General features: G+C 65.2%; 40 protein-coding genes and 1 pseudogene. 20 read left to right on the top strand and 21 right to left on the bottom strand.

Features of this window, described 5'->3' with window-relative positions; all coding sequences use genetic code 11:
- Positions 1-251: 251 nt before the first annotated feature.
- From EON91_RS04750 to EON91_RS04740, 3 genes are all read right to left on the bottom strand, one after another.
- Positions 252-1,472 (bottom strand): RtcB family protein, encoded by a 1,221-nt coding sequence (locus EON91_RS04750; protein WP_292091968.1) that lies wholly within the window; start codon positions 1,470-1,472, stop codon positions 252-254.
- A 646-nt stretch (positions 1,473-2,118) separates the two neighbouring features.
- Positions 2,119-3,402 (bottom strand): sugar MFS transporter, encoded by a 1,284-nt coding sequence (locus EON91_RS04745; RefSeq protein WP_292091966.1) that lies wholly within the window; start codon positions 3,400-3,402, stop codon positions 2,119-2,121.
- Positions 3,403-3,555: 153 nt separating this feature from the next.
- Positions 3,556-6,681 carry a TonB-dependent receptor gene (locus tag EON91_RS04740; protein ID WP_366250165.1) on the bottom strand — a complete coding sequence of 1,042 codons (3,126 nt, stop codon included), beginning with the start codon at positions 6,679-6,681 and terminating at the stop codon, positions 3,556-3,558.
- Between EON91_RS04740 and EON91_RS04735 the strand changes: the two genes are divergently transcribed.
- Both EON91_RS04735 and EON91_RS04730 read left to right on the top strand, forming a co-directional pair.
- The gene (locus EON91_RS04735) at positions 6,680-8,437 is read left to right on the top strand and encodes an alpha-amylase family glycosyl hydrolase (protein ID WP_366250164.1); all 1,758 of its coding nucleotides are present in this window, start codon (positions 6,680-6,682) and stop codon (positions 8,435-8,437) included. The two genes, EON91_RS04740 and EON91_RS04735, sit on opposite strands and share 2 nt — an antisense overlap.
- Before the next feature lie 83 nt (positions 8,438-8,520).
- Positions 8,521-10,077 (top strand): alpha-amylase family glycosyl hydrolase, encoded by a 1,557-nt coding sequence (locus EON91_RS04730; RefSeq protein ID WP_292091976.1) that lies wholly within the window; start codon positions 8,521-8,523, stop codon positions 10,075-10,077.
- 7 nt (positions 10,078-10,084) lie between these two features.
- On the opposite strand, the gene EON91_RS04725 is transcribed toward EON91_RS04730, so the two are convergent.
- Positions 10,085-11,143 carry a LacI family DNA-binding transcriptional regulator gene (locus EON91_RS04725; RefSeq protein WP_292091974.1) on the bottom strand — a complete coding sequence of 353 codons (1,059 nt, stop codon included), beginning with the start codon at positions 11,141-11,143 and terminating at the stop codon, positions 10,085-10,087.
- Positions 11,144-11,208: 65 nt separating this feature from the next.
- On the opposite strand from EON91_RS04725, the gene EON91_RS04720 reads away from it, so the two are divergent.
- The 4 genes from EON91_RS04720 to EON91_RS04705 all read left to right on the top strand — a co-directional run bounded on the left by EON91_RS04720 (position 11,209) and on the right by EON91_RS04705 (position 18,127).
- On the top strand, positions 11,209-13,272 hold the full coding sequence (locus EON91_RS04720; RefSeq protein WP_292091962.1) for a glycoside hydrolase family 97 protein: 2,064 nt from the start codon (positions 11,209-11,211) through the stop codon (positions 13,270-13,272).
- Positions 13,273-13,337: 65 nt separating this feature from the next.
- A complete protein-coding gene (locus tag EON91_RS04715; protein WP_292091973.1) occupies positions 13,338-14,804 on the top strand; it encodes an MFS transporter in 1,467 nt (488 codons plus the stop codon).
- Positions 14,801-15,742, top strand: coding sequence for an alpha/beta hydrolase-fold protein (locus tag EON91_RS04710; protein ID WP_292091960.1), 942 nt, complete (start codon positions 14,801-14,803; stop codon positions 15,740-15,742). Before EON91_RS04715 ends, EON91_RS04710 begins: the two co-directional genes overlap by 4 nt.
- Before the next feature lie 15 nt (positions 15,743-15,757).
- Positions 15,758-18,127, top strand: coding sequence for a glucan 1,4-alpha-glucosidase (locus EON91_RS04705; RefSeq protein WP_292091957.1), 2,370 nt, complete (start codon positions 15,758-15,760; stop codon positions 18,125-18,127).
- 334 nt (positions 18,128-18,461) lie between these two features.
- Here EON91_RS04705 and EON91_RS04700 read toward each other — a convergent pair whose 3' ends face one another.
- Positions 18,462-20,162: a DUF262 domain-containing protein gene (locus tag EON91_RS04700; protein ID WP_292091956.1), complete on the bottom strand. Its 1,701-nt coding sequence runs from the start codon at positions 20,160-20,162 to the stop codon at positions 18,462-18,464.
- Between the two features lie 333 nt (positions 20,163-20,495).
- Between EON91_RS04700 and EON91_RS04695 the strand changes: the two genes are divergently transcribed.
- From EON91_RS04695 to EON91_RS04680, 4 genes are read left to right on the top strand one after another with little or no spacing between them, the layout of a single operon-like run.
- Positions 20,496-22,331, top strand: coding sequence for an N-6 DNA methylase (locus tag EON91_RS04695; protein ID WP_366250163.1), 1,836 nt, complete (start codon positions 20,496-20,498; stop codon positions 22,329-22,331).
- Positions 22,318-23,622, top strand: coding sequence for a restriction endonuclease subunit S (locus tag EON91_RS04690; protein WP_292091954.1), 1,305 nt, complete (start codon positions 22,318-22,320; stop codon positions 23,620-23,622). Before EON91_RS04695 ends, EON91_RS04690 begins: the two co-directional genes overlap by 14 nt.
- Complete coding sequence (locus EON91_RS04685) at positions 23,619-26,552, top strand: HsdR family type I site-specific deoxyribonuclease (protein WP_292091952.1); 2,934 nt, start codon at positions 23,619-23,621, stop codon at positions 26,550-26,552. The genes EON91_RS04690 and EON91_RS04685 overlap by 4 nt, the downstream gene beginning before the upstream one ends.
- A gap of 7 nt (positions 26,553-26,559) precedes the next feature.
- A complete protein-coding gene (locus EON91_RS04680; RefSeq protein ID WP_292091949.1) occupies positions 26,560-26,868 on the top strand; it encodes a M48 family metallopeptidase in 309 nt (102 codons plus the stop codon).
- 178 nt (positions 26,869-27,046) lie between these two features.
- Here EON91_RS04680 and tmk read toward each other — a convergent pair whose 3' ends face one another.
- Positions 27,047-27,667, bottom strand: a complete 621-nt coding sequence (gene tmk / locus EON91_RS04675) for a dTMP kinase (protein ID WP_292091947.1) — start codon at positions 27,665-27,667, stop codon at positions 27,047-27,049.
- Positions 27,668-27,757: 90 nt separating this feature from the next.
- On the opposite strand from tmk, the gene EON91_RS04670 reads away from it, so the two are divergent.
- From EON91_RS04670 to EON91_RS04650, 5 genes are all read left to right on the top strand, one after another.
- Positions 27,758-29,095, top strand: a complete 1,338-nt coding sequence (locus EON91_RS04670; protein ID WP_292091945.1) for a radical SAM protein — start codon at positions 27,758-27,760, stop codon at positions 29,093-29,095.
- Between the two features lie 100 nt (positions 29,096-29,195).
- On the top strand, positions 29,196-30,587 hold the full coding sequence (locus tag EON91_RS04665) for an HD domain-containing protein (RefSeq protein ID WP_292091944.1): 1,392 nt from the start codon (positions 29,196-29,198) through the stop codon (positions 30,585-30,587).
- Positions 30,584-31,087: a hypothetical protein gene (locus EON91_RS04660; protein WP_292091942.1), complete on the top strand. Its 504-nt coding sequence runs from the start codon at positions 30,584-30,586 to the stop codon at positions 31,085-31,087. The genes EON91_RS04665 and EON91_RS04660 overlap by 4 nt, the downstream gene beginning before the upstream one ends.
- An 84-nt stretch (positions 31,088-31,171) precedes the next feature.
- Positions 31,172-31,819 carry a hypothetical protein gene (locus EON91_RS04655; protein WP_292091941.1) on the top strand — a complete coding sequence of 216 codons (648 nt, stop codon included), beginning with the start codon at positions 31,172-31,174 and terminating at the stop codon, positions 31,817-31,819.
- Positions 31,820-32,670: 851 nt separating this feature from the next.
- Positions 32,671-32,802: a hypothetical protein gene (locus EON91_RS04650; protein WP_292091940.1), complete on the top strand. Its 132-nt coding sequence runs from the start codon at positions 32,671-32,673 to the stop codon at positions 32,800-32,802.
- On the opposite strand, the gene EON91_RS04645 is transcribed toward EON91_RS04650, so the two are convergent.
- Positions 32,774-33,757, bottom strand: a complete 984-nt coding sequence (locus EON91_RS04645) for a rhodanese-related sulfurtransferase (protein WP_292091939.1) — start codon at positions 33,755-33,757, stop codon at positions 32,774-32,776. The genes EON91_RS04650 and EON91_RS04645 overlap by 29 nt on opposite strands.
- 240 nt (positions 33,758-33,997) lie before the next feature.
- On the opposite strand from EON91_RS04645, the gene EON91_RS04640 reads away from it, so the two are divergent.
- On the top strand, positions 33,998-34,588 hold the full coding sequence (locus tag EON91_RS04640; protein ID WP_292091938.1) for a DUF4168 domain-containing protein: 591 nt from the start codon (positions 33,998-34,000) through the stop codon (positions 34,586-34,588).
- A 34-nt stretch (positions 34,589-34,622) separates the two neighbouring features.
- On the opposite strand, the gene EON91_RS04635 is transcribed toward EON91_RS04640, so the two are convergent.
- From EON91_RS04635 to EON91_RS04620, 4 genes are all read right to left on the bottom strand, one after another.
- Positions 34,623-35,123, bottom strand: a complete 501-nt coding sequence (locus EON91_RS04635; RefSeq protein WP_292091937.1) for a hypothetical protein — start codon at positions 35,121-35,123, stop codon at positions 34,623-34,625.
- Positions 35,124-35,140: 17 nt separating this feature from the next.
- The gene (locus EON91_RS04630; RefSeq protein WP_292091936.1) at positions 35,141-36,544 is read right to left on the bottom strand and encodes an MBOAT family protein; all 1,404 of its coding nucleotides are present in this window, start codon (positions 36,542-36,544) and stop codon (positions 35,141-35,143) included.
- On the bottom strand, positions 36,544-37,710 hold the full coding sequence (locus tag EON91_RS04625; protein WP_292091935.1) for a GDSL-type esterase/lipase family protein: 1,167 nt from the start codon (positions 37,708-37,710) through the stop codon (positions 36,544-36,546). The genes EON91_RS04630 and EON91_RS04625 overlap by 1 nt, the downstream gene beginning before the upstream one ends.
- Positions 37,711-37,783: 73 nt before the next feature.
- Entirely contained in the window at positions 37,784-38,650 is an 867-nt protein-coding gene (locus EON91_RS04620) for a DUF459 domain-containing protein (RefSeq protein WP_292091933.1), read from the bottom strand.
- A gap of 207 nt (positions 38,651-38,857) precedes the next feature.
- Between EON91_RS04620 and EON91_RS04615 the strand changes: the two genes are divergently transcribed.
- The 3 genes from EON91_RS04615 to EON91_RS04605 all read left to right on the top strand — a co-directional run bounded on the left by EON91_RS04615 (position 38,858) and on the right by EON91_RS04605 (position 40,892).
- The gene (locus EON91_RS04615) at positions 38,858-39,559 is read left to right on the top strand and encodes a CoA transferase subunit A (RefSeq protein ID WP_292091931.1); all 702 of its coding nucleotides are present in this window, start codon (positions 38,858-38,860) and stop codon (positions 39,557-39,559) included.
- Between the two features lie 2 nt (positions 39,560-39,561).
- The gene (locus EON91_RS04610) at positions 39,562-40,212 is read left to right on the top strand and encodes a 3-oxoacid CoA-transferase subunit B (RefSeq protein WP_292091929.1); all 651 of its coding nucleotides are present in this window, start codon (positions 39,562-39,564) and stop codon (positions 40,210-40,212) included.
- A 110-nt stretch (positions 40,213-40,322) separates the two neighbouring features.
- Positions 40,323-40,892, top strand: coding sequence for a dihydrofolate reductase family protein (locus EON91_RS04605; RefSeq protein ID WP_292091928.1), 570 nt, complete (start codon positions 40,323-40,325; stop codon positions 40,890-40,892).
- A gap of 511 nt (positions 40,893-41,403) precedes the next feature.
- Here EON91_RS04605 and EON91_RS04600 read toward each other — a convergent pair.
- The 10 genes from EON91_RS04600 to flgK all read right to left on the bottom strand — a co-directional run bounded on the left by EON91_RS04600 (position 41,404) and on the right by flgK (position 52,785).
- Positions 41,404-42,657: a DUF418 domain-containing protein gene (locus EON91_RS04600; protein WP_292091927.1), complete on the bottom strand. Its 1,254-nt coding sequence runs from the start codon at positions 42,655-42,657 to the stop codon at positions 41,404-41,406.
- Between the two features lie 87 nt (positions 42,658-42,744).
- A complete protein-coding gene (locus EON91_RS04595; RefSeq protein ID WP_292091926.1) occupies positions 42,745-43,383 on the bottom strand; it encodes a glutathione S-transferase family protein in 639 nt (212 codons plus the stop codon).
- Positions 43,384-43,396: 13 nt separating this feature from the next.
- A complete protein-coding gene (locus tag EON91_RS04590; protein WP_292091925.1) occupies positions 43,397-44,068 on the bottom strand; it encodes an ABC-type transport auxiliary lipoprotein family protein in 672 nt (223 codons plus the stop codon).
- On the bottom strand, positions 44,065-45,003 hold the full coding sequence (locus EON91_RS04585) for an MlaD family protein (RefSeq protein WP_292091924.1): 939 nt from the start codon (positions 45,001-45,003) through the stop codon (positions 44,065-44,067). The genes EON91_RS04590 and EON91_RS04585 overlap by 4 nt, the downstream gene beginning before the upstream one ends.
- A 15-nt stretch (positions 45,004-45,018) precedes the next feature.
- The gene (locus EON91_RS04580; RefSeq protein ID WP_292091923.1) at positions 45,019-45,783 is read right to left on the bottom strand and encodes an ABC transporter ATP-binding protein; all 765 of its coding nucleotides are present in this window, start codon (positions 45,781-45,783) and stop codon (positions 45,019-45,021) included.
- A complete protein-coding gene (locus EON91_RS04575; RefSeq protein ID WP_292091921.1) occupies positions 45,780-46,901 on the bottom strand; it encodes an ABC transporter permease in 1,122 nt (373 codons plus the stop codon). The genes EON91_RS04580 and EON91_RS04575 overlap by 4 nt, the downstream gene beginning before the upstream one ends.
- Before the next feature lie 81 nt (positions 46,902-46,982).
- Positions 46,983-48,443 (bottom strand): UdgX family uracil-DNA binding protein, encoded by a 1,461-nt coding sequence (locus EON91_RS04570; protein WP_292091919.1) that lies wholly within the window; start codon positions 48,441-48,443, stop codon positions 46,983-46,985.
- Positions 48,443-49,684 (bottom strand): putative DNA modification/repair radical SAM protein, encoded by a 1,242-nt coding sequence (locus EON91_RS04565; RefSeq protein ID WP_292091917.1) that lies wholly within the window; start codon positions 49,682-49,684, stop codon positions 48,443-48,445. Before EON91_RS04565 ends, EON91_RS04570 begins: the two co-directional genes overlap by 1 nt.
- Positions 49,685-49,747: 63 nt before the next feature.
- Positions 49,748-50,668 (bottom strand): flagellin, encoded by a 921-nt coding sequence (locus EON91_RS04560; RefSeq protein ID WP_292091915.1) that lies wholly within the window; start codon positions 50,666-50,668, stop codon positions 49,748-49,750.
- Positions 50,665-52,785 (bottom strand): flagellar hook-associated protein FlgK, encoded by a 2,121-nt coding sequence (flgK, locus tag EON91_RS04555; RefSeq protein WP_292091914.1) that lies wholly within the window; start codon positions 52,783-52,785, stop codon positions 50,665-50,667. Before flgK ends, EON91_RS04560 begins: the two co-directional genes overlap by 4 nt.
- Positions 52,786-53,230: 445 nt before the next feature.
- Between flgK and EON91_RS04550 the strand changes: the two are divergent.
- Positions 53,231-53,853, top strand: a pseudogene (locus EON91_RS04550) (hypothetical protein); the annotation flags it as partial.

Here is a 53,853-nt window from a genome sequence, read left to right as displayed (position 1 = left end):
CAAGCTTGATAGGCGACGTATCCGAGGCCAGCTTCTAAGCGGTTCAGCATCCCAACCCTCTAATGACGCCTTCAACTTATACCAAAACGTCAGGGCGGGATAACGTCCGCTAACCACCCTTAGCGGCTGTTCAGCTCGGCCGTTATCCGGGCGTCAACTAAGCGCCAAGAGCGGACACTCGCTTCATCGCCAAAACTGGACGTCCCTGAACGACGAAAGCCGGCCCCGCATCGCTGCGGAACCGGCTCCCGTCATCCCTTCACGCACACTACCTGACGCAGTGTGTGAACCACCTCGATCAGATCGATCTGGGCCGCGATAACCGCGTCGATATCTTTGTAGGCCATCGGCGTTTCGTCGATCACCTCGGCGTCCTTGCGGCATTCGACGCCTTCGGTGGCGCGGACGTGGTCCTCCACCGTGAAGCGCCGCTTGGCCTCGGTGCGGCTCATGGCCCGACCGGCGCCGTGCGAGCAGGTGCAGAAAGAGTCCGCATTGCCCTTGCCGCGTACGATGAAGGACTTGGCCCCCATCGAGCCGGGGATGATGCCCAGCTCTCCGTCCTTGGCCGACACCGCGCCCTTGCGGGTCAGGTAGACGTCCTTGCCGAAGTGCTTTTCCTTCGTGACGTAGTTGTGGTGGCAGTTCACCGCCTCAGCTGTGGTCTCGAAGTCGGGCCAGAAGGCGCGCAGCACCCCCAGGACCTGATCCATCATCACCTCGCGGTTGGCGCGGGCGTATTTCTGCGCCCACGACACCGCCCGGACATAATCGACGAAGCCTTCGGTCCCCTCGGGGAAGTAGGCCAGGTCCTGGTCCGGCAGGTTGATGTGCCAGCGGCGCATCTCGTGCTTGGCCCGTTCGATGAAGTAGGTCCCAAACCGGTTGCCCACGCCGCGAGAGCCGGAGTGCAGCATCACCCACACGTCGCCCGCTTCGTCGAGGCACAGCTCGATGAAGTGGTTGCCTGTGCCGAGCGTGCCCAGGTGGCCATAGCCGCGCGCGTGCGCCGCCTTGGGGTGCTTATCCACGACGGCGTCGTATCCGGCCTTCAGCACCTCCCAACGGGAATGGGCCGAGGTAGGCGGCTCGGACGCCCAGGCGCCCTTGTCGTTGCGGCCGCCGTTGTCGGTGCGCCCGTGCGGCACCGCCGCCTCAATGGCGGAGCGGATGGCCGACAGGTCGTCCGGCAAGTGCTCGGCGCGGATGGAGGTCCGCACGGCCATCATGCCGCAGCCGATGTCCACGCCCACGGCGGCCGGGATAATGGCTCCCACGGTCGGGATCACCGAGCCCACCGTCGCGCCCATGCCCCAGTGCACGTCCGGCATCACCGCTACGTGCTTGTGGATGAACGGCAGTGAGGCGACGTTCTTCAGCTGCTTGAGCGCGGCATCCTCGATGGGCACTCCCCGGGTCCATGCCTTGATCGGCACGTGCTCCGGACCTTCGATCACGTCGTAGTGCGACATGGTCGTTTCTCCTCTTTCGTCTGATCCTCTCGGACCGGCCGGCGGAGCTCTCGCGGATACAAGAAACCCCTCCGGCCGGTGGCGGGAGGGGTTGCTGGAAATCCGAAACGGTCAGACCGGTTCGCCCCTACACTCCCTCCGCGCATGCGACATTGCCCTCGACCGGCTGGCGGTCGAGCTGCATGGGCAGGCTCAAGGTGGCGTAGGTGCCGTACATGGGTCGTCTCGTTATCGGGAGGCAGCTCATAGCTCAGCCCGGCTCGCAACGCCACTGTTCGGTGAACTCACACTTCACCTATGCGCCAAGAGCGGACTTTGGCAGTTTGCCGAATTTCAGACATTCGGTGGGGGCCGACGGCTGCTTCCGACTCTTCGCGAACGTTTTTACGGGCTCTCACGGCGCTGTTTCACCACGGCCGATCCGTCCAGCACGTCTTTTGTGATCTCACGCGTGTTTATGAACAGCAATGCATGCGCCACATCCTCCAGATCACTGCGTGTAGTCAGGGCCAGCAGGCCTCCGCCACCTGCTGCTGAGAAGTCGGCATTGGAAGGCGTGGGAAGTCGTCTCCGATGCTGACCGTTCACCACACAGTCACGCCGCTATCTCACCGCACCAAGACCATTTGGATCAGAAGCATGAGCGTCAGTGAGGACTGAGGGTCGTCTCCCCATCCTGCAGCCGCGCACGGGTGCGGGCGCAAGCGACCGCGAAGATCGTCAGAGCTAGGTATCCCGCCAGAGGCACGAAGAACGCCGGCGTCACGCTGCCGAACTCATCCGCAATGCGGCCGGCGACCCATGGCAGGACCGCGCCGCCGATGATGCCGAACACGAGCAGGCCCGAGGTCGCCGAGGCCGGGGCGCTCGACCGCTCCAGCGTCAGGGTGAAGATGGTCGGGAACATGATCGAGTTGAACAGGCCGATGCCGAGGGCCGCATAGGCGGCGGTCGAGCCGCTGGTTTGGGTCACCACCAGAGCCAGGGCCGCTGCGGCCACGGTGCAGACCGACAGAAGGACGCCTGCCCGCACGCGGGTCAGAAGCGCGCTGCCGATGAATCGACCGATCATGGCGCAGCCCCAGTAGATGCCGACCATATGACCGGCCTGATGCTCCTCGATCCCCAGAATGTTCCCCTCGCTGAGGAAGGGGATCAGCAGCCCCCCGATGGCGACCTCGGACCCAACGTAAACGAAGATGGCCAAGGCGCCGAAGACGGCCCAGCGCGAACGGAAGGCTGACAAGGGCGAGACGACCTCCACTGGGGAGTCGGCGACGGAGGCGTCGATGCGCTTGCGCGCGGTCCAGATGAACACGGCGACCAGAGCGAAGAAGGCCCCGACGGCGAGGAAGGCGAAGTCGATGGAGCGCAGCGACTCGCCGCGAGTCGCCGAGGTGATCACGGCGTCCGCCGCGAAGACGCCCCCAGTCAGCAGGATGCTGGCGCCGATGATCGGCCCCAGGGTGGTGCCGAGCGAGTTGAACGCTTGCGAGAAAGTCAGGCGGAAATGGGCGCTCTTGCGGGAGCCCAGGGCGGCGGACAGGGGGTTGGCCGCGACCTGGAGCAGGGTGACGCCCGAGGCGATCACGAACAGGGCGAACAGAACCCCGGCATAGACGTCTGCGATCGTCGCCAGAGGCACGATGATGCAGCCCGCCACCATTGTCGCCAAGGCGGCGATGATCGAGCGGCTGTAGCCCAGCCGTGACAGGATCCAGGCGGCGGGCAATGAGGCCACGCCATAGGCGATGAACCAGGCCGAAGCGGTCAGCATCGCCTCGGCCAGACTGAGGTCGAACACGCGGCGCACCGCCGCGATCAAGGGGTCGATCAGGGAGGTGACGAAGCCCCAGGCGAAGAACAGGCTGGTGACATAGGCGAAGGCCAGTCCCGTGCCGCGACGACCGCTGGTCTGAAGCTGGCTCATGAATCGCTCCCAAACGCCGCTAGGCGGACTTGTTTCTTGTATTGCCTCATCCTCAACCGGCGACGCAGCAGCGGCTAAGACGCTGCAGACACATCGGCGAAGAACATCCGACAAAAAAGCGGGGCCGCGCCCGAAGACGCGGCCCCAGTCGGCTCAGAAGCGGTAGTTGAGGCCGACCGCAAAGGTGCGGCCGTAGGATTGGTAATCGATGGTCCGGCGTTCATCGCCGTTCTCGAAGGTCTTGAACGGCTCGTCGGTCAGGTTGTTGACCTGGGCCAGAATCGACAGGCCTTCCAGAGGTCCGGACTGGAATTCGTACCCGATCTGGGCGTCGATCACGGTCTCCTCGGCCACGGAGCGCAGGGTTCGCCCATTGCCGAAACCGGCGACCTCGCCCAGGTAATCCGACCGATAGCGTGCGGAGACGCGCGACTGGAAGCCGGCCCGTTCGAAATAGAGGGTGCCGTTGAGGACGGTTTCCGAAAGACCCGGCATGGTGGTCGGCGGGTTCGCCGGATCAGGCTGCACCTCGCTGTCGGTCACCGAGGCGCTGAACAGGCCGCCGAAGCCTTCCAGCGCCGGATGAAGGATGTCGAAGGGCGCCGATACGGAGAACTCGACCCCCTTGATCCAGCCGCCGTTCCCGTTCTCGGGGGTGGAGATGATCCCCTCGTTGATCACCGGGATGACGCCGCCGGTCGGATAGCCGGTGAAGTCGAAGATGCGGTTGTAGGCGAAGACGTAGCTTTCGAGGTCCCGGTAGAAGCCGGCCAACGAGACATAGCCGCGGCGGTTGGCGAAGTATTTTTCAAAAGACAGATCGGCGACATTGGCGATGAACGGCATCAGTTCGGGATTGCCGCCCCCGCCGCCCCACGGTGAGTTCTGTTCGGGCGTGGCGCTGCCGTTGTTATTACCCGGATTGAACGAGAAATTTCGACCCGCCCGCATGTCGTCCATGCGCGGCCGCGCCAGGGTGCGTGACACCGAGAAGCGCGCGAAAAGATCCTGCCCGACCTCGAGGATGAAGTTCGAACTGGGCAGAACCTCCAGATATTTTGCGCCTCCGGTGACCTCCTCCACGGCCGCGACGCCGGCGCTGATCTGCTGCGCCTCGAAGCCGCGCCCCTGCTGGTCCGTGTAGACGAGCTGAATGCCGACATTGCCGGTCAGCGGCAGGCCGAACAGGTTGTGGTCGATGTTGGCCTTTAGGTAGGCGGTGGTGACCTTCTCGACCACATCCCAGTTTCCGGCGGCGACGTCGGCGTTCGGGTTGCGGATCAGGTTGAGCGCGCCGCTGTTGACCAGCGCCAGGGCGTCGTAGCTCAGGACCTGCGAGATGCCGAGATAGCCCAGGTCGGTCGGATCCAGCAGGAACTGCGACGGCACGGCCAGGTCTCCGCCGCCGGGGACGCCCAGGTAAAACTGGTCGTTGACGAAGGTCTTGCTTCGTTCGGAATAGTTGACCCCGAAGTCCAGCGCGCTGAACGGCGTCTGGTGAAGCTCCCGGCGCGCGGTCATCCGGACCGCCTTGATCTCGTCCTCGATGGAGGGGGTGTTCATGTAGCCGGCCTGGCCTTCGGGGATCACATCGCCGCCCCACCCTTGCGGGCTGGTCAGCCGGATCAGCGTCGGGTCGGCATAGTTCAGTTGGCTCGTGAAGCGGGTCACCCCGTCGCTGGTGAGCTCGAAGCCCAGGCTGTCCAGCGCGCCGTTGATGTTGCGCCCGGTTCCGGCGTTGGTCTCCAGGATGAGGTCGTTGCGCTCGACCTTGGAATAGTTGAGGTCGAGACCGAAGCTCCAGTCTTCATTGGCGAAGAACTGGGTGTTCCAGCCGAGAGCGGTGATGTTGCTGTCGCGCTTGTTGAGATCGTTGCGCACCACGCCCTTGATGTTGTCCCAGACCCCCGCGACGATCAGACCGTCCTGCACCGTGTAGCCGGGACGCAGCGACGGGCCGGGACGGCAGACGTCAGGCGTCGCGACATTGCCGACGGAATCGCAGTCGCCGGACGAACCGCCCCAGGCGAGCGGAAACTCGATGCCGCGCAGGACCTGGGTGTTCTTGAACTCGGAGTAGAAGGCGTCAAGCGTCGTGTGGAAGCGGTCGTTCGGCCGCCACTCCAGCACGCCCATATAGCCGTCGCGCTCAAGCTCAGACGACATGACATAGGGCTTGACGCCGCCGGTGATCAGATTGCCGTCGCTGTATTCCGGATAGCCCCAGCTGTTGAAACGCTCAGACTGATAGGGCGAGCTCATGTGCGCATAGCCCAGCGCCAGACCGATCGTATCGTCCGCGAACTGGTCGATATAGGACAGGGTGAAGCGGTCGCCGCGATTGGTAGTGCCCGAGTTCAGCGCGCCGATGTCGTTCCATTCATGGCGATAGTTCAGCGCCATGGCGCGCCGGCCATAGTCGAGCGGACGCACGGTTCGAAGATCGACAGTGCCTGCCAGACCCTGTCCGACAAGCGCCGCATCCGGCGTTTTGTAGACGACGACACTGCCCAGTAGCTCCGACGGAAACTGGTCAAACTCGACGCCGCGGTTGTCGCCGGTGGTCACCAACTCGCGCCCGTTCAGCAGGGCGGTCGTGAAATCCGGACCCAGACCGCGAATTGAAATGGCCTGACTGCGTCCGTCGAGGCGCTGCGAAGTCACGCCAGGGAGGCGGGCGAGGGACTCGGCGATGGAGACGTCCGGCAGCTTGCCGATGTCCTCGGCAGAGATCACCTCGACGATGGAGGTGTTGTTGGCCTTGGCCGAAATCGACGCCTCGATCGCGCTGCGGATCCCCGTGACGATGATCTCATCGACCTGGGTGGTCTCGGCATCGCCCGGCGCCGGGGTCGTGGATTGCGCGTGGGCCGCCCCCGTCAAAGCCAGGCTGGCCGCCAGCCAGGCGGCGCCTCCGGTCATCAGGCGCGCACGGCGGCTGTATGCTGTGAACATCTCGTCCTCCCATGTCCGCCGCCCTCTCGCGAAGCGGTCGTTCGCAAATCTATGCAAACATATGGAAAGGTTGCAAGCAGTTAATGCTCCGGCCCTAAAGGTGTCGAGGGATGTTGAACTCCAAAGGATCGATATTGCACTGCAAAACGGGCATTCGAGGCTGAAAGCCCTCAAAACGCTAGGGTTGACACTCAAAACCGTCGCTGCAAAAACTTGCAAATCGATCCCCCTGGCACGCATCGGGAGGGCAGCCATGCGGAGGAACGGAACGATGAGAAATTCAGCAGCAATGCGGTTAGCCGTAGCGAGCGTCGCCGCCGTCATGGCGTCGTCCGCTCTCGCCCAAGCCCCAGAGACGGACTTCCGTCAGCGGCCGCCACAGGACGAGGTCATCTATTTCCTGTTGCCTGACCGCTTCGCGAACGGCGATCCGGGCAACGACGACGGAGGCTATGGGCCGGATCCGCTGCGGAGCGGCTTCAATCCCGCCAACCCGGAATTCTATCACGGCGGCGATCTGGCCGGGGTGATCCAGAAGCTCGACTACATCCAGGGCCTCGGAGCGACCGCGGTCTGGCTCGCGCCCATCTTCAAGAACAAGCCCGTTCAGCCAACGGCGGGGCGGATGATGGCCGGATTCCATGGATACTGGATCACGGACTTCACGCGCCCGGACCCCCACTTCGGCGAGCCTGAGACCATGAAGGCCCTGGTCGAAGCGGCCCATGCGCGCGGCATGAAGGTCTATCTGGACATCGTCACCAACCATACCGCCGACGTGATCCAGTATCGCGAATGTCCGACCAGCGCCTGCGCCTATCGGTCGATAGCGGACTATCCCTGGACCCGACGCGGCGGCCCTGAAGGCGTCGCGATCAACGATGGATTTCGCGGCGACGGCGGCGCGGACGACTTCGCGCGGCTGACCGATCCGACTTGGGCTTACACCCCCTACATCCCGGCCGGAGAGGAGACGGTGAAGGTCCCCGCCTGGCTGAACGATCCCCTGCTCTACCACAACCGCGGCGACTCGACCTTCCGAGGCGAGAACTCCATCTACGGCGACTTCGCGGGATTGGACGATCTCTTCACCGAGAATCCGCGCGTGGTTCAGGGCATGATCGAGATCTTCGGCGATTGGATCGACGAATATGGGATCGACGGTTTCCGCATCGACACGGCCAAACACGTCAATCCAGAGTTCTGGCAGGCGTTCGTACCAGCGATGATGGAGCGTGCGAAGGCACGCGGCATCCCGAACTTCCACATCTTCGGCGAAGTCTACGACCCCGACCCGGCGGCGCTGGCGCGACACACCCGCGTCGACGGCCTGCCCGCCGTGCTGGACTTCGCCTTCCAGTCCGTGGCGACTGATGTGGCCAACGGCGCAAAAGCGCCGGACGCCCTGCAGACGATGTTCGACGCCGACGCCCTTTACGAGGGCGGGGTGGAGGCCGCCTTGCATTTGCCGACCTTCCTCGGAAACCACGACATGGGCCGCATCGGCGGGTTCGTGCTGAAGGCCCATCCGAACGCGGATGACGAAGAACTGTTGGCTCGTACGACGCTGGCCCACGCCCTGATGATGTTCAGCCGCGGCGTGCCGACGCTCTATTACGGCGATGGACAGGGCTTCGCGGGCGAAGGCGGCTACGGCGGCGGTCGCCAGGACATGTGGGAAGGTCAGGTCGAGACCTACCGCACCGAACGCCGCATCGGCGGCCTGCGCGCGCCCTATGATCGTGACGCCCCGCTTTATGGCCGCATCGCCGAGATGGCCCGGTTGCGCGCCTCCGACCCGGCTCTTCGGAGAGGGCTCCAGTTCGGCCGGGCGGCGGCGGAAGAGCCCGGCCTGTTCGCCTTCAGCCGACGCCTGCCGGATCAGCCCGGCGAGACCCTGGTGATCTTCAACACCGGAACGACGCCCCTGACGGCCAATATCGCCATCGATCCGGCCTCCACCCATTGGACGACCAGCCGAGGCCAATGTCCCGCGACCTCCGTCGCGCCGGGCGTCGTGCGCGTCACCCTGCCGCCCCTCGACTACATGATCTGCGTTTCGGAAAGCTCTGCCCAGTGACTCTTGCGACCCTTAATGTCGTCACCGCGCCGCAAGGCCGGCAGGCCGAAGATGCTCATCAGGAGTGGTGGCGCGGCGCGGTCATCTATCAGGTCTATCCCCGTAGTTTTTCCGACAGCAATGGCGACGGCATCGGCGATCTGAACGGCGTCACCGCCCATCTGGAGCATATTGCATCGCTCGGCGTGGACGGCGTCTGGATCTCGCCCTTCTACACCTCGCCCATGAAGGACTTCGGCTATGACGTCGCCGACTATTGCGATGTCGATCCGATATTCGGCTCCCTGGCGGATTTCGACCGGCTGGTGGAGAAGGCGCACGGCCTTGGACTGAAGATCATCATCGACCAGGTCTGGTCGCACACCTCCGATCAGCACGACTGGTTCAAGGCCAGCCGCCTTGACCGCACCGGTCCCTATTCGGACTGGTACGTCTGGGCCGACGCCCGCGCCGACGGCTCGCCGCCGAACAACTGGCAGTCGGTGTTCGGCGGACCTGGCTGGACCTGGGATGCGCGACGGGGCCAGTACTACATGCACAATTTCCTGCCGGAGCAGCCCCAGTTGAACGGGCACAATCCGGCGGTGCAGGACGCTCTGCTGGCGGCGGGGCGGTTCTGGCTGGACCGGGGTGTGGATGGCTTTCGTCTGGACGCCATCAATTTCTCGATGCACGATCCCGACCTCAAGGACAATCCGGCCTTGCCTCCGGGCGGCAAGCGCACCCGCCCCTTCGATTTCCAGGACAAGATCCACAATCAGTCCCACGCCGACATCGCGCCCTTCCTGGCACGGGTCCGGGCGCTGACCGACGCCTATCCGGGCGACCGCTTCACCGTGGCCGAGGTGGGAGGCGACCATGCTGACCGGGAGATGGCCGAATACACGGCCGATAATCGCCACCTGCACAGCGCCTACGGCTTTCTGTATCTGTATGCGAGCCGGATGGTCGCCGAACTCGTGCGCCAGGGCGCCGCCATGTGGCCCGGGGCGGAGGGCGAAGGCTGGCCCTCCTGGACCTTTTCGAACCACGACGCGCCGCGCGCGATCTCGCGCTGGACCGAGGGCCGCGATCCGCGCGCCCTCGCCGAAATGCTGATGTTGCTGCTGACATCCCTGCGCGGCAACGCCTTCATCTACTATGGCGAAGAGCTGGGCCTGCCGCAGGGCGAGGTCCCGTACGATCGACTGGTGGACCCCGAGGCCATCGTCAACTGGCCGCAGACCCTGGGGCGCGACGGCGCTCGCACCCCCATGCCCTGGAGCGCGACAGCGCCCTTCGCAGGCTTTTCGACCGTCGAGCCCTGGCTGCCTGTCGATCCTCGCCATCCCGCCATGGCGGTAGAGACGCAGGACGCCGATCCCGCCTCCATGCTGAACGCCACCCGCCGCATCCTGGCGCTGCGTCACGCCCATCCGGCGCTGAAGGTCGGCGACATGACGGTGCAGTCGATCGAGCCGGTTCTGGTGTTCACCCGCGAAGGCGCCGGCGAGCGGCTGATAGCCGCGTTCAACCTGAGTCACGAGGATCAGTCCTGGACGGCGCCGGAGGGCTACAGCCTGATCGACGCGGTCAATCCGGGTCATCTGCCCGGCGTCTTGCCGCCTTTGGGCGCCGTCCTGATGAAGCAGGACGGCTGAGGTGGGATCAGCCGCCGCAGCTTTCGCGAACGATCAGCTCGGTGGGCACCCGTTCGGAGCGGCCGACCGTGTCGCCGCCGTGGTCCAGCAGTTTGGAGACCATCAGGCGACCGGCCTTCATCGTGTCCTGGGCGATCGTGGACAGGGCCGGGCTGCTGTAGCGGCTGAAGGGCACATTATCGAAGCCGATGACGGACACGTCGCCCGGCGCCGAACGCCCCGCGTGTTGAAGCGCGCGCACCGCGCCCAGCGCGATCTGGTCGCTGGCGCAGACCACGCCGTCAAACGCCACGCCGCGCCGGATCAGGGCCTCGACGGAAGCCTCCGCCGACTCGACCTCGAAATGGGCGTCCACGATCAGCGCCGGATCGACGGCGACCTTCAGTTCGCCCAGCGCGTCCAGATAGCCACGATGCCGCTGCATCGCTTCGGGCGGATCAAGATCGCCGAGAAAGACGATCCGCTTTCGACCCAGCCGCGCCAGGTGAAGGGTCGCCCGGCGGCCGCCGTTGATGTTGTCGGATCCGATCGAGCAATAGAGCTGATCCGGCAGCTCGGCGCCCCAGACGACGAAGCGGGCCTCGGTCTCGACCATGCGGTTGAACGCCGCGTGAAGCGTGCTTTGTCCGAGGAAGATGACGCCGTCGGCCCGACTGGTCGTCATCGCCGCCGCGACGTCTTCGTAGGTGGCCGGCGCCAGATGGCTCATGATCAGGTCGCAGCCCCGCTCTCGCGCGGCCTCGCCGACGCCGGCGAGCAGCTCCAGAAAGAACGGATCGCTCAATCGACCTTCGCGACCCTGAGGACGGGGCACGACCAGGGCGATGGTCGCCTCCGCACCGATGGGGCCTGCGGGCATGTAGCGGCGGAACGGATAGTCGTGCTCGCGCGCCAGCTTCCAGATCAGTTGCTTGGTGCGGTCATTGACGGCCGGATGATCATTCAGGGCGCGGGACGCCGTGGAGATCGACACGCCCGCCAACAGGGCGATGTCCTCCAGGCGCGTGGGCTTTCGGCTCACGGGACGGATGCTCCAAAACCAGTCGTTGCAAAATTTGCTGCAAATCTTGCTCTTTCATGCGCCTCTCCGCGGGCGGATGGCAAGGGGCTCTCAGTGGGGAAGTTTTTCTAATGTTGAAGCGTCGCTCGTTCCTGGCTCTCGGGACTGTTTCCGCCTTGGCCTTTGGCGCTCCTGTCGCCGCCCAGACCGTTTCGAACGCCGTGCGGGCCTCGTCGCCGGGCGGGGTTCTGACCGTCGAGATGGCGACCGACAACGACGGTCGCCCCACCTACAGCGTCAGCCGTCTGGGCCGGACCGTGGTGAACACTTCATGGCTGGGCTTCCTGCTGACGGACGCCCCCATGCTGGAACGCAACCTGACCCTGACGGCCAGCCAGCCGGTCACAGTGGACGACACCTGGGAGCAGCCTTGGGGCGAGCGCCGCTACGTCCGCAACCACTACAGCGAATGGCGCGTCTCCTATGTCGAGCGGGCCGGGCTGCGCCGTCGCTTCGACTTGGTCTGGCGCCTATATGACGACGGTGTGGCCTTCCGTTACGAATTCCCCGAACAGGACGGTCTGAAGACGGTCCGCATCGGCGCCGAACTGACCCAGTTCAACTTGGCCGAGGACGGCGACGCCTGGTGGATTCCCGCTTGGGAATGGAACCGCGAGGAATATCTCTACAACCGCACCCGCATCAGCGCGGTCGGCAGCGCCCAGACGCCCATCACTGTGCGCGGCGAATCCGGCCTGCACGTCTCGATCCATGAGGCCGCGCTGATCGACTATTCCGGCATGAACCTGCGCCGGTCCGAGGGGCTCGACTTCCGCGCCCAGCTGACGCCCGGCCTGACCAACGCCGCCGTGGTGCGCGACGCCCCCTTCCACACGCCCTGGCGAACCCTTCAGATCAGCGACACGGCGGCGGGCCTGGCCGAATCCAGCCTGATCCTGAACCTGAACGAGCCCAACCGGCTGGGCGACGTCAGCTGGTTCAAGCCGATGAAGTACGTCGGCGTCTGGTGGGAGATGCACCTGGAAGTGAAGTCCTGGGGCTCCGGCCCCAAGCATGGCGCCACCACCGAGAACGCCCTCAAGCACATCGATTTCGCCGCCGAGCACGGCTTCGGCGGGGTGCTGGTCGAGGGCTGGAACAAGGGCTGGGACGGCGACTGGTTCGCCAACGGCTCGGACTTCAGCTTCACGGAAACCTATCCTGATTTCGACATCGAGCGGGTGACGGCGCACGCCCGATCCAAGGGCGTGCAGCTGATCGGCCACCACGAGACGGGCGGCAACGCCTATCACTACGAGAAGCAGCTGGACGCGGCCATGGCCCTCTATGAGCGGCTCGGCGTGGGTTCGGTGAAGACCGGCTATGTAGCCGACGCCGGAGGTGCGCGCGTGGCCGGGCCGGACGGCCGCATGGTCTTCGCCTGGCATGAGAGCCAGCCCCTGGCCCAGCACCATATGCGCGTCATCGAGACCGCCGCCCGTCACCGGATCGCCGTCAATGCGCACGAACCGTTCAAGGACACCGGCCTGCGCCGCACCTATCCGAACATGATCACGCGCGAGGGCGCGCGCGGGATGGAGTTCAGCGCCTGGGGCCAGCCCGGCAATCCGCCTGAACATGAGGCCAATCTGGTCTTCACCCGCCTGCTGGCCGGGCCGATGGACTACACGCCCGGCATCTTCGGCATGGAGACGCGCAGCCCCGGCGGCATCCAGACGACCTGGGCCAAGCAACTGGCCCTCTATGTCGTCATCTACAGCCCCCTGCAGATGGCGGCGGACCTGCTGGTCCACTATGAGGCCAACCCCGGCCCCTTCCAGTTCATCAAGGACGTGCCGGTCGACTGGGCCGAGACACGGGTGCTGAACGGCGAAATCGGCGATTTCGTCACCATCGCCCGGAAGGACCGCAACTCCGATGTCTGGGCGCTGGGCGCCGTGACCGACGAGCATCCGCGGAGCCTGTCGGCGCCGCTGACCTTCCTCGATGCGGGCCGCCGCTATAGGGCCGAGATCTACCGCGACGGGCCGGACGCCAACTTCACCGACCGTCGCGAGGACATCGTCATCGAGCAGCGCGAGGTGACGTCGACCGACACCCTGACTCTCAACCTAGCGCCCGGCGGCGGCCAGGCGATCCGCTTCGTTCCGCTGGGGCGGAGGCCGCGTCGATGAGCCAGGCCGCCCCCGTCCTGTCCGCTGAGACCCTGACGCCGCGCGCGGTGCGCCCACGCCTGTCGATGTGGGCGATCTGGAACATGTGCGTCGGCTTCTTCGGCATCCAGATCGGCTTCGGCCTGCAGAACGCCAACACCAGCCGCATCTTCCAGACCCTGGGCGCCGAGATCGACAGCCTGGCCATCCTCTGGATCGCGGCGCCGGTGACGGGGCTTCTGGTCCAGCCGATCATCGGCCATTTCAGCGACAAGACCTGGGGGCGGCTGGGCCGCCGCCGGCCCTATTTCCTGGTCGGGGCGCTGCTGACCTCGGCGGCTCTGGTGCTGATGCCGAACAGCCCGACCCTGTGGTTCGCGGCAGCGATGCTGTGGATCATGGACGCTTCCATCAACATCACCATGGAGCCGTTCCGCGCCTTCGTCGGGGACAATCTGCCCGAGGAGCAGCGCACGACCGGCTATGCGATGCAGAGCTTTTTCATCGGGGCGGGGGCGGTCTTCGCCTCGGTCCTGCCGTGGCTGCTGTCCAATGTCTTCAACCTCGCCTCTACGGCGGCGGAGGGGGCCGTGCCCCTGTCCGTGAAGGTCGCCTTCTATATCGGGGCGGCGGGTCTGTTGGGCGCGGTGCTCTGGACCGTCTTCACAACGAAGGAATACAGCCCCGCCCAGGTCGCGGCCTTTGACGGCGCGGCCGAAAACGACCCGGTCCCGACCTCGCCCCAGCGCGACGCGGGCCTCTACGGTCTGGGCGGCCTGACCTTCCTGGGGCTGGGCGTCGCGATCGCCGCCGTGGTCTTCGCCGCAGGCTGGGAGAAGGAGCTCTACATCCTGGCCGGGGCGCTGGCCCTGTTCGGCGCCCTGCAACTGGCCGTGGCGGCTTTCCGGCGCGCGGCGCGCACCAACGGCCTGACCGAAATTCTCGACGACATCTTCGCCATGCCGGACACCATGAAGGGCCTGGCCGTGGTCCAGTTCTTCAGCTGGTTCGCCCTGTTCGCCATGTGGATCTACACCACCGCCACGGTGACTTCAGTCCACTACGGCTCGTCCGATCCGACCAGTGCGGCCTATAACGCCGGCGCCGATTGGGTGGGGATGCTGTTCGGCGTCTATAACGGCGTGGCGGCGCTGGCCGCCTTCCTGATCCCGGTCCTGGCCCGGCGCACGGGACGACGCGGCGCCCATGCGATCAATCTGGTGCTGGGAGGCTTCGGTCTGATCGGCCTGACGCTGATCCGCGATCCGGCCCTGCTGTGGCTGCCGATGATCGGGGTGGGCTTCGCCTGGGCCTCGATCCTGTCCATGCCCTACGCCATCCTGGCGGGCGCTCTGCCGGGGCGGAAGATGGGCGTCTATATGGGCGTCTTCAACATCTTCATCGTCGTGCCGCAATTGCTGGCCGCGACCATACTGGGGCTGATCCTGCGCCATCTGTTCGAGGGGCAGGCGCTCTACGCCCTGATCATCGGCGGGATCAGCTTCTTCATCGCCGCCGTCTCGGCCCTGTTCGTGAGGGAGCACAGGGCATGATCGGGGGCGCGGGCCTGTCGCGCCGGACAGCTCTGGGCCTGTTGGCCGCCCTGCCCTTCGCGGGCCGAGCGGCGGCGCAGGCTCCGATCGACGGCAGGCTGGTCGAACATCCCGACCTCGCCTCCGCCCATGTCCGGCCGCGCAACGTCACTGTCTGGCTGCCGCCCAGCTATGAGGCGGGATCGGATCGCCACCCCGTCCTCTACATGCACGACGGACAGAACCTGTTCGACGCCTCGAAGACCGCCTTCGGCGAATGGGGCGTGGACGAGCATCTGGGGCGGCTGATCGGCAACGGCCAGGTGCGCGCGCCCATCGTGGTCGGGGTGTGGAACACGTCGCTGCGCCTGCGCGAATACGTGCCCGCCGATCTGATCGCCGCCCTGCCCGCAGAGGTGCGCGAGGACGTCCAGACCCTCTATGGCGGCGCGCCCCTGTCGGACGACTATCTGCGCTTCCTGGTCGAGGAGCTGAAGCCCTTTATTGATGGCGCGTATCGCACCCTGACGGGCCCGGCGGACACGATGACCGCGGGCTCCAGCATGGGCGGGCTGATCTCCCTCTATGCGGTGATGAAGCGCCCCGAGGTCTTCGGCGCCGCCGCCTGTCTGTCGACGCACTGGCCGCTACGCATCGACGGGCTGGACGATCCGGCGGCGCTCGCGGTCTGGCGCGAAAAGGTGGTCGAGGCCTGGACCCAGGTCGTGGCGAACGGCCTGCCAGCGCCCGGTTCGCACCGCTTCTATTTCGACCGGGGCGACGAGACGCTGGATCAGTTCTACGCCACCTTCCAGAGCCGCATCGACGCCGTCTTCCGCGAGCGTGGCTATGGTCCGCGCGACTTCCAGACCCTGCTGTTCCCCGGCGCCCAGCACAATGAGGCGTCGTGGAACAGCCGCCTCGACGTGCCGCTGAAATTCCTGCTGACGCCTGCCTAAGTGAAAGACTTCCCCATGACCATCTTCAAGAGCCTGATCCTGGCCGGCGCCGCCGCCTCCGTCCTGACCGGAGCCGCCAACGCCCAAGTGGCGCCGGGCGCGCCCGGCGAGACCCCGACCTGGGCCTATGCCGCCAAGGTCGGCGCGGGAACCGCCTATGAGGCCTATGTCGATGGCGCTTATCGCGACGGAGGTCCGACCGGGACCGTGTCCAAGGTTTGGTTCTCCATCGCCGACGGCGTCCTGACCGAGACGATGTACGGACTTATCCACGAGGCCCAGATCAAGCAGCTGCGGCTCGCCGTGATGACCGACGAAGGCCTGGCGGTCGAAGGGACGGACACCGACTTCGCCATCGACTATCTGCACAAGGACGCCGAGGGCCGCCCCCTGTCGCCTGCCTATCGCGTGACGACGACGGACAGGGCCGAGCGCTTCGCCATCGAGAAGCAGGTCTTCACCGATCCGGACCGGCAGGCGCTGGTCCTGCGCGTCACCGTGCAGGCGCTGAAGGGCGGCGCGACGCCCTATGTCCTGCTGGAGCCGCACATGGCCAACACCGGCGTGGACGATCAGGGAGAGGCCGCCGCGACCGGCCTCTACGCCCATGAAGGAAACGTCCATCTGGCCTTGCGCCCCAGCGCCCCGTTCGAGGCCGCCAGCGTCGGTTTCCTGGGCGTGTCCGACGGCCTGACCGGGCTGAAGGCCGGCGCCCTGCCCGCCTATTCGACCACCGGCGAGACGAGCGGGAACATCATGCTGACCGGCGCCCTGCCGCGCCTGGAAGAGGGTCAGAGCCTGAGCCGCGACTTCGTCATCGGTTTCGGCGACAGCCGCGCGGCGGCTGAGAGCCAGGCCGACGCCGCCCTGGCCGTCGGCCTGGACGAGGTGCTGAGGCGCTTCAACGGCGAAGGCGAACACCTGGGCTGGGAGGACTATATCGCCTCCCTGTCCGAACTGCCGCGCCTGGCGGCGCAGAGCACGGACGGCGGCAAGCTGGCCTATTCCTCGGCCCTGATGATCAAGGCCCTGGAAGACCACACCTACGCCGGCGCCCTGATCGCGTCGCTGTCGAACCCGTGGGGCGACACGGTTGACGCGTCCAGGCCCTCGACCGGCTACAAGGCCGTCTGGCCGCGCGACTTCTATCAGGTCGCCATGGCCTTCGCGGCGCTGGGTGACCGTGAGACCCCGCTCGCCGCCTTCCACTATCTGCCGCAGGTCCAGGTCGGCCAGGAAACGCCGGGCAACAAGGGCGACGGCGGCTGGTTCCTGCAGAAGACCCACGTCGATGGCACGCTGGAGTGGATGGCGGTCCAGCTGGACCAGACGGCCATGCCGATCATGCTGGGCCACCGCCTTTGGACGCTGGGCTGGCTGAGCGATGCGGACATGCGCGACATGTACGCCAGGATGCTGAAACCTGCGGCCGACTTCCTGGTCGACGGCGGTGTCGTCGACATCGACTGGAACCAGAACGAGATCCGCCCGCCCTTCACCCAGCAGGAGCGGTGGGAGGAGCAGCAGGGCTATTCGCCCTCCACCACCGCCTCGGTTGTGGCCGGCCTGACGGTCGCCGCCGAGATGGCGCGGGCGGTGGGCGACTCGGCCGGCGCGGATCGCTATCAGGCCGCCGCCGACCGCTATGCCTCACAGATCGAGGCGACGATGTTCACGACCAGCGGCGACTTCGGCGACGGGCGCTACTATGTTCGCATCACCCGCAACACCGACCCCAACGACAAGGCCCTGATCGGCGAGGCCAACGGCCAGATCGCGCCGCCCGAGGACCAGGTGATCGACGGCGGCTTTCTGGAGCTGGTGCGCTATGGCGTGCGAAGGGCCGACGATCCGCACATCCTCGACACCCTGGGCGAGTATGACGACACGGCGCGCGAGGACATGCACCGCGTTCGCTACGACTTCGGCCCCGAGGGCGATCAGACGCCCGGCTGGCGGCGCTATGGCGTCGATGGCTATGGAGAGGACGTGTCAGACGGCAAGGGCTATGGCGTCGGCGGCGTGATGGCGCCTGGCCAGCGCGGCCGGGTCTGGCCCTTCTTCACCGGCGAGCGCGGTCACTATGAACTGGCCCGCGCCCTACAGGCCGGGAGCATCGATTCCGCGACCCTGGACGGCATTCGCCAGACCTATGTGCGGGGCATGGAGCGGTTCGCCAACGCTGGCCTGCTGCTGCCCGAGCAGGTCTGGGACGGCGTCGGCGCCCCTACCCGCCACAATGAGACGATGGGCCAGGGCACCAACTCGGCCACGCCTCTGGCCTGGACCCATGCAGAGTATCTGAAGCTCCTCCGGTCTCTTGCGGATCGCGCGGTCTGGGACCGGTACGAAGTGGTCGAAAAACACCACGCCCATGCCCCATAACAATGGGCTGAGGTCCTTCGGATGTCCCGGCGCTGACCCTTCCGGGCTTGCGACGGCTCCAGCAGAGTGTTCAGAGGCCGGGTCGATCATCGACCTCCAACCGCTGCGTCATGCTGCATGTTCACACGCAAAATGGTTCAGCATCTGCGGAGCCTTCTGGATCGAAGCCCTAACCTAGGGAAGTCCGATACGCGCCAGAAACCGACATTGGCGGTCAGTCGGATTTTGCGACATCCGAAGGTGTCGAGGGCATCAGCTTGCTTGCATTCAGCCAAGGACCTCATCGCCTATCCGAGAGACCGTCTGGTTCCCCTTACGCCAAGAGCGGCCGAATTTATTCGGGGGTCACGCCGAGAAATTCATTCAATCGAATTGCTAGAAGCTTCCGTCTTTCGGCGAGAAAGTCGGAATACTTGGGAAGGTCCAGGAGCGCTGGCTCATTCGGGATGGCTTGAAGCCCAAGAACGTCTGGCCCTTGGCGCTCGATGATTTCCGACAGATAGATTGCCGGCGCTTTATCGCTGATCTTTCGGTTGGTCCGTCCACTTATGAAGGTCAGGTTCGCGATGTCGTCGGCCTCGCGGGAGGTGACGCCGCTTTTCGTGAGCAGGGCCTTAGGGAAGAAGTGGTGGAACTGCAGCTTGTGCTGTGCACCGGAATGGTCGAGCGATATTTGCAGGTTCGAGGTCCAGTCCTTCGCTCCCCCGGCGCGGAAGGCTAGGAACATCGTCTTGAACAGCGAGCTTCGTTGGTCGCGCCCCTCAAGGTCATCGGCCGTTACGCTCAGCCGACCGAACTGCAATCGGACGCGGTCAATGAGAGCTTCGGCTCCTTCTCCTCGATCAATCGTCGCTAGATCCTGGTCCAGCAGGGTTTCACTGGAGCCGCGCGAGAAGCGGCCCTTGGTGTTGGCCAGAAGCGCCCATTGGCGCAACCGGTCCGACTCTGCGGGCGACAGGATATAGCCCGTCGCGTGACCATAGTAAGCGACCACGATCATCAGGAATGGGGACGACAAAAGAGCGGGGCTATCGATGCCGACGTTGCTCTTCAGGAAGTTGATGGCGAACCGCATGCCCTCCGTCGCTTCGGCCCAGCCGGTCTGCAGCTGCTCAAGCGAAAGGCTCGACACGGTAAGGAAGCGGGACTGTCCGGTCGCAAACGCGATCAAGGTTTTCAGGTGAACCCCGAGATCGAGGTCGAAGCCGAGCTTGCCGCAGTCGGCCTGAAACTTTTGGAAGATCTCCAGAGAGTGCCGCCACCGCGCGGTGATCTGGGCCAAGGCAAGGTCTGAGCTGCGCAGTTTTGCGCCGAGCGAGTTTACCCGCACAAATATTTCGGTGACCTCCTCGTAGGACAGGGTCCGTTCGAGAACATCCATACGGTAGACGTATTTGCGTACGCGCCGCAGCTTGGCGAGCCGGTGGGTGTATTTCTCATAGCGTGGGTCGTCAAAACTGGTGATGCCCGCCCTCCTGAGGAAGGCGGTATCGCTTTCTCCTTGAAAGACCTCGGATACCTTCACCCACTGAGGCAGCGCCGCCAGCTTGTTGGTGGCGACTACGAAAGTCATGCGCTCAAAGCGCCTCTGCAGCTCGTCGTCCGTGGAATCGGCTTCGTCGATCTCGGTGGCTTCGTCGTCTGCGTCTTCGTTCACCTCGGTGACGATCTCCTGGCGTTCAGGATGTTCAAGGTTGAACAGCAGTTCGACCGGCTTGACCCGCCCTCTGACCTTGACAGGCTGACCTCGTATGACGGCCGAAAGCGATGTCAGCCGTTGCTGGCCGTCCAGAAGTAGGCGCGTCGCCGCATAGGGGTTGGCGGCCTGGGCGACCGCCATGTCCTGCAACGGCACAGCCTCATTGGTTTCCCAAAGCAGGATCGCCCCGGACGGATAGCCTCGATACAGGGAGTCCATCAGATCGCGCACGCGAGGCGATCTCCACACGTACTGCCGCTGCATCTCCGGGAGACGAAGTTCGCCCCGTTCGACCATCCCGACGAGTTCTTCAACAGTCGCTTCGGCTTTGGCCACGCTAAATCCCTAGACTACCCAGACGCGATTCCCGCATCGAGATCGACCAGATTAGAATTGGACGGCGATGGCAAGGTCGTGACGGATAGACCGAGTGACGGCGTGCTCGGCGAGAGCCTCGAGCTGGCCGCATCCGTTCTTCATATTAGGTACCGTCTTTCGCGCGATCACTACGTCGCGCCGTGGTCCGACCGTCATCGTCGAAGGCATTGAACGCCGAAAGCCCTCGTCGGACAGAACTGAGAGCCTGCGCTTTCAGCATTTTTGCGTCTCGAACCAAATTCACAAAAATCTCCTTGACCGCGCCAAGCTCGATATTGTCATATAACAAACATGACAAACATAGCAAATTTCTCAGCCGTGATGCGCGCAATCCGTTCGAAGCTGGATTTGACCCAAGAGCAGCTCGCGGATCGTCTTGGCGTGTCTTTCGCGACGGTCAACCGGTGGGAGGGTGGCGCAAACAAGCCGCAGGCAGCAGCGCGCGCGGCAATCACAGCGCTGGCGCTTGAGGCTAATGTTGCCGTGGAGGATGGGATCGATGAACGCGATGCCGCAGCCGGCGTGGCAGGCCGAAGGCGCGCGGCGCGGCCTTCGCAGTCTACAAAACCGATGGAGCAGATGCTTTGGGACGCCGCCTGCTCGATCCGCGGGGAGAAGGACGCCGCCAAATTCAAGGACTATCTCCTTCCACTCTTGTTTTTGAAGCGGCTGTCGGATGTCTTTGACGATGAAATCGCGCGCCTTGCGGAGGACTACGGCGATCGCGGTACGGCACTCGACATCGCCGAGGGCGATCACTCGCTCCTGCGTTTCTATATGCCGCCGGAAGCGCGATGGGGCGCAATCAGCGGGCGCGAAGCCATCGAGTGGCCACTGGACGACAAGGGGCAGAGCACGAAGCCTAGGGACATCGGCGAGCACCTAACCAAGGCAGTGCGCGCGGTGGTCAAGCAAAACCCCATGCTGTCCGGCGTGATCGATGTGGTGGACTTCGCCGCCGAGCGGAATGGCGAGCGCGATATCAACCCGGCGAAGCTCCGCCTCGTGGTCGAGACGTTTTCAGATCCGCGCTATAGGCTGGGCTTAGCCGATGTGCAGCCTGACTTCCTCGGGCGCGCCTATGAGTATCTGCTGAGGAAGTTCGCGGAAGGCTCGGGCCAGAGCGCGGGCGAGTTCTTCACCCCGACGGAAGTCGGTTTCCTGATGGCGCATATCATGCGGCCCCGTCCCGGCGAGGATTGCCATGACTATGCCTGCGGATCGGCCGGGCTGTTGGTGAAGCTGCAACTCGTGGCCCGCGAACTTGATCCTACCGCCAAGGTGCCTTTGAAGCTCACCGGTCAAGAACTTCAGGCCGAGAGCTACGCCGTCGCGCAGATGAACGGCATCATCCACGACATGGAGATCGAGATCGCGCGCGGCGATACGATGATCAACCCGAAATTCCGCACCAACGAGGGCAAGGTGCGCGGCCACGATATCGTCGTCGCCAATCCGATGTGGAACCAGCCCTTCGCGCCGGATGTGTTTTCCAACGATCCGTTCGATCGCTTCCGCACCACCGGCGGCGTGACCACCGGCAAGGGCGACTGGGCCTGGCTTCAGCACACCCTTGCCTGCCTCAACGATCACGGCCGCGCGGCGGTGGTTCTCGATACCGGCGCGGTCACGCGCGGCTCTGGGTCGAAGAATGAGGACAAGGAGCGCAACATCCGAAAATGGTTCGTCGATCACGATCTGATCGACGGCGTGATCCTGCTACCGGATAACCTCTTCTACAACACCAACGCCGCCGGCGTGATCGTGGTGCTGAACAAACGCAAGCCTGCAACGCGCAAGGACAAGATTGTCCTGCTGAACGCCAGCAAGCGGCTAAAGAAAGGCAAGCCAAAAAACTACATGCCTGAGGAGGCCATCCGTCCGCTCGCAGCTGCATATCTCAAAGGCGAGCCTGTCGAGGCGGAGATTGCTGTCATCACACGTCAACAGGCCGAAGGGGCCGACTACAATCTAAGCCCGAGCCGATGGGTTGGGCAGTCCAGCTCCACTGAGGTCGGATCGGTCAGTGCGCTTGTCCGTGAACTGAGCGAACTCGACAAAGAAACGCATCGCCTTTCGGTAACAATCTCCAAGCTGCTTGCGGGGCTGATCGATGAGCCTGCTTGATACGCAACTTGGCGGGGATCGGCATTGGTCTCGTGTCGGCGACGGCTATGAAGTGACGAAGAAGCAGCGTGGACTTGGCCGGGCGACTTTTCCGATAATTCCGTTCGCAGCAATGGAAGCCATTCCGCAGGATGGCAGCTATTTGCCTGCCTTCACGATGAAGGCCCCTGATGAGATTGCGAGCGGTACTTACTTCGAGCGCGGAGACGTGCTCGTTGGAAAGATTACGCCGTCGTTCGAAAACGGGAAGCAGGCTCTGGTGCAAGAACTGGCCGCCCCGTTTGGATACGCAACGACAGAAGTGATCCCTCTTCATCCGCGCTCCGATCAACACGACCCGCGACTTCTGTTCTTCTATTTGCTTCACCCTGATGTCCGTCACTACGTTACGGAACGGATGGAAGGATCAACCGGCCGCAAACGTGTGCCTGAAAACGTATTGCTTGATTTGCCCATCCCGGCGATTGACCCGAAAGATCAGCTCGCAATCGCAGATGCCCTTGAAGCAATTCAGCGGGCATCGGCTCTGGAAGCCCATTGCGAGCGGGCATCCTGGAAGCTCAAGCGCGCGGCGATGCGAGAGTTATTCGCGCGAGGGCTACGCGGGGAGCCACAGAAGGAAACCGAAATCGGCACCATGCCGGAGAACTGGCAAGCTCGGCCAATTGTTGATCTTTGCGAAATTCAGAGCGGTGGAACGCCGCGAAAGTCCGTCGCCGACTACTGGATCGGTGAAATCCCCTGGGCTTCGGGTAAAGACCTGAAAGTCCCAACTCTGCATGACACCATCGATCATGTGAGCCGAGAGGGAGCAGAAGCTGGAAGTCGCATCGCGCCTACGGACGCTGTGCTTATCCTAGTTCGTGGCATGGGCCTGGCGAAGGATCTGCCGGTAGCGGTGATTTCACGCCCAATGGCGTTCAATCAGGATTTGAAGGCCCTCGTCTCTCGCGGTGAGTTCTCAGGCACTTACATTCGCTCCGCGATCCACTGCGCCAAGGACCGCCTGCTTTCTCGGATTGTGCCCTCGGCTCACGGCACAATGACGCTGAACCTCGACGACATCGAGACGTTCAGAGTCCCGTGCCCGTCCGATCCGACCGAAGCGGATGAAATCGTTGAAATCCTCAATGCGCTCGACCGTAAGATCGACCTGCACAAGCGCAAACGCGCGCTCCTTGAAAACCTCTTCAAAGCCCTGTTGCACAAGCTGATGACCGGCGAAATCCGCGTGGCCGATCTCGATCTCTCGGCGCTCGGCAAGGCCTCGCTCGAAGGAGTTGCCGCATGAGCGACCTCAAGATCAGCGAAGCCGGCACCGTTCAGTTTCCGATGGTGAAGCACGCCGTCGAAATCGGCTGGACACCACTCACCCCCGAAGTCGCCAAGCAGAAGCGCGGCGGCGAAGCGGGCATGCTGCTGCGCGACGAACTCGAAGCGAAGCTGTCGGAGTTCAATCCCTGGCTTTCGGCCGAGGCGCTGCGCTCGATCATTGAGACGCTCGACGCAATCCCGGCCACGGTCGATGGCAACCGCGAAATGCTGATGTGGCTGCGTGGCGAACGCGGCTGGTACGACGAAGCCGAAAAGCGCCATCGCCGCGTTCAGCTGATCGATTTCGGAAATCCAGACGCGAACGAGTTTCACGTCTCATGGGAATGGACGCTGAAGCCGCCTGCCCGCAAGGGCAACAGGGCGGACGTGATGTTTCTCATCAACGGCGTGCCGGTCTGCATCGTCGAACACAAGAACCCGAAGGACGGCGACGCCATCGAGCGCGGCATCAAGCAACTGCGCCGCTATGAGATCGAGACGCCGGAACTGATCGGCGCACCGCAGATCTTCAACGTCACGCACCTGCTCGACTATTGGTATGGCGTTACTTGGAACGCCACTCGCCGCGACATGGCGCGCTGGAAGCAGACGCCGGACGAGGCCTATCGCTTCGCTGTGCAGGCGTTCTTCGAGCGCACGGATTTCTTGCGCACGGTTCAGCACTGGATTCTGTTCTATGTGCAGGATGGCGAAACGCGGAAGTCGATCCTGCGCCAGCACCAGCGTCGTGCCATCGACGCGATCGTCGCTCGCTGTGCCGATCCCACCAAGAACCGCGGCCTCGTCTGGCACACACAAGGCTCCGGCAAGACATTCACGCTGCTCACGGCCGCGAAGCTGATCCTCGAACAGAAGGAGCGCTTCCAGAGCGGGACGGTGATCCTTGTCGTCGATCGAACAGAGCTTGAAGGCCAGTTGAAGGGCTGGGTCGAGCGCGTGCTCGGCGAGATGCAGAACCAGGATATCGCCATCAAGCGGGCGAACACCAAGGCGGAGCTTCAGCAGCTTCTCGACGCGGACTTTCGCGGCCTGATCATCGCGATGATCCATAAGTTCGAGGCGATCCGAAAGGATTCATCCATCCGCGACAACATTTATGTGTTCATCGATGAAGCGCACCGGTCAGTCGCAAAGGATCTCGGCACCTATCTCATGGCGTCGGTGCCGAACGCCACTATCATCGGCTTCACGGGCACGCCGATAGCCAATACCGAACAGGGCACCGGCACGTTCAAGATTTTCGGTACCGAAGACGAGGCCGGCTTCCTCGACAAATATTCCATCAAGGAATCGATCGCCGACGAAACCACTCTGCCGATCAAGCATGTCCTGGCACCAAGCGAGATGACGGTGCCCGTTGACCGGCTAGACAAAGAATTCTTCGAACTCGCCGCCGCTGAAGGCGTGACGGATATCGATGAGCTGAACAAGGTTCTGGACCGGGCGGTGGGTCTGCGCGCCTTCCTGAAAGCGGACGATCGCGTCGCAAAGGTAGCGGCGTTTGTAGCCGAACACTTCAGAGAAAACGTGTTGCCGCTCGGCTACAAGGCGTTTGTGGTCGCGGTCGATCGCGAGGCCTGCGCCAAATACAAACAGGCGCTCGACAAGCTGTTGCCGCCGGAATGGACCGAGGCCGTATATACCGAGAACGCGGCCGACGTCGTAGATCGACCGCTGGTCGCCCAACTGCAACTGAGTGATGAACGCGAAGAAGATGTCCGCCTTCTGTTCAAGAAGGCCGACAAGGAACCAAAAATCCTGATTGTTACAGACAAGCTGCTCACCGGCTACGACGCTCCGCTGCTCTATTGCCTGTACCTCGACAAGCCGATGCGAGATCACGTCCTGCTTCAAGCGGTCGCCCGTGTGAACAGGCCGTACGTCGACAAGGAAGGCATTCGCAAGCAGGTCGGCTTGGTCATCGATTTTGTCGGCGTGTTGCGCGAACTTAAGAAGGCCTTGCAGTTCGACTCTTCGGATGTTGATGGGGTGATCGAGGATCTCGATCTCCTGATGAAGGACTTTCTCGAAAAGATCGCGAAGGCTTCGGTCGATTATCTCGATGCCGGCGAAGGGGGTGACGCTGACGAACGGCTCGAACGTCTCGTCTATGGTCGATTCCTACAGCCAGAACCGCGAAAGGCGTTCTTCGAGGCTTACAAGGATATCGAAAATCTCTGGGAAATCCTGTCGCCGTCCAAAGAGCTCGTCGACCACATCGGCACCTTCAAGCGGCTGGCGCAGCTCTACGCCACGGTGCGTAATGCCTATGCTGACAAGATCGGGTTTGTGGCGGATCTTGCCTACAAAACGCGCCAGCTCGTCGAACAGAACGCCACGCAGGACGGCCTCGGCCTTTTGACCAAAAGCGTCACCTTTGATGTCAAAACGCTTGAAACCCTTCGTTTAGACAAAGGCTCTGACGAAGGCAAAGTGTTCAATCTTGTCCGCGGCTTGCAGAAGGAGATCGACGAAAGCGCCGACGCCGCGCCAGTGCTCCAGCCGCTTAAGGATCGTGCCGAACGTATCCTCAAAGACTTGGAGAACCGGAACACCACCGGACTTGCTGCGATGGATCTACTCGCCGCGCTCGCGGTGGAGAAAGACGCGGCTTCACAGGCCGCGAAAGATACCGGGCTTACTCCAAAGGCGTTCGCTGCATTCTGGGCGCTTCAAGACAACCCGGCGATGAAGAAAAGTGGGTTAGATGCGCTCGAACTCGCCAAGGAGATCGAAAAGCTTTTGGCGCGGTTCCCGAACGCGCAGGTCAACCCTGACGAACAGCGGCAGCTTCGCGCCTCGCTATATCGACCCCTGATCAGCCTTCCAAACGAAGCCCGCGCTCACCTTGTGGATCTCATTATCGTCAACGTACTGAGCCAATAACTTTATTATGGCGAAATATTTATCAGAACAAGATGCGCTCAAGCAGCGGGTCGCCCGATGGGCAATCACACTTAGGGTCAACCCTCGTCTTATCCGAATCCAGCCGATGAGACGCAAGTGGGGTTCATGCTCTAGAATGGGTACCATTACACTCGCGTTCGATCTTCTCGACCAACCGGAAAGCTTTCAGGATTTCGTCATCGCGCATGAACTTCTTCACTTGCGTGTGCCGAACCATGGCCGGTTATTTAAAGCTCTGATGACCGCCCACGTGCCCAGCTGGCGCTTGCTGGAGGTATCACGGCCGGCCGCCTAAAATGGTACTGATCTGGTCCCGTTCCCAGCCGGAGGGCCCACCCACTGCCAACGTAGGCTGCAATCGCTGTTCCTAGTCACCAGCTGTTGGGCATCGCCCCCGCGATCAAAGGGGGCCGAGGACCGGTGCATTGATCCGAGCACGCCGGACATCGACAGCGGACGCAACGCCTCCGCTTTCATCCCCGGCCGTCCGAGAACCGCGTCCAAAGCTCGCGGTGTATCGCCGCTCCGACCACTTCCTCTGAACCACTGGCGTCGATCAGCCTGCACCGCGCCGGGTCGCTGGCCGCGGCAGCACGGAACCCCCGGCGAATGCGCTCGAAATCCCGGTGCTGCTCGAGGGGATCATCCGACGGTCGGCCGCCTCGGCGTTCGTGGGCACTCACAGCTGGCAGGTCCAGGACGAACGTCAGGTCTGGTCGGACCTCGCCGACCACGGCGTCGCGGAGCATCTCGAAGAGGGCTGTTGGGACGTCAGTCTCGAACACCTGTAAGGCGAAGGTGGAATCGTAGAACCGATCCGTCAGGACCCAGGCTCCATCGGCCAAGGCCGGTATGATCACCGAGCGGACATGGTCGAACCGGGCGGCATTGACGAGAAGCATCTGCTCCATATGCGACATCGGCGGTGCGTCCTTGCGCGTGAAGATCGCCCGCACGACGCCACCCAAGGCCCCACCCCCTGGCTCCTTGGTGCGGAGCACGATCTTACCCTCCCCCTCCAGCCGACTGGCGAGGCGATCCAACTGGGTGGTCTTCCCGCATCCATCGATGCCTTCGAAGCTTACAAATGGCACGGAGTGTCCTTACTTGAGGTTGTCAAACGCAACAGTTCCCCGGTTACACAGCCCATGCAACCCCAAAGCGTCGTGTTCGTCTCGGCGGGAATGCTCGCGCCCAAGAAGCGAGACCACGCGCTGGCGCGTCGCCAGCAGTACCTCAACTACGGCGCACTTACGCTCGCGACCCAGCTTTCGGCAGCTGGAACGCCCGCAATCCTATTCCACGGCGCGCATGACGAGCCGGAGGACCTAGTCGATCGATTGGAAGGGCTAGGCCTGCTTCCATCACGATATCCGGTGATGCTGTCCATGCCGAGCTTCTACGCCCTGTCCTGGACGCAGGGGTTCGCGCGCATCTTGCGCGCGCGCTATCCGCGATCACGGTTGGTCATTGGCGGAAGATGGGTGACCGGCCCGGACCCTGCTTGGCTGCACGGGTTGGTGCCCGAAGCTGATGTCATCGTCCCAGGTCTCGGTGAGGCCGTGATCGGCGGCCTTGTCGGGGCGCCCGCCCCGACGGCGCTCCTCCCGGCCATGCCCGATATAGGTTTGGACCACAGGCTTGTGGAGGACTTCCTGACATTCCAGCCCAGCATCGAGACGTCCAGGGGCTGCGGCATGGGGTGCGCATTCTGTGAGGAAAGGGACATCCCATTGTCGCCACTTCGTCATCCGGCACGGCTTGCCGACCTGCTCGCCGAAACCAGGGCCCAATACGGCGGCGGGGAGATCCATCCGTACCTCCAGTCGTCCTTTTTCCTCCCGAATCCACGCTGGGCAGCGCGTCTGGCCGAAGAGGTCGCAGCTCGCGGCGTCGTGACGCCGTGGCGCTGTGAGACACGGGTCGACGCGATGAAGCCCGAGACGATCGGGCATCTGGCTGCTGCAGGACTGAAGGTGATTGACCTTGGCCTGGAGAGTGCGTCGCCGAGCCAGGTCCTCGCGATGCGCAAAGCCAAGGACCCGGTCAGGTACCTCCGGTCCGCATCCGAACTGCTGAGGGCCTGTCAGGCGAACGGCGTCTGGGTGAAGGCAAACGTCCTGCTCTACGCCGGCGAGACAATGGAGACGATCGCCGAGACACAAGCCTGGCTAGACGATCATGCTGATGCCATCAAGGGGGTGTCGGTAGGACCGGTCGTGGCCTTCGGCCCGCCCTCGACGACGGGGACGTTCGTGGCGGACCTGGAGGCCCTCGGTGCACGGGTCGTCGACCCGGATAGCGCGGGCCGGACGGGCATCACGCGGATCCATCCCAGCGCCACGATCGGGGCAGAGGCCGCGGAGGACATCAGCCTTGGCCTCTCGCGCCGATACATGGATGCCGACGCCTACTTCGAACTGAAGGCGTTCTCCTATTATCCGCGGGGTTACGATCGTCAGGCTTATGACGCGGATATATACGTGTCCGCCAAGGAGAGCCTCCCCTTTCGGACCGATTGAGCCTTGCGGACCTTGAGTTGCGGGATTAGAACAAAGCATGAACGACAGGCGATCCCGGCGCCGAACTTCGCTGCTACCAAGAGGCGAGAGATGAGCTATCGTGAACCACCCGCAGGACGCGAATCGGATCGAAATGTTTCAACGCCTGAGAGACCCGGTCCACGACTTGATCGAGTTCGCCGATTCGCCTTTCGAGCGGATGATCTGGAGCCTGTTGGAGACGTCGGAGTTCCAGCGGTTGCGTCGCATAAGGCAGCTGGGCTTCTCGGATTTCGTGTTCCCGGGCGCGACCCATTCACGGTTCGCGCACAGCGTCGGGGTCTTCCATACGGCCAGGCTGTTGTGCGCGGTGCTGAAGGAGAAGCTTGGCCTAGAATTCAATTCCGATCGGGCGGACGTGGCGATCGCCGCGGCGCTCATCCATGACCTGGGACACGGGCCTTTCAGCCATGCGTTCGAGGACGCGCTCGGCCGGGTGGCCAAGCACGAGGAATGGACCTTGCGGTTCATCCGAGAGACCGCGGTCTACGAGAGACTCAACAGCTACAGGGCCGGCTTCGGGGAGGAAGTTGCTTCGGTATTCACCAGCGAGACATCACCGGACGTCTATTCGTCGGTCGTATCGAGCCAGTTTGATGCCGACCGGCTCGACTACATGCGCCGTGACCGGATGATGAGCGGGACACAACTCGGGGGGATCGACTTCACTTGGTTGGTCCGGAACCTGGAGGTCCGCAAGATCGAGATCGGTTCTGACGACCAGCAGTTCGCCGAGGTCTCCACCTTCGTGCTGGGACCCAAGGCGTTGTGGGCAGGGGAGAGCTATGTCCTGTCGCTGTTCCACCTCTATCCAGCCGTCTATTTCCACAAGACGACGCGAGGTGCGGAGAAGGTCTTCTCCTTGCTGCTACGTGGTTTGAAGTCGAGGATCGAGGAAGGCGGGGTCGATCAGACGGGGCTGAGCGCAACCCACCCGCTGGTCCGGTTCATCCGCGATGGCAGCGCGATCGCGAACTACGCAGACCTGGACGATTCTGTCGTGTGGGGTTCGTTGGCCCAGCTGGCCCAGTCTACCGACCCGATCATCGCCGAATCGGCGCAAAGGCTGCGGACCCGCACGCTCTGCAAGGCGATCGACGTCCGAAGCGCCCTGGGAAATGGTCGGGTGGATGCAGGAGTGGAGATCGAACAGAGGATGCTCAAGTTCAAGCGCCTCTGGAACGAGAAGGTAGGCAACGATCAATCTTTGGTTCACCGAATCCTGATCGATAAGTTTGAGCGGAGTCCATACAAGCGGCGTGGCTATGAGACGACGAAGGGCGGCATTGAACGCATCCACATCCTGGCGAATGATGTTCCCACGGATCTCGCCGCAGTGTCCGATGTCGTCAGGGCGATGCAGCCTTTCCATGGATACCGGATGTACGTGTCTCCCGATGACGACGCGGCCAAGACCCTAGTGCAAGAATTGATAGACGAGGCACGCACATGACCGATTATGAGAACGCCGTCCGGGACGTGATCGCCGCCGCCGGCGGCCGGCTGGTGGGTAAGACCCGTTTGCAGAAAACGGCCTATATCCTCAAGATCGCTGGTCTCAGCCCTGACTTCTCCTACACCTACCATTTCTACGGGCCTTATTCCGAGGATGTGGCCTCGGCGACCAAGGACGCTGTCCTGGACCAGTTGATCATCGAGGATGAGGTCGTGGCCCAATGGGGTGGCACCTTCTCGATCTTCACCACGCCCTACCAAGGTCCCGTGGATGAACGGTCCAGAAGGCTGGTCACGACGGCCTGTGATAGCGATCCAGTGACATTGGAACTCGCCGCGACGGCGGCTTTCCTCAAGGGATCGGGCATTCCCGATTGGTGGGAGGAGACCCAACGGCGCAAGCCGCAGAAGGCGACCGCAGAGCGGTTGGCCCTTGCGAAGGCACTTTGGAACAGGCTCAGGGCCATCCAGACCCCGATTCCGCTCCCGGCCCTCTGAGGCCTACCAGCCCTCTGGCGGCATCGGCTACCCCCGTGGCCACCTTGGGTGCGCGGCGGGCACCCCACGCCCTTCGGGATCAAGATGCCCCTTCGCCTGACCCCCGCCGCGACCGGCAAAATCTATACCACGGCCGCTGATCCAGGCCGGTCCTATCCGGAGTTCCCAGCGCTACCGGGTCGTCTCGCCGTGGGCGTTCCGGTGGCACCCAGCCCTTGGGCCAAGCCCCTCTGTTGCTTCCACAATGTCTCAAATCATCTCGAGGCGTCCCAGGGAGGTATCGTATTTGGTTGGGCGCTGTGGACCTGGCCTGGCGTCAACATCGAGGCGATCCACCACGCGGTCTGGCGCTCCACGGATGGAGCCCTGGTCGACATCACCCCGCCTCCCCTCCAGGTGGCGTCGGTCACCTTCATCGAAGACCAAGACGCGCTCTTCGATGTCAATGACGTCTTGGCCGACGCGAAACCGACGATGACCCACTGGATGACCTCGTCGCTAGCGGCGCAGGCCTATCGCGCCGCCTATGAAGACTACAATTATTTAGACCGAACCACGGGCGAATACCTCAAGAAGCATGGCGAGCGATGGCACCGAGCTGGCGAACAGCGTAGCGCGGCCAGAGCCGCACTGATCCTTGAGCTGGCCGGCGCCTGCGCCAGCGGGGACATGTGCTTCTGTCGCTCGCAGCAGACCTTCGCCAACTGCTGCGGACCGAACTTCACGGCGTGAGCCACAGCCGATCGTGGGTTGCGAGACCGCCGACGGCGACCGGCCCAAGCGCAAGGGCGGTTTGAGGAGCTCAGAACCGACATGGACCCGTTTGTCGCCGCCTCATTAACGCCGCGGACCGGACGCCATCTGGGCCCGAACGCCCATCCTGCAGCACATCGATGTCGGCACCTTCGTGGACTGGTTGGTGGTCCAGCCGCCGGCTGTTCAGCGCGAAGCCCTCATGTCTATCTCGGTGCGGTACGACTCGACGCGCTCGACAACGAACCGGCCGAAGAGCGGCCATGGCTCAAGGCCCTGCGCTCGGCCTTGCTAACGCGCGCCAAGGACATGGGTCCTGTTGGTAAAGACCTGTTTGTAAGCAACATCGGATGGCTGCTCAGCCCGCGGCTGGACGGCCCGCCTGTCCACTGACCAGGCTCACGGTGACTTGTGCTCTCCGACCGGCACCGGTCAGAAGCAGAGATCTGGTCCGGCGACCACTAAGGAAAGTCTTCGTTCTCGAAGGAGACGCTTCGAATGTCCGATGTGAGTCAGAAGCGGACCTTCCCCCCTGCCCTCGCGGTCGCATGAGGCCTTGGCCTCGAAACGGACCTCCTGAGCGTCCGCAACGAGTCAGAGCGCACCTGATACACCGTCTGGATCTGATACGGAGCAGACAGCCGAACGCGTGGGATGGCGCGGGGGTAAGCGGCAGTACAGGCTACTCAGAGCTTGGCATAGCTGCATTGGAGGCGGACACCCTCTCCGCCACCGGCCCCAGACATCCCTGAAATCATCGCCCCTCCGGGCAGACACGGAACGCCTGCGCGGGGATCGACGCCCGGAGGCGGCAAGGCTACGCTTGGGGGATGAAGCGCCCGCCGATCCAGGATGTTCTGCTGATCGCCATCCTGGCCATCGGGGCCATCGGGGCGGCGCTGTCAGCGTTGGCGGTGCTGGCTGCGTTCAGCGTCAGCGTCTACGCGGCGTTCTTCGGCTAGGCGGCTCATCATCGGACCGGCGCGCCGCCTGTCCCACGTGGTCGATGCCCATGCGGTCGGCGATCTGGACCTGGCGGTGGCGTTCGGCATAGCCGGCGCGCTGGTCTTCGGTGCGGTCGGCGTGGCAGCGGTCGCAACAGACGCCCTCGACATAGTGGGGCGACGCTCGCCCTTCCGGGCTGACCGGCATGCGGCATCCCCGGCACAGGGTGTGGTCGCTCTCGGTCAGGCCATGGCCCACCGCTACCCGTTCGTCGAAGACGAAACAGTCGCCGCGCCACAGGCTTTCGGCCTGCGGGATCGTTTCCAGATAGCGGAGCACCCCGCCCTGCAGGTGATAAACGTCCGGCACGCCTTCGGCCTTCAGGAAGGCGGTCGCCTTTTCGCAGCGGATGCCACCGGTGCAGTACATGGCCACCCTGGGCGGGTTGGGCCGGTCCATCAGCGCCGCGCCCTCGGCCCGCCACCAGTCGGGAAACTCGCGGAAGGTCCGGGTGTTGGGCTGGATCGCCCCCTCAAAGGCGCCGATGTCGCCCTCATAATCATTGCGCGTGTCGATCACGATGGTGTCCGGATCGGCGATCAGGGCGTTCCAGTCGGCAGGTGAAACATAGGTCCCGACCTCGCGCGTCGGATCCATGTCCGGCACCCCCATGGTCACGATCTCGGCCTTCAACCGCACCTTCATCCGCAGGAAGGGCATGGCCCCGGCGGTCGAATATTTTACGTCCAGATCGGCGAATCCCGGCATGGCGCGCACGCCGTCCAACAGCCGTGCGATGGCGTCAGCCGGGCCGGCGACGGTGCCGTTGATCCCCTCGTGCGCGATCAGCAGGGTGCCGCGCACCGCGTCGCCGCACAGCGTCTCCAGCCGCGTCCGCACGGCGTCGCGGTCGGCGATGGGCGCGAAACGATACAGGGCAGCGACCTGGACGGGCGACGGCGGCAGGGTCACGAACGGCGGGCTCCGATGGATGGACGCGCTGCTATAGGCGGTCGCGGGCCGGGCGTCAGCAGGAGACAAATCGACGCCTATATTGTGCCACGCCTTTGTCTCGGCGCCATCTGTGGCTAGGGTTATCTCTCTTCCCCCACCCTCCCGGCTCCAGCCCGGGGGAAGATAAGGCGGACCTGTGTTCGTCACCTGGTCGTCTGACGACCTTGCGAATCTGGAGCCCCCGCAAGGAGTAAATCTATGCGAACCCTTCTCATGGCCGCCGCTGCGTCGGCTTTCTTCGGCACCCCCGCCCTGGCCCAGGACGTCGCCGCACCAGCCGCTGCTGAGGCAACCGCCACGGCCTCGGCCCACACCGACGCGCAACTGAAGCAATTCGCCGACGCAATGGACAAGATCCGCGACGTCTCGGCGGGCGTCCAGAACGGCCAGCCCACGCCCGAGCAGCAGACAGCGATGGCCGCAGCGGTCGAGCAGTCGGGTCTGGATGTCGCGACCTATAACGCCATCGCCACGGCCGTGTCGCAGGACCGCGTCCTGGCCGCCCGCGTCGCCGTGGTCGCGGCCGACCCTTCGCCCGCCGGCACCATCGGCGCCGAAGCGACCGAGGCCGAGCTGACCAGCTTCGCCGCCGCCTATGACGAGGTCCGGACCCTGTCGCAACAGATCCAGAACGGCCAACCGACGCCGGAACAGCAGGCCGCCATGGCCGGCGCCGTCGAGAAGTCGGGATTGGCGGTCGATCGCTTCAACGCCATCGCCGGCGCCTTGCCGAACGACGCTTCGCTGCGCGCCCGGGTGCAACTGGCCGACGCCCAGCGCGGCGCCTGACCGGTATCGGGAGCGGTTTCGACCGCTCCCGACCCTATTCCGCCGCGTCCGACGCGGTGTTGAAACGCAGGTCGCGCAGGCGGTCATAGGCGTCGCGGATCATCCACCGGGGCTGATCCGCCCCCAGCTTGGCCATCTGACCGGCCCAGACATCCGCCAGCCCCTCGACCGTCTCGGTGATCCAGCCGGGCTCCTGGCGACGCGCCCAGTCCTGAACGGCGGCGATGTTGAAGATCAGCAGAAAGACCGTGACACAGGCGATCACCCGCCCGGTCCAGCGACGCTCACGCGCGGCGGCGCCGTCTTCGTCCAGCGGGGGCGCCGGCGGAAACGCAAACCGGCCCAGCGCAGCCAGCGCCCCAGCCGTCGGCAGGTCGTGGGCGTCCGCCTGATTGTTCCAGTCGCTGGGCGGGTCGGCTGGCGGCGGCGCGACCGGGGCGTCCGGGATCACATCCATCAGGGGCGGAAACGGCGAGGGCGTCAGCGCCGTAGGGAACGGGCCGGGCGGCGGGTCGTCGTCGTGATGATCGCTCATGGTCGCCTCCCTCCCCGTCAGAACTGGAAATAGATGAAGGGCGCCACGCCCTCGGGCCGCATCGCCTCGACCACCAGGAAGGCCGCACCCAGCATCAGGCCCAGGACCACCGAATGCGCCGGTTTCAACCGCGCGGCCAGCCCCTCGACCGCGCGCGGCGGCAGCCAGTGCATGCCCAGGCCGATCACGATCAGCCCCAGCAGGAAGGGCGTGACCACCGCCACCGGCCCGATCCGCCCCAGCCCCTGAAGCATCTGCATCGCCAGGCCGAAGGTCTCGGCCCGGAACAGAATCCAGCCCAGACAGACCACATGGAAGGTCACCAGCACGCCCAGCCAGGCGGGCATGGCCCGCCGCTCGCCCAGCACCGTACGGCCGACCCGCTCGACCACCTGCGCCCCACCGTGCAGCGCGCCCCAGGCGACGAAGGTCCAGGCCGCGCCGTGCCACAGGCCGCCCAGCAGCATGGTGATCATCACATTGACGCAGGAAGCGACCAGCCCCTTACGCCCCCCGCCCAGCGGCACATACAGATAGTCGCGCAGCCAGCTGGACAGGCTGATGTGCCAGCGGCGCCAGAACTGCTGCATCGACCCGGCGCGGTACGGCTGGTCGAAATTGCGCGGGAATGAATAGCCCAGCAGCGCCGCAATCCCGATGGCCATGTCCGAATAGGCCGAGAAGTCGCAATAGATCTGGACCGCATAGCCATAGGTCGCCGCCGCGATGTCCAGCGCACTATAGGCCGACGGGTCGAAGAAGACCGGATCCACCAGCCGGGTCGCCAGCTCGGCCGCGATGATCGTCTTCTTGAACAGGCCCCAGACGATCAGCAGCAGGCCGTGGGTCGCCATCTCGCGCGTCAGGCGGGGTGTGCGCGCGAACTGGGGCAACAGGTCCGACGCCCGCACGATCGGCCCGGCGACCAGATGCGGGAAGAAGCTCATCAGCAGCATGACGTCCAGCAGGCTGCGCGCCGGCGGCGTCTTACCGCGATGGACATCGACCAGATAGCTGATGCCCTGGAAGGTGAAGAAGCTGATCCCCACCGGCAGCACCACCTGCAGCAGCGGCAAGTCCCGCTCCCATCCGAACCGAGCCAGCAGCTCCACCGCCTGTTCGACGAAGAAGCCATAGTATTTGAACACGCCCAGGATCAGCAGGTTGGCCGCGACGCCCAGCCCCACCAGCCATTTGCGCCCCGTCCCCTCGGGCCGGCGCACCACCAGGGCCGCGACGCCCCAGTTCAGCACCGCCGAGGCGATAAGCAGGCCGACGAACCGCCAGTCCCACTGGGCGTAGAAGAACCAGCTGGCCAACAGCAGGAACAGCTTGCGGCGCTCGTTCTCGCGATCCAGCGACCAGCTGATAACATAGACGATCAGGAAGAAGACGCCGAAGGCCAGGGTCGGGAACAGCATCAGCGCGCCCCCTTCCAGGCGTCGAAGGCGGTCATCAGGTCATCGGCCAGCATACCGCCGATCCAGTCGGCGCCGGTGGCGGTGAAATGCACCCGGTCCGGCCGCATCATCGGCTCGGACAGGGTCGCCAGTCGCTCGGCCGCGCAGTCACCCCCCATTCGTCCATGCCAGTCCCAGAACGCCACACCCGTGTCGGCGGCGACCCGGCGCTGCACGTCCCGGACCATCGCCAGACCCGGCGGCGCCCCGCGCCCGGCGCCGCAGCCGTTCAAGCCCGACTTCAGCGCGTCCGGCGCGCCCAGGATCATCAGCGCCGTGCCCGGCGACAACGCCCGCAGCCGCGCGATCTGGCCGCGCAGCAGGACCTCATACCCCTGCGCCGTCAGTTGGGCGTCAAAGCCGTCATTGGTCCCGAAGGCCAGGATGATCAGGTCCGGCCGCCATGCCGCCAGTTGCAGCGCCGTCAGCGCCGGGTCCCGCTGCGCCAGATCGTTCAGCGTCGCCCCGACCACGCCTAGGCCGGACACGGCCACGCCACCCGACACGGCCGTCAGTCGAATGTCGTGCAGGGTCGTCACGCCCTGCTCGCCCGTCAGCGTCACCTCGTCCACGGGCTGCGACAGCACCACCTCACGACAGGCCACGCCCGGCTCGGGCGCTGCGAAATCGGCGATCTGCACGCTTTCGGACGTTCGTACGGACACCGCGCCGACGCCGGGGCCGACATCGGCGCACAGTCCCATCGTGCGGGATTGCGCCGGCCCCTCCAGCCGCAGCGTCAGCGACCGCCCCGGCGCCACGACCGCGCGGGCGCCGGTCAAGCCGAAACCGCTGACGGCGCCCGATGCGCTCAAGGGGGCGGTCTGAACTGACCAGCCCTCGACCGTCATCTCCACCTGCAACGGGCGATAGCCGGAATAGAGCGGCCCCGGCGGCAATACGCCCGGCCCACCGCGTCCGAACCGGGCCTGCAACGCCGCCCTGACGGCGCCGGTGATGCGGTCGCCCGCCGTATGGCTGTCGCCCAGTTGCAGGATGTGGACGGGCCGCGTCTGCTCACCCGCCTCGACCGCCGCCAGCGCCTCGAACAGGCCCGCCAGTGTTCCGGTGTCACACAATCCGCCCGGGCACAGGCTGTGACCGGGTGACGGCGGCGACAGGGCCACATAAGGCGTTTGGGCCCGGACCGGCCCGCTCAGGGCCAGCAGTCCAGCGACAAGGAGCGCCCCCGCCCGCACCTCAGCCGGCGGCCCCGGCGGCCATACCGGCGTCGCGCATCAGACGTTCGGCCACCGGCGCGCTGATCCGCTGATAGCCCGCCATCGACATGTGAATACCGTCGTCGGCCCGCATCAGGCGACGCCGTCCCGCCTCGGTGGTCAGATAGGCGTCGTATCGACCTTGGGGGTCGGAGGTCAGGGTTTCGGTCGCCAGATAGGGCACGGCCAGCGCCGTCATCCGCGCCTCGACCACCCCGTTGATGACGGCCATCCGGGCGTCGAAGCTCTCGCGCTTCATGCGCGGCAGGCCGACCCAATAGACCGCCACGTCCCGCGACCGCAGCAGGGCGACCAGATCATCCACACGCCGACCATAGGCCGCCTTCCACGCGTCAGAACCAAAGGGATGCAGTTCCCCGTCCAGACTGAGCGTCTGGGCGTCGTTGGTCCCGAACAGGATGACCGCCGCATCCACCGGCTGTTCGTCCAGCTGGCGTGCGGTCTTGGCGCCGATATCGACATAGTCGTAGCGGGTCAGGCCGGTGGACACCTCGCTGAACTTGGTCACCGTGACGCCCGGTTGGTCGCGCAGGTCGCGGTACAGGCCGGCCCACAGGCCGTCGGCCATGGAGTCGCCGAACACACCGATCCGCAGCCGGCCCTCGGCCATCCGATCCTTCAGCGGCGTGACCGTCACGGCTGGCGCGGCGGCGGGGACCGGCGCGGGCGGCGCGACAGGCGCCGGCGCACTGGCCGAGGCGTTCGCCGCTCCGCCCAGCAACAGGGTGGGATGGCGCAGCCAGGCGCGCCCGTCCGGCGTCGCCGCCAGCCCAAGGGCGACGCCCGCCACGAACGTCAGCGCCAATGCGTTGATGCCTGCCCGCACGTGTCCCCCTGCCGGCCGGTTGCATGAAAGTCTGGCCTTCTTACCCGACGAACATCGTCGCGCCAGCGCCTGCGCGCCACAGGCGAGAGAAAAGGTTAACGCTGTTCATGCGGGTCTAAGCCTTTCGCCCGCTTGCCGCCGCGCTTGCGCCGGGTTAGGGACGAGACAGACCGCGATATTCATCAGACGGTGAAAAAAGGGAGAGCGATGCGCAAGGTATACGCTGACGTCACGTCCGCGCTGGAGGGCCTGACTTTCGACGGCATGACCGTCATGTCCGGCGGCTTCGGCCTGTGCGGCATCCCGGAAAACCTGATCGCGGGGCTGAAAGCCTCGGGCGTCAAGGGCCTGACCGTCATCTCGAACAACGCGGGCGTCGACGGCTTCGGCCTGGGCCAGCTGCTGGAGACGCGCCAGATCGCCAAGATGATCTCGTCCTACGTCGGCGAGAACAAGGAGTTCGAGCGCCAGTATCTGGCCGGCGAGCTGCAGCTTGAGTTCAACCCCCAGGGCACCCTGGCCGAGCGCATCCGCGCGGGCGGCGCGGGCATCCCCGCCTTCTTCACCGCCACGGGCGTCGGCACCCTGGTCGCCGAGGGCAAGGAAGTGCGCAATTTCAACGGCCGCGACTATGTGATGGAAACCGGCCTGGTCGCCGACCTGGCCATCGTCAAGGCGTGGAAGGCCGACGAGCGCGGCAACCTGGTGTTCCGCAAGACCGCCCGCAACTTCAACCCGATGATGGCCACGGCGGGCAAGGTGACGGTTGTAGAGGTGGAAGAGATCGTCCCCGTCGGCTCGATCGACCCGGACCACATCCACACGCCGGGCGTCTATGTCGACCGCCTGATCCAGACCGTGTCCGAAAAGCGCATCGAACAGCGCACCGTCCGTCAGAAGGGAGCGTAATCATGGCCCGCACTCGCGAACAACTGGCCGAACGCGCCGCGAAAGAGCTGCAGGACGGCTTTTACGTCAACCTGGGCATCGGTATCCCGACCCTGGTCGCCAACTATATCCCCGAAGGGATGGAGGTCACCCTCCAGTCCGAGAACGGCATGCTGGGCATGGGCCCCTTCCCCTATGAGGGCGAGGAAGACCCCGACCTGATCAACGCCGGCAAGCAGACGATCACCGAAATCCCCGAGAGCAGCTATTTCAGCAGCGCCGACAGCTTCGCCATGATCCGCGGCGGCCACATCAACCTGTCCATCCTGGGCGCCATGGAAGTGGCCCAGAACGGCGACATCGCCAACTGGATGATCCCCGGCAAGCTGGTGAAGGGTATGGGCGGCGCCATGGACCTGGTGGCGGGCGTCAAGCGCGTAGTCGTGGTCATGGATCACGCCAACAAGCATGGCCAGTCCAAGGTCCTGAAAACCTGCACCCTGCCCCTGACCGGCACGGGCGTGGTCAGCCGCATCATCACCGACCTGGCCGTCTTCGACGTCAAGCCGGACGGTTCGGGCCTGGAACTGATCGAACTGGCCGACGGCGTCACCCTGGACGAGGTCGCCGCCAAGACCGAGGCCGACTACACGGTCGCGCCCGGCCTGGGCTGAGCCTGTTCATCATCGCACGGGCCGGAAGTCCGCTTCCGGCCCGTTGCGGCGTTTCTGTGTAAACCTTGCCCCTCTGGCGATCCGGTCCCTTTGTGGCCTAGGCTCGCCGCATGGGACTTCTGACCTTCTGCCTCAACGTCACCGTGGACGGCTGTATCGACCACCAGGCGGGAATCGCCGACGACGAAACGCACGCCTTCTTCACCCGTCTAATGGATGACAGCGGAGCGATGCTGTGGGGCCGCGTCACCTACGAAATGATGGAAAGCTATTGGCCCGCCGTCGCCCACGGTGATGTCGATGCCCCGCCGGCGTTACGCGAGTGGGCGGTCAAGCTGGAGACCAAGCCAAAGTATGTGGTGTCATCGACGCGCGCGGTCTTCCCCTGGACCAACAGCCACCCCATCACCGGCGACCTGCACACAGGCGTGCAGAGGCTGAAGGACGCGACCCCCGCCGGCGTTCTTCTGGGCAGCGGCCAGCTGGCGGCTGCACTGGACCGGCTAAATCTGATCGACGAGTACAAATTCCTCATCCATCCCCGGATCGCCGGCCACGGCCCGACCCTGTATCAAGGCGGCTTGCCCGATCCGCGACGGCTTGAGCTGATCTCAGCCACACCGTTCAGCAACGGCGTCGTCGCCACGCACTACCGACGCGCCCGCTCATTGCTGCCCTGACTACGACGCCTGCATGTCTTACCGGCAACCGGCATTGGATGACTCGACCAACTTCATTTTCGACGATAGCCGATTGGCCTCGGCCATTCGTATCTGCCTGACCAGTTGTCGTTCGGTCTCGATCAGCAAGGCGACGTAACAAGTGTCGTCCAGGGGGCGCGGCCCTTCGATTTCTCCGCCCATAGTGGCAGCGACGGTGATCAAGAGAAGCTGACCCTCCGCGCGATATAACTGCTTGATCAAAGCCCCGTGCGCGATGGTTCCGTCCGGGTTGGAAAGCCAAGCTTTACCCCGATCTCCATACGTAACCGCATATCCATCAGGTAGCGCCGGCCCGCACCCGATGAGAGCCATACAGCCAGCCGCTAGCCACACCCAACTTTTCATCGCCCACAGGTAGCACAAATTCCGAAAGCTCCCCGCCCAGCAATCACACGACGGCTCGGGACGTGACGTAGGACGTCGCCCGTTCTTACGGTGCTGCCTTTAACTTGGCCTTCCTGCTGGCGCGTTAAACAGCCAGCGCCCCTTCTCGCTTCACCAGCGGCACCCAGCGTCCGTGCGTCAGGCAGCGCCAGATCCATTCAAACGGCCCCATCTCGAACCTCGACAGCCACAGCGGCGACCAGGTCAGTTGCAGGGCCCACACGGCCAGCACGATGCCCCACAGCGCGGGTCGATCGACCTCGCCCATCAGGCTGCCGCGTCCGCCATAGAAGATGCCGGTCATGATCAGCGACTGGGTCAGATAGTTGGTGAAGGCCATCCGCCCCGCCGCCGCCAGCGGCCGCATCGCCATGCCCGCCTTGATCATCAGGATCAGCACGCTGGCGTAGGCCAGGGCGATGATCGGCGAGATCAGCGTCTCGGCCAGTCGCCCGCCCAGCACCGGCGCGCCCAAGACATGCTCCTGCCACGACAGCCAGGCCTGCAAGCCCAGCCCGGCGGCCCCCACGACGATCACGGCGCCGTACACCCACGAACGCGAACGCCCCGCCAGGAAGCCCGACTTGAACAGCGACAGGCCGATCATCATCAGCGCCAGCGTCGGGGGGATCAGGAACGGGTTGCCGGACAGCAGCCGCAGATACGCCTCGGTATTGACCCGGTAGGCGCCGGCCCACGACGACTTGGCCTCGGCCGTCTCCGCCGCCGCCATGGCCCGCAGGCCGTCGATCTGTTCTTGCGGGCGGATCAGGGCCACGGTCGCCTCGGCTCGCGCCTCGGGCGAGGCATTGGGCAGGACCGCCGGGTCCATCCCGTTTGTCGCCATAAGGACATAAAGCGCCGCGCCCATCACCAGCAGCGTCCTGGGCCCGAACGAGCGGAAGAACAGCATCACCATGCCCGTGACGGCATAGAGCGCCAGGATATCGCCCCACCACAGGCCGAACCCGTGCATCAGGCCCAGCACCAGCAGCACCGCCAGCCGCCGCCACAGCACACGGCCCTTGCCCTTGTCCGTCCGCTCGCCGCCCACCAGGAATAGCGACACGCCGAACAGCATGGAGAACAGCGCCACGAATTTGTGGTGGAAGAAGGCGTCCATCACCCAATAGGAGATCGCCGTGGCGCCCTCGTTCGGGAAGGGCCAGGTCAGGGGATACAAGGCCCCGAACATCGGCTGGGCGAACCCGTCGGCGTTCACCGCCAGTATGCCCAGGATCGCCAGACCCCGGATCACATCCAGCGTCTGAACGCGCACCTTGGGCTTGCCGATCGATTGCGCCGGCGCCGTCTCCGCATCCGCTGTCACAGCCGTCATGCCACCCTCCCCGACCTTGTGTCCGCCAAGGACTAGGTCAGGTTTGCGGACGCGAGCACTTAAATCGCGGTAATCCGCCGCGCGGCGTCAGCTGTCGGCCGGGCCGGTGAAGGGTTTGTAGATCGCGCGGAACGGGGCCAGCGCCTCGCAGCGCTCATTGTGGGCGGACAGCGCGGGCCAGGCGGTCAGGTCGATCTCGTCGGGGCTGGACTCGCGGGCGTGTTGCAAGGCGCAGCCCAGGGCGATGTCGGCGTGGGTCAGGGCGTCGCCCATCAGCCAGTCGTCGGTCGCCGTGGCGCGCAGGGCCTCCAGCGCCGTCAGGCTGGCGTGGATCTGGGCGCGGCAGCGGTCCAGCCAGACCTGCGACCGGACCTCGTGCAGCGCCTTTTCGTAGAACAGGGCCACGATCTTGTCGGACAGGCCGGTGGCCAATGCGGTGCGATACAGGATCTCGCGCCGGGCCACGCCTGAGGCGGGGATCAGCGCCTCATCGCCCGCCGCCCGCTGCTGGTCGTCCAGCCAGTCCAGGCAACAGGCGCTGTCGACCACCACGGCGCCGTCGTCCAGCACCAGGGCCGGCACGCGCCGCGTAGGATTGTAGGCGGCGATCCTGTCGCCCTCGCCGAACGTCGACCACGGCTGGTTCTGAAACGCGACGCCGTACAGGGCCGCAGCGATCCCGACGCGGCGCACGAACGGTGAATCGTACTGGCCGATCAGGATCATCGCGCGCCGGTCCCTATCGCGCGGCGGCCAGCGGGGTCGGGGCCGAGCTGATGCTCCAGTCCACGATCCGGGTGTTGATGTCGCGCGTGGCGACGTCGAACGCCTGAACGATGGCCGAGACGCGGTTCTCACCCGCCGGTTGGGTGACGCTGAACACCCGCTCGACCGTGCGGCCGTCCTCGGGGCGGATCGGGCCGGCGCCGCGCTCGCGTTCCGGCGTGTTGCGCAGCTGCGCCCGGGCGGTGATCACCACCGTCGGCGCCGCGTCCTTGCCGTCCAGATAGCGCGCCTCGAAGCTGGACACCGTCACCCGCAACACCAGCGGCGTTGTGCCGGGCTCGCGCCGGTCCAGCACCCGCACCTGATCCGGTCGCGCGGCGAAGGCGGCGTTCAGGCTGTCGTCGAACAGGGTCTCGGCCGGCGACACCCAGCGCGCGCCGCCGATGTAGGCGGTTTCCGTCCCCGTCACGCCCAGAATGCGGGCGTCCTTGGACGCGTCAGGGAACTCGATCCGGCGGATCGACACCAGCAGCGGCGCTGGCGTGTCGCCCGCCGGGGCCGGGGCGTCCATCTGCGCCCCGAAGCGATACATCTGCACCGGATCAGGCGTGGACAGCAGGGCGCAGGCGCCGAGTGACAGGGCGGCGCCGGCCACGACGCCGCCTTTCAGGACAGAACGGATCACGGCTGGACCTCCAGTTCCTTGGATTGGGGACGGGCGATCAGGTCGCGCGGGCTTTCGCGCGCGTCGTCGATCAGCGACTGCAGCGAGCGGGTCGCCTCCTGCAGCTCCTCGATGGTCTGGCTCAGTTGCGGCAGGCTGGAGGTGGCGAAGCTGTCCAGCGGCTGTTCCAGTCCGGTGACGCTGCGGTTGACCGAGGCGATGGCCTGGCGGGCCTCATTGGTCGCCTGGTTGATGTTGGCGATGGCCTGACGACCGTCGCTGTTCACCACCTGACGGACGTCCGTCGCCAGCCCCTGGAACTCCTGTACCGCCTTGTTGGCGTTGGTGATGGCCTGCTCCAGCTGTTGCAGCATGGCCTTGCGGGCCTCCAGCTCGGCCGTCAGCGATTCCACGTTCTTCAGGCTGGAGGAGAAGGAGCGCACGTTGTCGTCAGACAGCACCCGGTTGATGCGGTTCAGCGCGTCCACCGTCTGGGCCAGCACCGTGCCCGAGCCGCTCAGCAGTTCGGCGATAGGGCTGGGCTGGCTCTGGATCACCGGCACCACATTCTCGGGATACTGGGTCTTCAGGATAGCGCTGTTGGGTGTGCCCGCCGTGATCTGGATGTAGTTCAGGCCCGTGATGCCCTGCGGCTCCAGCTGGGCGCGGGATGTGACGCGCACCGGCGTGGTCGCGTCCAGACGGACCCGGGCGATGACCTGATCACCCTTGTTCGGATCCAGGTTCAGATCGGTGACCTCGCCCACGCGAATGCCGTTGAAATGCACCTCGCCACCTTCGGACAGGCCGCGCACGGGCCCGTAGAAGACGATGTCGTACAGGTCGTAGTCGTTGTTGAACTGCAACCGGGCCAGCCAGACCGTGAACACGGCCAGCGCTGTCAACAACAGCACGGTGGCGATGCCGACGGCGGCGTAATGGGCGTCTCTTTCCATCTCGTCCCGCTCTCCTCAGGCGGCCTTGTGGGCGGCGCGTCCGCGCGGCCCCAGGAAATATTCCTTGATCCACGGATGTTCGGAACGCTCCAGTTCCTGAACCGTGGCCTTCTCGACCACCTGTTTGTCCGCCAGCACGGCGACCTTGTCACAGATGGCGTACAGGCTATCGAGGTCGTGGGTGATCATGAAGACCGTCAGGCCCAGATCGTCCGACAGCTGACGGATCAGATCGTCGAACGCCGCCGCACCGATGGGGTCCAGCCCTGCCGTCGGCTCGTCCAGGAACAGCAGTTCCGGATCCAGCGCCAGCGCCCGCGCCAACCCGACCCTCTTGCGCATGCCGCCCGACAGTTCAGCGGGCTTCAGATAGTGGGCCTCCGGCTTCAACCCGACCATCGCGATCTTCATCTCGGCCAGTTCGCGGATCACCTCGCGCGGCAGGTCGGTATGCTCGACCAGCGGCGAGGCGACGTTGTCCAGCACCGTCAGGGCAGAAAACAGGGCCCCCTGCTGGAACAGCACGCCTGTGCGCCGCTCGATTTCAGCCGCCTGATCCTTGGTCATGGCAGCGCGATCATAGCCGAGCAGTTCGATGGAGCCGCCTTCGGGCTCCTTCAGGCCGATGATGGAATTCAGCAGCACCGTCTTGCCGGTGCCCGATCCGCCGACGACACCCAGCACTTCGCCCTTCTCGACGTCCAGATCCAGATCCTGATGGATCACGCGCTCGCCGAACTGGCTGAGCAGGCCGCGCACTTTGATGACCGGCTCGCTCATATGCCCAACTCGATGAAGATCAGGGCGAACACGGCGTCCAGCAGGATGATGGCGAAGATGGCCTGAACCACCGCCGAGGTCACTCGGCGACCCAGCGATTCCACGTCGCCCGCCACCGACATGCCCTGACGACAGCCGATGGCCGCGACCACCAGGGCGAAGACCGGCGCCTTGACCAGTCCCACCAGCATGTGCCGGTGCATATAGCCGTCCTCGAGCATCCGCTGGAAGAAGAAGGCCGGGCCCAGGTTCAACTGGGTCCAGCACACCACCAGACCGCCCAGCAGGCCGCCCAGCATCGCCAGGAAGGTCAGCAGCGGCATCATGACGACCAGCGCCGCCAGTCGCGGGATCACCAGCGCCTGGAACGGATTGACGCCCATGACCTGCATGGCATCGACCTCCTGGTTCATCCGCATCGACCCGATCTCGGCCGCAAAGGACGACGCGGACCGCCCCGCCAGCAGCACCGCCGCGATGACCACGGCGAACTCGCGGAACACGGCCACGCCGATCAGCTGCACCGCGAACACCTGGGCCCCGAACTGGGTCAGCAGGTCCACGCCGATGAAGGCCACCACCGCGCCGATGAAGAAATTCGTCACCACCACGATAGGAATGGCGTCCAGCCCGGCGCGCTCGGCCTGGCTGACCCAGGCGGGCCAGCGGATGGCGCGCGGATGCTTGAAGGCTGAACCGACCGCCGTGATCAGCCGGCCCAGGAAGGCGAAGGACAGCAGGGCTTCGGCCCCGAAATCATAGACCCCCCGCCCGATCTTGGCGAAGGTCCGCGCCACCGAGTTCGGCCGGGGCGGCGGCGATCCGGCCTTGCGCTCCAGCTTTTCGACCGTGCGATACAGGCGTCCGGCCTCGGGTCGCTCGCGCCATGCCTTTTCGGGCAGGCGTCCGTCCGACACCTTGACCAGGGCCAGGGCGCCGGCGGTGTCAAACCGTCCCAGCTCGTCCAGCGCCACGCCTTTCAGCGGACGCTCACCCAGGTCACGTTGCAGCCGTTCCCCGACGCGGCCCAGCCCCGTCGTGGTCCAGTCGCCAGACAGGCGCAGCAGGGCGCCGCCGTCCGTTTCGTCGATCCGGAAATCCGCAGCTGCCCCCGTCATGCCCCCTACCTAGATCGCCTCCGCGCTTTTGCCCATGGCCAAGCCTGGAGCGTGACGACAACGCGGCTCGACCGTATTCGTTCAGCCACGCTGCAAGCTGTGCAACAGGGCCTGTGTCGCGGTCAGATCTTGCACAAACCGCGCGCGCTCCGCCGCCTTCCCCGCCTCGTCCGGAATCCGCAGCAGATAGGACGGGTGGACCGTGATCATCAGCAGCGCCCCGTCATCCAGCGGGATCGGCGTACCGCGTTCCTTCGTCACTGCAACCTTGCGGTCCAGCACGCCCAGCGCCGCCGTGCCGCCCAGCGCCAGAATGACCTTGGGCCGGATCAGCCGTCGTTCGTGATCCAGCCACCAGCGGCAAGCCGCCACCTCGCCCGCGTCCGGCGTCCGGTGCAGCCGCCGCTTGCCGCGCGGCTCATGCTTGAAATGTTTGACGGCGTTGGTGACGAACGCTCGATCCCGCGCCAGCCCGGCCTCGGCCACCGCGGCGTCCAGCACCCGCCCCGCCGGACCGACGAACGGGCGCCCGGCCAGATCCTCCTGATCACCCGGCTGTTCGCCCACGATCATCAGGTCCGCGCGCGCCGGACCTTCGCCGCACACGCCTTGGGTCGCATCGCGCCACAGCGGACAGCGGCGACACCCCTGAACAGCCGCATCCAGCGCCGTCAGCGTGTCGGGCGCGACCTCATCGGTCGCATGGCGCGACACAGTGGGGGCTACGACCCGTTCGTGGCGATGGTGGGGTTCTGAAGCGGGCGCGGCGACCATGGCGTCGGTCCGAACCGCCGACTGCGCCACCAGTTCCGGGATCAGCGCCGCCTCGGGCAGGTTCTTCCAGTATCGCCGCGGCATCTCGGACTGCATCATCCGCGTCTTCAGCCGCGCCGGATTGAAGGTCGAGGCGTAGTAGGTCTTCCAGAATTCCTCGATCTGGTCCTCGTGCGGCGCCATGTCGCGCGTCGCGGGTGGGCCAAAGGTCAGGGCCTGGCCATCCCACCCCGCCGTGCCGTCGGGGGTCAGGATCGACCAGCGCATGGTCGTGAATCGCCGGGCGAAAAAGGGCGCCGTGCGCCGCAACACCCGATGCGCCGGCTCGAACCAGGCGACCCATGCCTCGCCCGCCGCATCGCTGACCTGACGAAAACGGACGAAGGCCTTCATCTTGTGGCTGGCGCGGCTGACGTTGCGCACCCGATCCAGCGCATCGGCCACGTCGGGATCGGACACCACCCTCATCAGATCCGGCTCGCCCCCCAGCCGCCACAGCAGCCGGTACAGCAGATCGAACCTGTCGGCCGACCGATGCAGGATGACCGCCTGGGCCGTATCGATAAAGGCGCGCGGCACGGCGAAGGGCGTCGTCTCAGACGTCGCTGGGGACGGGGCCACAGGCTCGACGAACAGACCGCCCTGCTCCGCCCCGCCGCGGACGACGAACTGGGCGTCGGAGGGCCGCACGCCCGCCGCACGGAACGCCCGCGCCGCCTCGCGCCAACCGTCAAAGTCGATTTCGTCCGCCAGCGACGCTGTGCGCATCAGAACAGGCTCAGTTGCGTGGGCGCGCGCGCGGGCGCCAGTCGCGCCTTCAGATCGGCCGCATCGGTCAGGCCGCCGGGCGTCCAGTCCAGCGCGACGATGAACGGCCGCACCTTGTCGACCGACCGCGTCAGCCGGGCCACGTCCTCCAGCCTCAGCGTGCGATAGCGGCGCACGGCGATAATCCGGTCCACCGACTTCACCCCCAGTCCGGGTGTGCGCAACAAGGCCTCGCGTGAAGCCGTGTTCACATCAACCGGAAACTGATCGCGATGACGCAGCGCCCAGGCCAGCTTGGGATCGATCGCCAGGTCCAGCATCCCGTCTTCCGACCCGTCGCCGATCTCGGGCGCCGAGAAGCCATAGAACCGCATCAGCCAATCGGCCTGATACAACCGATGCTCGCGCATCAGCGGCGGTTTCGACACCGGCAGGGCGCCCGACGAATCCGGGATGGGGCTGAAGGCCGAATAATAGACCCGGCGCAGGCCATAGCCGCCGTACAGCGAGGCGCTGCGGGCCAAAATCTCGGTGTCCGGCGCGCCGTCCGCGCCGACGATCAGTTGGGTGCTTTGACCGGCTGGCGCGAATTTCGGCGGCTTGATCCGGTCGCGTCGCTCGGGCCTGGCCGCCTCGACCTTCAGCCGCACCTGCCCCATGGCCCTGCGGATGACGCCTGCGTCCTTCTGCGGCGCCAGACGGCCCAACGCCTCGTCGCGCGGCAGTTCGATATTGGCCGACAACCGGTCCGCGTACAGCCCCGCCAACTCGATCAGCCGAGGATCCGCCTCGGGGATCAGCTTCAGATGGATATAGCCGCGAAAGTCGTGATCCTCGCGCAGCCGGCGCGCCACCTCGACCAGTTGCTCCATCGTATAGTCGCCCGAGCGGATAATGCCCGAGGACAGGAACAGCCCCTCGATATAGTTGCGCTTGTAGAAGTTCAGCGTCAGGTCGACCACCTCCTCCACGCTGAACCGCGCCCGCTCGACGTTCGAGGACGACCGATTGATGCAATAGGCGCAGTCGTAGATGCAGAAATTCGTCAGCAGGATTTTCAGCAGCGAAACGCAGCGACCGTCGGGCGTATAGGCGTGACAGATGCCCATCCCCTCGGTCGAGCCGATGCCCTTGCCGCCCATCGAATCCCGTTTCGACGTGCCCGACGATGCACAGGACGCGTCATATTTGGCGGCATCCGCCAGAACCGCCAGTTTTCGTCTCAGATCGATTTGCGCCATAGTTCCCGTTATGTTCCATAACGGATTCCGCGTCCAGCGTGACTGGAATGATCTTTTTCCGGGTTATCTCAGATAGTTGAGCAGAGACACGTCGCGCAGCTGGCTGACCACCTGGGCCGAGGCCTGGATCGCCATCTGGGCCAGTTGCAGCTCCGTCACGGCCCTCAGCGGATCGACGTGGGTCTTGCCCTTGGTCAACTGCTCCAGTGAGAGCAATTGCTTTTCCTGGGCCTCCACGACGCTGTCGACCCGGTTCTGCATCGCGCCGTTGTTGGCGCCCATGCTGATGATCGAGTCCCGCGCCTGGTCCAGACGGGTCAGCTGGTCGGTCAGGAACTGCTGCATCGCCGGGGTGGGCGAACCTTCCAGCGCCGTGGCCTCGTGGAACTGCTGGATATCGCGGAAGATTCCATAGAGCTCGGTCCCCATCTCGCTGGCCAGGAAACCGGATTGAATCCAGCTGCCCTCATCGATGCGCGACGACTGTTTCAACTGGTCGTTATTGAACAGGCCCGCAACGCTGGGCTGCGCGGCCATTTCCTCCAGCGTCATCTGGTCCAGCGGCGCATTGTCGACACGTCCGCCAGCGAACAGATACTGGCCCTGATGCTTTGTGTTCAGGCCGTCCTGCACCGACTGGAACTGGTTCTGCAGCTCCGCCATCAGGCCATCCAGCCGTCCGGCCGCCAGGGCGTCGGCGATCGCCTGACGAGCCGATTTGGCGCCGTCGATGACCCGATCGAACGCCAGCGCCTGGGTTTCCAGCCGCGCCGCGACCGTGTCGGCCGTGTCCTTGAACCCTGTGATGCGAGCATGCGTGGACTTCATCGCCGTCAACGCCTCTGCGCCCCGGCCAAAGCCCCCCAGGTCCGTCGCCGCCCGTTCGGTCGAGACCTTTTCATTGGCGTCGTTCAGCCTTCGCTGGGACGCCATCAGGTCCAGAAGGGCCGAATTGTAGCTGCCGAGGGTCGATACCCGGGTCATTGCGCCATCCCCAGAAGAACGTCGTACATATCCTTGGCCGCCTGAACGAGGCGCGCCGAGGCGTTATAAGCCTGCTGATAGACAGTCATCATCACCAGTTCCTCGTCCAGGTTGACGCCCTCCCTGGACGCCTGCCGGGCCGAGGCCTCCTGGAACAGGGCTGTCGCGCTCTTGCTGCGGGTCTCGGCCAGACTGGCCTTGCCGCCGATGTCGCCCGACAGTTCCGAACTGTAGCGCGAGATCGACAGCGTCCCGCCGGAGGAATCGCCCGCCGCCTGGAACACGCTGCTGCGCTGACCGGCGTCGGCCAGCCGCGCCGCGCCCCGACCATCGCCCTTGCTGATCGCCGACACGCCGGCCGCGACCGACAGGTCGATCTGCGCCAGGGCCAGCAGCGAGGGATTGGCCCGGATATCCGACCGGATCGAGAAACCGTCAGCCCGGGCCGCGCGCACCCCTCCGCCGATACCGAACATGTCGCTCAGAGACACGCCCGAAGGCGTCTGGGTCGTGTTGTCGTCCAGCACCGACAGACGCAGCGGCGGCTGCGACGTCGACTTGTAGGTCACGGCGCCGGTCGTGGGGTCCAGGCTGAACTGACCGAACCGGCCAATGCCTGTCGCCGGGTCGTTCAGCGCAGCCAGCATGTCGGCCACCGTCCCGCCCGGCGGCACGGTGATGGTGATGTCGCGCGCCTTGGCCCCGCTCTCGCCCGTCAGGCGCAGCGTCAACGCCTGTCCGGCGGTGAAACCGTGCAGCGAACCCGGCTTCAGCCCCAGGTCATAGTTCGACGGCCCGTTGGTGGTGACCAGATCGTTCAGGCCGAAATAATGCGAGAAGCCCCGACCTGCCTTGTCACTGGCGGAGGCGGGGTCCTCGGCGATGGCGATGCCGTTCGTGCCCGTGGCCTGAAGACTGAGCACACCGTTGTTGAAGCTGGCGACCGCGTCCCCGCCCAGCTCGGTGTTCAGCACGCTGAGGAAGGTCGCGGGCGTGGCCGGCGACCCGTTGATGGTCATGGTGGCGCCCGAGAAGACGATCTCGACCGTGTTCTGGACCACGCCCGCGGCGTTGGTCACGGCGATCGTGCTGCGCCCGGTGAAGCCCGCGATGGCGGTTTCGAACGACTGGCCAACATTGCGCCCCGTCATCGTGGTCGGCGGCGGCAGGCTGGTGTTGGCGTTGTGGGCGCGGTTCAATTCGTCCGCGACCCTACTCATCAGTTCGCCAAGACGTTCGGCCGCCTGCGGCGCTTCCACGTCGCGCAGCTCGACCAGGCCCCGGATCTCGCCCGAGCTGACAGTGTCCAGCAGGGCCCGCTTCTGACCGCTGGGCTCCGTGACCCAGATCTCGTTGAAGCTGGTTTGCGCGTTTACCGACCCCGCGCGGTTATAGGACAGCGTCGCATAGCCGTCCCCCGCCAGCAGGGCGCCGCCGCCGGTGCGGATCGACACCCCGCCCACGGACCGGCCGCTGACCCGGACGTCCATCAACTGGGACAGTTCCGACACCAGCGCGGCCTGCGTCGTCTCGGCCCCAGAGCTGTCGTCGCCCTTCACCGTCGCGCGGGCGATTTCGATGTTCAGCTTCTCGATCTGCTGCAACAGGGCGTTGGTGCGTTCGACCGCCGTGGTCAGCCGGCCGTCCGCATCCTCGCGCGCGGCCTGTATTTGCTTCGAGATGCGGGCTGAATCCTCGAACAGGGCCTGGGCCTTGAACAGGGCGTCCTGACGCAGCGGCGACGAGGCCGCATTGTCCACCGTCGCGCCAAAGGCCGAGAAGATGCCGTCGACTTGGCTGAAGAAGCTGGAGTTCCCGCCCGGGTCGCCGAACAGCGACTGGATGCGGTCATACAATTCATAGCGGACGTTCTGGCGGCTGGCCTCGGCGCCCGCATTCAGGCTGGCGGCCTGAAGGAACCGATCGGTGGCCAGACGGATGCGCGCCACCTCGACGCCGTTGCCCGCGCCCTGGGTCGACAGACTGCGCTGGTCGGCGACCTTGCGGATGTATCCGGGCGTGTTGACGTTCGAGACGTTGTCCGAAACGACCCGCAACTGCTGCTGCGCGGTGTTCAGCCCCGACGTGGCGATGTTGAGGATGGAATTCAGGGACATCAGGCCCTCCCCGTCACGGCGACGCCCGGCAAGCCTTGCTGACCTGCGCGCGCTTTTTGCCCGGCGCGCGCCGTCGCGGCCGTTGGCAGGCCGTTGTTTTTCAAGGTTTTCGCATTTCGAGCGCGGTTCATGACCGGACAGGAGCGCAATCTTCGCGCCATGCCGGGCAGATGCGGCCACAGCAGACCGGCCTCCGCACCACCACACCCCTGGACAGCCTCACCAGACCCTGACGCGGCCCGCATTTCGGTCCGGCGCCGGGCAAAAATGCGCGTGGGGGCGGCAACAAGCGCCGGTCATCGGTAACGCTTGTCAGACCACATCACATGATTTTCTCGACATATCAGTCAGTTGATCGGCTCCGCCCAACTGGCCCGGCGTTTGCGGAGGGTCTGCCGAATGTCAGGCGCAGCAGGCGCCGCTCCATCCCAACTTCCGGCGCTTCATGTCGTTTGCAGGCCTGCTGTCCATCGTCGCTCCCGCTGCGCCCACCGGCGACAGCGCCCCGGCGTCCGCGCCGGGCAGCGACGTCGCGGCCGAGTTCGAGGCGCTGGTGGCGATCTGGAGCAAGAGCGCGCTCCCGCCCGCGACGCCCGACAAGGACGACAAGACGGACGAGGCCGAAACGACCGACGCCGTCATCCAGCCCGCCACGTCCGCCCCGCCTGCCGTCACGCCGTCCCTGATCGTTGCGCCCGTCGTGACTGATGGCGGCCAGGGCGTGAACGCCGAGGGCGAGGCCCCCGGCACGACCCCGCCCGTCGCCGCGCCCGTCACCCCTTCCGCAGATATCGACACCGCGCCGCCCGCGCCCCACGCTGATGCGCCGTCCGACGAGACCGTATCGCCTGTCGCTCCGTCGGCCGCACCGACGACAGGCGACGCGTCGCAACCCGCTCGCCCTGTCGGCGCCGAAACTGCGCCCCAGCCCGCTCGCACCGCGTCGCCGGCTCAAGCCCCGGCCCAGACCGCGAACGCCGCCGCGACGTCCGACGTCCCGGCGCCCGCCCCGGCCTCGACGGCGACCGCCACCCCCGCGCCGCGCGCAGAAACGGCGCCGGCGCCCAC

This window comes from Brevundimonas sp., assembly GCF_004210735.1.
Classification (GTDB): domain Bacteria; phylum Pseudomonadota; class Alphaproteobacteria; order Caulobacterales; family Caulobacteraceae; genus Brevundimonas.
The sequence above is the reverse complement of the archived record's forward strand: the minus strand, read 5'-3'. Positions and strand labels throughout refer to the sequence as shown.

What these genes read in the sequence shown, in the direction of transcription:
- EON91_RS04740 (WP_366250165.1), bottom strand. Translation starts at nt 6,681, where the DNA reads ATGACGGCGGCGACGCTCGCTACGGCTAACCGCATTGCTGCTGAATTT.
- EON91_RS04670 (WP_292091945.1), top strand. Translation starts at nt 27,758, where the DNA reads ATGCTCGCGCCCAAGAAGCGAGACCACGCGCTGGCGCGTCGCCAGCAG.
- EON91_RS04615 (WP_292091931.1), top strand. Translation starts at nt 38,858, where the DNA reads ATGCGCAAGGTATACGCTGACGTCACGTCCGCGCTGGAGGGCCTGACT.
- EON91_RS04705 (WP_292091957.1), top strand. Translation starts at nt 15,758, where the DNA reads ATGACCATCTTCAAGAGCCTGATCCTGGCCGGCGCCGCCGCCTCCGTC.
- EON91_RS04610 (WP_292091929.1), top strand. Translation starts at nt 39,562, where the DNA reads ATGGCCCGCACTCGCGAACAACTGGCCGAACGCGCCGCGAAAGAGCTG.
- EON91_RS04580 (WP_292091923.1), bottom strand. Translation starts at nt 45,783, where the DNA reads ATGAGCGAGCCGGTCATCAAAGTGCGCGGCCTGCTCAGCCAGTTCGGC.
- flgK (WP_292091914.1), bottom strand. Translation starts at nt 52,785, where the DNA reads ATGTCCCTGAATTCCATCCTCAACATCGCCACGTCGGGGCTGAACACC.
- EON91_RS04685 (WP_292091952.1), top strand. Translation starts at nt 23,619, where the DNA reads ATGAGCGACCTCAAGATCAGCGAAGCCGGCACCGTTCAGTTTCCGATG.
- EON91_RS04605 (WP_292091928.1), top strand. Translation starts at nt 40,323, where the DNA reads ATGGGACTTCTGACCTTCTGCCTCAACGTCACCGTGGACGGCTGTATC.
- EON91_RS04655 (WP_292091941.1), top strand. Translation starts at nt 31,172, where the DNA reads ATGCCCCTTCGCCTGACCCCCGCCGCGACCGGCAAAATCTATACCACG.
- EON91_RS04565 (WP_292091917.1), bottom strand. Translation starts at nt 49,684, where the DNA reads ATGGCGCAAATCGATCTGAGACGAAAACTGGCGGTTCTGGCGGATGCC.
- EON91_RS04720 (WP_292091962.1), top strand. Translation starts at nt 11,209, where the DNA reads ATGTTGAAGCGTCGCTCGTTCCTGGCTCTCGGGACTGTTTCCGCCTTG.
- EON91_RS04710 (WP_292091960.1), top strand. Translation starts at nt 14,801, where the DNA reads ATGATCGGGGGCGCGGGCCTGTCGCGCCGGACAGCTCTGGGCCTGTTG.
- EON91_RS04750 (WP_292091968.1), bottom strand. Translation starts at nt 1,472, where the DNA reads ATGTCGCACTACGACGTGATCGAAGGTCCGGAGCACGTGCCGATCAAG.
- EON91_RS04640 (WP_292091938.1), top strand. Translation starts at nt 33,998, where the DNA reads ATGCGAACCCTTCTCATGGCCGCCGCTGCGTCGGCTTTCTTCGGCACC.
- EON91_RS04585 (WP_292091924.1), bottom strand. Translation starts at nt 45,003, where the DNA reads ATGGAAAGAGACGCCCATTACGCCGCCGTCGGCATCGCCACCGTGCTG.
- EON91_RS04630 (WP_292091936.1), bottom strand. Translation starts at nt 36,544, where the DNA reads ATGCTGTTCCCGACCCTGGCCTTCGGCGTCTTCTTCCTGATCGTCTAT.
- EON91_RS04745 (WP_292091966.1), bottom strand. Translation starts at nt 3,402, where the DNA reads ATGAGCCAGCTTCAGACCAGCGGTCGTCGCGGCACGGGACTGGCCTTC.
- EON91_RS04660 (WP_292091942.1), top strand. Translation starts at nt 30,584, where the DNA reads ATGACCGATTATGAGAACGCCGTCCGGGACGTGATCGCCGCCGCCGGC.
- EON91_RS04650 (WP_292091940.1), top strand. Translation starts at nt 32,671, where the DNA reads ATGAAGCGCCCGCCGATCCAGGATGTTCTGCTGATCGCCATCCTGGCC.
- EON91_RS04570 (WP_292091919.1), bottom strand. Translation starts at nt 48,443, where the DNA reads ATGCGCACAGCGTCGCTGGCGGACGAAATCGACTTTGACGGTTGGCGC.
- EON91_RS04595 (WP_292091926.1), bottom strand. Translation starts at nt 43,383, where the DNA reads ATGATCCTGATCGGCCAGTACGATTCACCGTTCGTGCGCCGCGTCGGG.
- EON91_RS04600 (WP_292091927.1), bottom strand. Translation starts at nt 42,657, where the DNA reads ATGACGGCTGTGACAGCGGATGCGGAGACGGCGCCGGCGCAATCGATC.
- EON91_RS04695 (WP_366250163.1), top strand. Translation starts at nt 20,496, where the DNA reads ATGACAAACATAGCAAATTTCTCAGCCGTGATGCGCGCAATCCGTTCG.
- EON91_RS04690 (WP_292091954.1), top strand. Translation starts at nt 22,318, where the DNA reads ATGAGCCTGCTTGATACGCAACTTGGCGGGGATCGGCATTGGTCTCGT.
- EON91_RS04715 (WP_292091973.1), top strand. Translation starts at nt 13,338, where the DNA reads ATGTGGGCGATCTGGAACATGTGCGTCGGCTTCTTCGGCATCCAGATC.
- EON91_RS04635 (WP_292091937.1), bottom strand. Translation starts at nt 35,123, where the DNA reads ATGAGCGATCATCACGACGACGACCCGCCGCCCGGCCCGTTCCCTACG.
- EON91_RS04575 (WP_292091921.1), bottom strand. Translation starts at nt 46,901, where the DNA reads ATGACGGGGGCAGCTGCGGATTTCCGGATCGACGAAACGGACGGCGGC.
- EON91_RS04680 (WP_292091949.1), top strand. Translation starts at nt 26,560, where the DNA reads ATGGCGAAATATTTATCAGAACAAGATGCGCTCAAGCAGCGGGTCGCC.
- EON91_RS04560 (WP_292091915.1), bottom strand. Translation starts at nt 50,668, where the DNA reads ATGACCCGGGTATCGACCCTCGGCAGCTACAATTCGGCCCTTCTGGAC.
- EON91_RS04735 (WP_366250164.1), top strand. Translation starts at nt 6,680, where the DNA reads ATGGCGTCGTCCGCTCTCGCCCAAGCCCCAGAGACGGACTTCCGTCAG.